Genomic DNA, 57671 nt, shown 5'->3' on the forward strand with positions numbered 1-57671 from the left:
GAGTTGGCTTTGATCAAGGAAGGGGCCACGCTGATTAGCTTTATTTGGCCAGCACAAAACCCAGAATTGATGGAGAAGCTTTCGAGCAAAAACATTAATGTTATGGCGATGGATGCTGTGCCGCGTATCTCACGTGCTCAAGCGTTAGATGCGCTCTCATCAATGGCAAATATTGCCGGGTATCGTGCTGTAGTTGAAGCCGCGCATGAGTTTGGTCGATTCTTTACTGGGCAAATTACCGCCGCGGGTAAGGTGCCACCAGCGAAAGTTTTGGTGGCTGGTGCTGGTGTTGCTGGTCTAGCTGCGATTGGCGCAGCAGGCAGTCTCGGCGCGATCGTTCGTGCGTTTGACGTGCGCCCAGAAGTAAAAGAGCAAGTACAATCGATGGGCGCTGAGTTCCTTGAAGTCGACTTCAAAGAAGATTCTGGCGCTGGCGATGGTTATGCGAAAGAGATGTCGGATGAGTTTAACAAAAAAGCGGCTGAGCTTTACGCTGAGCAAGCGAAGGATGTCGACATCATCATCACTACCGCACTGATCCCGGGTCGTCCAGCTCCTAAGCTTATCACCAAAGAGATGGTCGACAGCATGAAAGCGGGCAGTGTGATTGTTGATTTGGCTGCGGCCAACGGCGGTAACTGCGAATACACTGAAGCAGACAAAGTGATCACCACAGCCAATGGTGTCAAAGTGGTGGGCTACACCGATATGGTCGGCCGCTTGCCAACACAGTCATCGCAGCTCTATTCAACCAACCTCGTCAACTTGCTCAAACTGCTGTGCAAAGAGAAAGATGGCAACATCACCATCGATTTTGATGATGTTGTTATCCGCGGCGTCACTGTAGTTAAAGAGGGTGAAGTGACTTGGCCTGCGCCACCAATCAAAGTCTCAGCTCAACCAGAGCAGAAAAAAGCGCAGCCAGTAAAAGCAGAGCCGAAAGTTGAAGAGCCCACTTCACCAGTGAAGAAACTGGCGGCGTTAGCTGTGGGTGTCGGAGCGTTTGCATGGATAGCCTCTGTCGCGCCAGCGGCCTTCTTGTCACATTTTACTGTGTTTGTTCTTGCATGTGTCGTTGGCTACTACGTGGTTTGGAACGTCACACACGCTCTGCATACACCGTTGATGTCGGTGACCAATGCAATTTCTGGCATTATTGTTGTCGGCGCTTTGTTACAAATTGGCCAAGGCAACGGAGTGGTATCATTTTTGGCGTTCATCGCTGTGTTGATTGCCAGTATTAACATCTTCGGTGGATTCACCGTCACCAAGCGTATGCTTGAAATGTTCCGTAAAGACTAAGGAGTAACAAGGATGTCTGCAGGATTAGTACAAGCAGCTTACATTGTTGCTGCATTATTCTTTATTTTAAGTTTGGCCGGGTTGTCAAAGCAGGAGTCTGCTCGCGCAGGTAACTACTATGGTATCGCTGGTATGTCGATCGCGTTGATCGCCACGATCTTTGGTCCTGAATCGCAAGGCTTTGCGTGGATCATCGTTGCCATGGTGATCGGTGGGGGTATCGGCATCCACTATGCGAAGAAAGTCGAAATGACCGAAATGCCAGAACTAGTAGCAATTTTGCACAGTTTTGTTGGTATGGCGGCAGTATTGGTTGGTTACAACAGCTACCTCGACGCACCAGAGGCAGCAACGCATGCCGAGCACGTTATTCACTTGGTTGAGGTGTTCCTAGGTGTCTTCATTGGTGCGGTTACCTTTACAGGTTCCGTGGTCGCATTTGGTAAGCTGCGCGGTATCGTGTCATCTTCACCATTAAATCTGCCGCATAAGCACAAAATGAACCTTGCGGCGATCGTGGTATCAACGCTTTTGATGGTGCATTTCGTCAACGCTGAAGGTAGTATGTTCGCACTGCTTGTGATGACGTTGATTGCGTTTGCGTTTGGTTACCACTTGGTTGCGTCCATCGGTGGGGCGGACATGCCTGTGGTGGTTTCTATGCTCAACTCTTACTCAGGTTGGGCAGCGGCAGCGGCCGGTTTCATGCTCGCCAACGATCTATTGATTGTCACCGGTGCGCTTGTGGGTTCTTCCGGTGCGATTCTATCCTACATCATGTGTAAAGCGATGAACCGCTCGTTCATTAGTGTGATCGCCGGTGGTTTTGGTCAAGAAGTGGTGATCTCTGAAGATGTTGAGCAAGGTGAACACCGCGAGACCACAGCAGAAGAAGTGGCCGAGATGCTCAAGAACTCTAAGTCTGTGATCATCACACCAGGATACGGCATGGCCGTTGCTCAAGCGCAGTACCCAGTGCATGAAATTACCGAAAAACTTCGTGCACAAGGTGTGGAGGTGCGATTTGGTATTCACCCTGTTGCGGGCCGACTACCTGGTCATATGAACGTATTGCTCGCGGAAGCGAAAGTTCCTTACGACATCGTATTGGAAATGGATGAAATCAATGACGATTTCTCAGAGACCGATACCGTGCTCGTCATTGGTGCTAACGACACGGTGAACCCAGCCGCGCTGGAAGATCCAAACAGCCCGATCGCTGGCATGCCCGTGTTAGAAGTGTGGAATGCGCAAAACGTGATTGTCTTCAAACGCTCGATGAACACCGGTTACGCTGGCGTTCAGAACCCATTGTTCTTTAAGGAGAACACTCAGATGCTGTTTGGTGATGCAAAAGAGAGTGTCGACGCCATCTCCAAAGCGTTGTAATCTCCCCTCACAGTACGATAAAGCCAGCGTAATGCTGGCTTTATGCGTTTTAGTGGTAATGATTCCTGACATCAATATTACATTTGAAATGTCTATTTTTGTCATAATGGTTTATTCTATTTCTAACTTACTGATTTAATGAATTTTTACAGTGATTAAACCCGTAAACATACTGATAACTGCTTTGATAACTCTGGCCACAAAGAGCGCGTTCGCGAACTCTTTGCCTGAGCGTATCGACACATTTATTGATATGTTTGACCGCTCTGAGGCGGTAGTGAGTTACGATATTCGCGTACTACAGGCCGATTACCCCACACGTTTGCTTACGCCTGAATCTATGCTGCCGCAAACGGCGCATTATCCTCTCAAAGATATTCAGCGCTTGTATGATCTCGCAAGAGACTGTACAGGTAAGCTCCCTCTGAGCCCTTTAGTGACGGAGCCGTTGGTGTTTACCCGTTCTGTATGTAAAGGGAATACCGTGAGCACCAAGTGGTTTGCGCGCAGTGCGCTTATCCATCCTGGCGGCGGAACCTACGCCAGTCGTTATGTGGCACTGCATCCGGAAAAACTGGATGAGCTATCGCAATACATGCACATCAAGGAGCGTCCGCTCGATCCAGAAACGACCTTATTAGGACGATTGCAGCGAATGGATGAGTCTGCCATGTTGGCACTGTTGGCAGGATCGAGCATGTTTTTGGATCGAAATGCACTCTGGCTTCGCAATAATGATGAATATTTAGTGTATCCAGACAATGTTTGGAAAACCTATGTCGATCAGAGTGGTCTAAAAGTAGAGCCGAAATCCACGGCGGTACGCTGTTTCGCACAGCGGGGCAATTTGTGTTGGGATATTGAAGATCAATCAGAGATCTTACGAATCAGCATGGCGGTTTTGGTTGTCGCGAACATTTTGCTGGTACTGGGTTGGTTGACGTATCGCTGGAACACCAAGCGCCAAGAAATGAAAAGCCGTATGCTGATTTTGCAGATCTTAACGCACGAACTGCGTACGCCAATCGCCAGTTTATCCTTGACGGTTGAAGGCTTTCGTCGTGAGTTTGAAAAGCTGCCAGAGTCAGTGTACGACGAATTTCGTCGATTATGTGAAGATTCTAGACGATTGCGCCAACTGGCCGAAGCCAGTAAAGATTATTTGCAATCAGATAACAAACCATTGGCCGCAGATTGGGTACCATCTGTCAGCGAATGGCTTGAGTTCAAATTAGAAGAAGAATTTGGCGACAAAGTTGAGTTCTTAATTAACCAAGATGTCGCGGCAAAGCTTAATGTCTACTGGCTAGGGACTTGCATCGACAACTTAATCCGCAATGCCACTAAATATGGCGTTGCTCCTGTTCAACTTGAGGTTGAAACCTCAGTGGACATGATTACGCTAAAGGTCAAAGACCAAGGCCAGTTAACCCATAAAGACTGGCGCAATTTGCGCAAACCCTTTGTGAGTAAAAGCGGCCTGGGCTTAGGATTAACCATAGTTGAATCGATGGTCGGACGTATGGGCGGAACTATGAACCTCATCGGCCCACCGACAACATTTATATTGGAGATACCCTGTGAAACAGACACTGCTTCTCGTTGAAGACGACAAAAATTTAGCTGACGGCCTACTAGTTAGCCTTGAACAAGCAGGTTACGAATGTTTTCACTCTGAAACCATTGCGGACGTGGCACAGTACTGGGATAAAGCAGACTTGGTGGTGCTTGATCGCCAATTGCCTGATGGTGATTCTGTAGCGCACTTAACCGATTGGAAAAAAATCAAAGATGTTCCAGTGATCTTATTGACGGCTCTGGTAACGGTAAAAGACAAAGTCACAGGTTTAGATGCCGGTGCGAATGACTATTTAACCAAACCTTTCGCTGAAGCGGAGCTATTTGCTCGAATTCGTGCGCAGTTGCGCTCTCCGGACGCCGAAGCTCAAGATGATTCAAAAGTGACGACCAGCGACTTGGTGATCGATAAAGCGACCCGTGAAGTTTTCTACAAAGAGGAATCCATCACCTTAACACGTACAGAGTTTGATCTCTTGTTGTTCTTAGCCAGTAACTTAGGCCGCGTGTTTACTCGTGACGAATTGCTTGATCATGTTTGGGGATACAATCATTTTCCTACCACACGTACGGTTGACACACATGTATTGCAGTTACGTCAAAAACTCCCAGGTCTAGAAATCGAGACCTTGCGTGGTGTTGGATACAAAATGAAAGCCTAATATGAAGATACGGGCTCTCTTATGGGGTGCACTCATTGCGAGTGCACCTGCACTCAGCGATACCGCGCCTTGGTTTGAGGACAACACACCGTTGACTCAAGCTCATAAGCATCTACTCAACAATAACTTGTCGGGTATGTTTTCTTCATTGGTGGAAGTTTGGCAACTCGAATCAACCTCAAATTTATCAAGCCACCTCAATTCGTTACTCCTTCAATCGCTTGAAGTGGACTGTGGAAAAGGCCTAGATACCAATCCCACGCCCACGTGGATATCCTCGGTTGTCATCCGCCGTACTAACATTGAAAGCCCTGGGCGCGATGCGTTTCGAGCCATCGTCGAAGTGGATTCAGAAAAGCCCATTCGAGATATCGCATTAACCCAGTGGGTATCTCGTAATATATCCACTGACAACACTTTGACAAAGTTACCGGGTAACGAAAGTGGCCTGAGTAAATACATTAAGCGATACAACTTGAACAGTCGTTTACCTATGGGACTCTATCGATTGGACGTCACTGCTGCTGACCAATCCTCTTGGAGTGCTTGGGTCCTGCTTGGCGAACCCAATGCTGCGATTGACGTTCGCTGGAAATCAAAGGATGAGTGGAGTATCGATCGCACCGCATTACTCAACCCGCACTGCCCATTACCTAAGCTAGAAACGGGGATTTACGACTATGTGGATGGCAAATATAACCAAATTTGGACAGAGGTACATGTTTCCGATTTTCCGACTGCGCTGAAACCGAATGTGGTACCAGCAGGTCGTTACGTGTTGGCCGTTTCCATCAATCAACAACGTTGGCAGGGGCCAATAATTGTTGAACAATCCCAAATTATCAGCAAAACCTATGATGTTTCTGTAGAGGAATAGTTAAAGTTCATAGACAATAAGACGATATAAATGAATGGAACTGAAAAGATTTATATCGCTATGGATAATAAAATTAAACTCTTGAGCCTGTCAATTGCTCTGGCTGCCACGTCAGCCTCTGCCGCCAACTACGCCATTGAAGCACGTGGTGATGCCATGGGTGGCGTAGGGGTGGTATCCGCCAATTTTCTCACTGCACCGTTCTACAATCCCGCGCTTACCGCTATTTACCGTCGCAATGATGATGTCGGTATGATCGTGCCTTCTTTTGGTCTCTCGTATAGTGATCAAGATGATATGGTGAATGATCTTGATACAGTGGCGGACCTATTAGAGACCAATGACCCTAGTAGAATTAACGAGTTAGGACAAGCGCTTGATGATCTGCAAGGCGATCAAGCTAAGTTGGAAATGGGTGGCGTTGTAGCGTTTGCAATTCCGAATAGCTTTATCGCTGCCAATGTATTCGGCAAGTTATACACTGAGTCATATGCGACCCCTAACATTGCAACGGATAGTACAGCAGGCACGGAGGAGCAACGTATTTTAGAAAATGCGCAAAATAGCTCTGTCAGTGCTGTTTCTATCGGAGTTGCGGAAGCGGGTATCTCTCTAGCTAAATATCAGACATTTCTCGGACAACACATCGCGTTTGGTGTCTCACCAAAACTGCAGCGTATTTACACATACGTGTATGAAGCATCTCTAGCTGACTACGATATAACAGACGTACGTGAAAACGGAACTGGCGAAACCATGTTCAATATGGATGCAGGTTTCCTGTGGTTCCATGGCCCGTTACGAGCAGGCATCTCTGCGACCAACTTGATCAGTCGCGACATCGAAACTAACGCGACTCCAATCTCTGGACGTACTTATCAATATCAACTAGGACCGCAATACACCGTCGGTTTTGGTTTAGTTGCTGACTACGCGACAATCAGTGTTGACTATGACCTCAATGAAGACAAACGTTACACCGACTTTGAAGACAATACACAAATGCTCAGAATCGGGGGCGAAATTGACATCATGCGTCAGTTAAAACTGCGAGCTGGATGGAAACGCAATCTTGCGTATGACAATCAAGATGACACGCTGACAGCAGGTATAGGTATATCGCCATTGAACCTGTTTCAACTCGATATTGGTGCAAGCTACACGAATGAAGATTCTATGGGCGCCTTTATTAATTTCTTAGGCAGTTACTAAAGGCGAGGGTAGCGCTAGCCACCTCGAATAATTCGTACTATAGTCGGGCTCCTATAAAAAGGAGCCTTTTTTATGTTTGATGATTTACCACCGCTGACACACGAAGAGCAGCAAAAAGCCGTAGAGCGGATTCAAGAGCTAATGGCAAGCGGGATGAGTACCGCGCAGGCAATAAAAGTCGTTGCCGATGACATACGCAAAGCCGCAGCAGAAAACAAACAATAACCCACCTAGAGAGAGCCAATGGCTCTCTTTTTTTTGCCTAAAACAAAGCGGTTACAAATCCTGAAAGTCATGTCGAAAGCAATAACATTAAGATTAAGTTTATTAATTACAATGACTTATGGTGGGTTATTATTCTGTTGCTAGCTCGTTTTTGTTTCTTGGTGTAATTTAATTACACAACTGAAAGTCGGTCGGTGTAAGCGCTCACTATTGCCAGTTAATCATGCTTCTGGGTGATGCCGTCACTGATGCGGACTTTGACCAACGATGTCGCCTTGTCATTTACAGTCACCCATAAATTAGACGGATGGTTTGGATACGAGAATGCAGTGACGCTGTCACGTCAACTGAATCTAATTAATGTAATTAAGATAACGAGAGTTAAAAGCGGGTGATTTTGTAAGGACTACAAGGTCCGACTAGAAGTGTTTTGGTTAGCGCCGTTTTTAAGTCGCGCACAGTATCGGCAACAGAGAACGTTTGTGCGGACAAAGAAATGGTGTTGGTGCCCTTGGCGGACGATAAAGCCAAGTCGCACGAAGCGGAGGCTTTATGGAATCAGATCGCAAAAAAGTATAACGGGCTAGGAATTACAAGCGTATCAGGTGCTTATGCGGTGTTTAGCCTTAGCTCAGATGGCCTATTTCAACGTGTTAATGAGTGCGTATTATCTATCTTATGTTAAATATGGTTGTTCAAATATAGGGAGCCACGCTCCCTATTCGATCTTTACGGTTAAATACAGCATTGATTAAACATAACTAAATTTACCATAAAATACCTAATAATCAGTTTGTTAATCTGCGATTACCAACCGCTTATTACTTAGCATTAACCGCCAGCGAGCTTTACCGTAAAGCCTTTCTTTTCTAGATGGGCTTTGATTTTATCTCGCGCGTCGCCTTGGATCTCAATGTTGCCATCTTTAACTGAACCGCCGCAGCCACACACTTTCTTAAGTTCTGCTGCGAGGAGTTTCAATGGCGCGTCATCCAAATCAAGGCCAGTGACAATACTCACGCCTTTGCCTTTGCGGCCTTTGGTTTGACGTTGAATACGCACAACACCGTCGCCTTTTGGGCGTTGTACTTTCTCTTCTTCTGGCTTAATTCGGCCAACTTCTGTTGAATACACTAAAGACATATTACTTCTTCTGTTGCTCTGCTTTTTGTTTCGCGACCAAGTATGCCTCTATGTGCTTCTGAATGGCAAGTTTTCCGCCCTTAAGTAACCTGCCATTGAAAAAACAATACCAAGCGTTGGGTTCGCCTGTATCATTCTTTAGGGTGAAACCATTAAAATTTTCTTGTGCGGGCTGGCCTGAACCTTCACGTTTCGAGTTGATGGAACTGAATTCGCGGGGATCGATAATGGTCGCAGTGTCACAAAACCAATCAATGCTCTTCTTCACCGCCGCCATACTGCCTTGCAGTTGGTGGTTTTTGATTTGCACTTGCCAAATCTCTGTAGAGTTCCCGGCAGTTTTAAGGTTAAAACCTCGATAAGTCGCTACTGGCATAGTATTTATAGTCTTAGTTATGAGTTAAATTAATGATAATTGTAATTCCTTGTTTATCAAGTATCTCGATATGAGTTTGTGCGTTTTTATAGTGAATCCATGAGAAAAAATGTTCGAATAGTGACCGATAACAGCATGAGACAAACATTGACTCGTGCACTCAACAAACAGACGACAATTCAAGACCTTAACCTTGTTACCGATGGGCAATACTCGCACAATTCCGTCTTGGCGATGAGTAATGATTGGAATCGTTTCTACAACTTTTGTCTTAGTCACCATGTTGTCGCGCTGCCAGCCGCCTCGACAGCGGTAAGGATATTTCTGCAGTCGGAATCGAGAAACAGAAAGTACGCCACCGTTCGTCGTTACAGCGTCACCATAAGTTTGATGCACCGTATATTGGGCTACGACGATCCCGTCAACACCCACTCTGTTAGGCGCTTGATGTCTGAACTTAGCAACGAAAAGCGTGGGGATGCGACATCAAGCCATGCCTTTACTAAATCCTCGCTCGATACACTGACTGATAAGCTTGAGCGCTCGAATACGCCAATCGATGTTCGAAATCTAGCGATTTACCACGTGATGTTTGAGTGTTTGTTAAAACGTTCAGAGCTCAAATCGCTTAACGTTGGCAATGTGACGATTGAGTCATCGCAGGGGGTTTTGAGCTTGGGTAATGAGTGTTATCGATTGAGTAAAGGTGCGACAGAAAAGCTCAATCGTTGGTTGATTTTACGTGGTGTGGCTCCCGGTCCTCTTTTTGTCGCAATAGACAAACATGGTCGGTTTGCTACCGCACCTTTGGATGACTCCTCAATATACCGAATCATGCGCTCAGCGAGTGACAAGCTTGGCTTGGCACTGGATTTTTCTGGTCAGTCTTTGCGTGTAGGTGGAGCGATTGAGTTAGCTAAACAAGGTATAAACACGCGTGAGATTCAGACTTACGGTCGTTGGAAGAGCGCTGCTATGCCCTATTACTATGTTGGTAATACAGTGCGAGCAGCGCAAGAAAGGCTCAAATATAAAGTGATCCGCCCTATTGATTGATTGACGTTGTCACGCAGTTGGCGAGAAACTGATGAAATGGCACACCGTCGTTGACCACCATCTTAGGGAACATTGAGATTGGGGTCATCCCAGGGAAGGTGTTGACTTCATTGAGGTAAAGCTCACCCTCTTGTGTCAAAAAGAAATCGATCCGAGAGAGGTGACGCAGCTTCATATGGGTAAAGACCTTTTCAGCGTTGAGTCGAATCATCTGTTGTTGCTGCTCAGTGAGATTAGACGCGACGATATCCGTTGTGGAATGGCTCGTTGCGCTGTATTTTTCTTCGTAGCTGTAAAAGGCATCCGCAGGCGCCTTTACTTCACCGGGTAAGGTAATGTGCAGTTGGCCATCCATTTCGTAGGCCGCCACTTCGAGTTCTCGTGGCTTCACGGCTTTTTCGACCAAAACCTGATCGGAAAATGTGAACGCGTCTGCAATCGCTGTACGCAACTGATCGATATTAGTGACCTTGTAACAACCAACGGAAGAGCCCTGTCTCGCCGCTTTGACAAACACACTACCCCAGTTTTCAAAGGCTTGCTTACTCTGCTGATAAGTTTCTTCTGTGTTTTCTGTGAGAAACAAGTAAGGTGTGTTGGGGATGCCTAATGCGTCGTACCAAAGCTTAGAGGTGATCTTATTGAAGCTGTTGGTGCTCGCCTCAGGTCCACAGCCTAGATAAGGAATCCCTGATAGCTCGAGCATAGATTGAATATCACCCGTCTCCCCAGGGTAACCGTGTATGCACGGGACGACAAAATCGAGCGTGATGGCATCGGTTGCGGTATTTAAGGTGCCTGCATTGGTATCGAGATAGACTAACTCATCATCTTCGGTATGCCAGCCATCAGAGCGCATTTCAACGCGTAAGACGTTAAACCCATCCGTCAAGGTAAGTTGTTCTTGCAGGTAATTGGCTGAAACGAGTGAGACTTCGTGCTCAGATGAGCCGCCGCCACAGAGTAATAAGATGTTGGTCGTCATTGATGGTCTTTCCGTAATGCAACAAAGAGGCTTATCCGATCTTAATGAAAACTCGGGAGCGTTTACACGTTTTTCGCCTATTCATATCGAGTTAGTTGGTTAGTTGTTGAATTTCTAAGCGAATAATAAGAAGAGTCATGAAAAAAGGGGCGCTTGGCCCCTTTCATTCTATCAGTTTAGTTTGTTGAGCGTCGGGTACTGAGAGTTCTTAATATCATCGATGCTCTTAACAAATGGCTTGAGTGCTTGCAGTTCGGCTGGCAATTCACTCACTGCCTTTTTGGCATCCGCACGCGTCGCATAATCCCCATAAAGTACGGTGTACCATTTTGTACCGTTCACGACTTTGTAGTTTTCCCAAATCGGTTGATCACCTTGAGGTAGTTGTCGAGCAAACTGGTCCACTTTCGTTTGTGACCCTACGGCCGCGACTTGAATCGTAAAACCAAAACGTGGATTCATCGCTTTCTGTTTAGCTGTCGGCGGTATGATTGCAACAGCAGGCTTGCTTTGTGGCTGTTTTTTCACCACTTGCTTGCTGGACTCTGGTGACATTTTCACAACATTAGGCTTGACGTTACTTTCGGTCACGTCTTTTGCCATACCCTGCTCAGAGACGACAGGTTTGGCGACGGATGCCGTTTGGTAATCTTCACGGTAGCTCTCTGAGCTGACATCGGTGACGTAATCACTGGATACACAAGCGGAGAGAACGACGGACAGGCCTACTATTGCGATTTTTTTCATGGGATATTCGAATGCCTTAAACTAGAAATTACTGTAAATCATGCCGTTAGATAATCGTATAATCAACCCAACAATGAAATTATATACCAAGACTCTTGTGACACATGACACAAAGTCAGTGAGCAACACAGTGATCTGATTAAAACTACGTCAAACTCAAGCAGCGAATGGGCCTAACCTCGGATACCATAAAGAGAGTTAGATTCAAGGAGTGTCACGTTATGTCCAGTATCGCTGCGTTACTCAAGCCCTCGTCAGTCGCCGTCATCGGCGCCTCTTCGCGACCGATGAGAGCGGGCAACATCGTGATGAAAAACCTACTACAAGGTGGATTTGAGGGCGCAATCATGCCTGTCACACCTCGTTATTCCTCTGTGTGTGGCGTGCTCGCCTACCCGACGATTGATTCGCTGCCGATTGTACCGGACGTCGCGATTTTATGTACTAGTGCGAAGTACAATGTCGAGCTGATACGTCAGCTTGCCGACAAACAAGTCAAGGCCGCGATCATTCTTTCGGCGGACATGCACCTCCCTGATCAAGACGGTATCACTCATCAATCACGCTGTTTAGAGATAGCGCGGGCCGCTGGCATGCGCCTGCTCGGTCCTAATAGCTTGGGACTCATCCTCCCTTGGCATCATTTTAATGCTTCGTTTTCCCCTGTGATGGCGCAGAAAGGCAAAATTGCGTTCATTTCCCAGTCTGCAGCCATGTGTACCACCATTTTGGACTGGGCCAACGACAAAGACATCGGATTTTCCGCATTTATTTCGATTGGTAATGCCAGCGATGTCGATTTTGCCGATCTTCTCGATCATCTTAGCACCGACACTAACACTGATGCGATCTTGCTCTATGTCGATACCATCAAAGATGCCAGACGGTTTCTTTCTGCCGCGCGTGCGGCGTCACGTAACCGCCGCATACTGGTGCTCAAAGGTGGGCGAACAAAAGCCGGACGTGCCGCTGCGAAAGCACACACAGGTGGCGATGACACGCTTGATATTATCTATGATTCGGCGATTCGACGTACAGGTATGCTGCGCGTCAATAATTCACATGAACTGTTTGCAGCCGTTGAGACGTTGACTCACTCCGTCCCTTTGCGCGGCGAACGATTGGCCATCATTACCAATGGTGGTGGCCCCGCGATTATGGCAGTAGATACGCTGCTCGAACGTGGCGGCAAACTTGCGCAGTTGTCTGAAGAAACCATGTTGCGTTTAAGCTCAGCGTTGCCGCCCAGCTGGAGCCAAAGTAACCCAATCGACATGGTTGGCGATGCAGACCATTTGGGCTATGTGAATACGCTTAACGCCTTGATGGATACAGATTGTGCGGACGCCATTTTGATTATGCACAGTCCTTCAGCCGTGGCGGAGTCGGAGCAGACCGCACGAGCAATTGTCGAAGCGGTCAAAGCTCATCCTCGTCATCGACGTTTCAACATTTTGACCAATTGGTCTGGCGAGTTAACCGCCAAACCTGCGCGATTGCTGTTTACCCAAGCGGGCATTCCTACCTATCGTACTCCGGAGAGCGCTGTGGTGGCCTTCATGCATTTGGTCGAGTACAGACGAAATCAAAAACAGCTGATGGAAACCCCAACCACCGCAGAACCTATCGAGATCAATGATAGAAATGAAGCAAAAGTATGGATCAATGAGCGCTTAGAGCAACATGATGTTCTTCACCTCGATACCCATCAAATAGGTACATTACTCAAGCACTATGGGTTCAATGTACTGCCGACATGGCTTGCGTCCGATGCGAGTGAAGCGGTGCATATCGCCGAAAGCATTGGTTATCCTGTTGCGGTAAAGCTTCGCTCACCTGACATTGCGCATAAATCCGATGTACAAGGTGTAATGCTTAATCTAAGAAATAGCCAAGAGGTGGCAAATTCGGCACAAGCGATACTGGACCGAACGCAGCTTTCTTACCCTTCCGCCAATGTTCATGGTTTGATTGTGCAGGGCATGGCGAAATTGGCCGGCGGTGAAGAGATTCGTATTAAGATCAAACATGACAATACCTTCGGACCAGTAATTCTTATCGGTCAGGGTGGCTCCGAATGGGACGAAGCGATCGACGCGGCCGCCGCTTTACCGCCGTTGAATATGGCGTTGGCGCGTTATCTTATCGTCATTGCGATTAAAAATGGCAAGATACGTCTACAAAAACTCCCAGAACCGATGAACATACAAGGGCTCTCTGAGTTTTTAGTTCGTCTGTCTCAATTAGTGGTGGATTGCCCTCAAATTCATGAACTGGATATACATCCAGTGCTAGCAAATGGCTCACAATTTACCATCCTCGATGCGGATCTTACATTACGACGCTATCAAGGCGACGCACAACAGCGTTTGGCCATTCGACCGTATCCAGTAGAGTATGAAGAGTCGATTAGATTGAAAAACGGTGACTCCCTGCTCCTTCGTCCAATCTTGCCTGAAGATGAGCCGCTTCATGCGGATTTTATTCACAACGTCAGCAAGGAGGATCTCTACAAACGCTTCTTTACGGATGTGGGCGAATTTAATCATGAAGCGCTAGCGAATCTAACCCAAATTGACTATGACCGAGAGATGGCTTTTGTCGCAGTGCGTGAAGAGCAAGGTCAGCCGCAAATCATTGGCGTGTCACGCGCACTAATCAACCATGACAACACCGACGCTGAGTTCGCGATTTTGATCCGTTCCGATCTTAAGGGGATCGGTTTAGGTAAGGTGTTGATGAAAAAGATCATTGATTACTGCCACCATAAGGGCACCAAGCAAATGTCCGGTATGACCATGCCCACCAACCGCGGTATGCTAATGCTGGCGCAAAAACTTGGCTTCACCCTTGATATTCAGTTTGAAGATGGCGTCGCGGATATGGTGTTACCCTTGAATTAAGTAGCCAAGTGTTGAAATCCGTGAGTTGATATTAGATTTTTGCCAGAGACTTCCAGTTTTTCTTCAGGTATTGGATGCACCAAGACTTGGCTTCGCCCATTTTATTGCGCTTCCAAGCTAAGACGATGTCGATGGTGACAGCTTCGGTATCGGTGATCTGTTTGAGTTCCCCTTTTTCAATCAAGCTTTGCGCCAGTTCGGCAGGCAGCGTTCCTATGCCTAGACCACTGCGCAGAGCATCGACTTTGGCAGCAAAGGTCGTGACGGTTAAACGCGGTTGCCGCTGCATCACATTGATGCTGATTGCCGGTTGCTCTCTTGCCGTATCCGCAATCGCAATAACACGATACTTCTCACGCGCAGATTCATTAAATGCGCCTGAACGTTTGTGTACGTAGTGATCACTGGCCGCGACCCAAATCATTGTCATTTCCCCTAAAGTTTCAGCCTTAACGTCATGGGGAAGCGCATCCAGTTTCGGACACACTAACAGGTCAGCTCGACCCGTACTCAATGCCTCCCAACTGCCGGCTAAAATCTCTTCTTGCAGTTTGACTCGAGTTGAACTGACATTGCCAAGTGCATCGACAAGGGGGAAAAAGTTGTGAACAGGAATGATGCCATCGAACGCGAGTGTAATATCGAGCTCCCACCCATTGGCTATCACACTGGCGTCATTGACGAGTTTCTCTGTCGCCGCCAATATGGCCCTACCTCGTTCGAGAATCAGTTTGCCTGCCTCAGTGAAATTCGCTTTGTGCCCAGAACGATCAAAGATGGTGATATCGAGGTCTTGCTCGAGTTTCTGAATTTGATAGCTCAAAGATGATGGCGCTTTATCCAATTCATTCGCGGCGGCCGCAAAGCTTCCTCTTCGATCAATCGCGTCCAATATGTGTAAGGCTTCTAACGTTATCGGGCTTTGCATCGCTTACATTCCTATAAATGAGAATCATTATTGTGACCCGCGTCTCACTAATGAAGTCTTGTTTTTACTAGTACGCTGACTATTCTACAAGTTTAAGTTTATGTTTTATATATGAAATATTGATAGGATTCATTCTAATTCCAAAAGCTCAACTCAAAAATGATATTGATAACGATAGTAATTATCATTTATATCCAATAAAATTCAGGCCGTTCAACCAAGCCTAATGGATTTAAGGTAATCATAAATGTATAAGAAATCACTATTGTCGGCTTCGATTGTTTTAGCCCTAACAACGAGTGCGTATGCACAAGAGTATGCCCTATTTGACGAGGTTGTGGTATCCGCAACGCGTACTGATCAACAGCTTAGTGATGTTGCTGCATCGGTTGCGGTGATCGATAACGACGAAATCGAAAGTAATATGACCACAGGTCTTGAGGATTTGTTCAAGTACACACCGGGTGTGAGCGTACAGACAAACTCTCGTCAAGGTGTGCAAGGCATCAATATTCGCGGCATGGAAGGCAACAGAATTCAAGTTTTGGTGGATGGCGTTAACCAAACCAACCAGTTCGCGCCAAGCGGTGGTCAGTCGTACAACTTTATCAACTCCTCACGTATTGATGTAGACACTGATCTGCTAAAATCGGTTGAAGTGGTTAAGGGGGCCGCCTCTTCCCTTTATGGCTCAGGCGCTATCGGTGGGATCGTCGCTTTTCAGACCATCGACCCGAGTGATTTACTGAAAGGTCGCAATTTTGGTGGCCATGCTAAGTTCAATTTCTCATCTTCTGACAACACGTTCAGTGAGTCGATTGCACTTGCCAACAAAACAGGCAATTTAGAAAGTCTCGTCGCCTACACGCGCAGGGATGGGAATGAAGTGGATAACTTTGGCGAGCCTGATGAGCAAGACACCACGGCTAACAGTTTATTGGTTAAGCTTCAATACCAAGCGTCAGATGATCACCGTTTCGAGTTTACGGGTAATATCTTGCACGATACGGTAGACACGCAGTTTATTAGCGACAGCTACAGTGATTACAACGGTGATGATACGACCGACAAGCAGCAGATCGGCATTAAACACATTTGGAATGCAGACGCGTCTATTGCAGACACGGTGACCTGGCAGTTGGATTGGTTGAGCAAAGAAGAAAATGGTGTGACCAATCGTACCTCAAATGGTGGAATGTACTTACCAACGGCCGGTAACGTGCAGCGTAAAGATTACCTTTATTCGGACGAACGCTTCCAGTTTGACGCGCAGTTTGATAAAGGATTTAACCTAGGTTCAACGGAGCACTTCCTCGTCTACGGACTGTCGTTTGCCGATAAAGATATCAAAAACATCAATAACGAATACAACTCGATTGATGATGACAAAACGATTTTCTACATTCCTTCTGCCTCTGAACGAAACTACGGCTTATTTATCGAAGATACGATCACCATTGGTCAACTTACGCTGACTCCAGGTGTCCGTTTTGACAGTTTTGAGACAAAACCTGGCGACAGCTCGGAAAACCCAAGTGAAAACCCCGCGTCTGATTACCAAAAGTTCTCCGATTCTGCTCTCACTGGACGTCTAGGTGCGGTGTATGCACTGAATAAGCAGCACAAACTCTTTGCTCAAGTGAGTCAAGGTTTTAGAGCGCCTGATTTCCAAGAGTTGTATTACTCCTTTGGCAACCCTGCCCACGGCTATATAAATAAACCTAACCCTGATCTTGAGGCGGAGAAGAGTATCTCGTATGAGTTAGGTTGGCGCCATAACACAGAGAACTCAGCTACAGAGTTGGCCGTGTTCTACAGTGACTACGACAACTTTATCTCTAGCGATACGGTCAGCGGTTCATTTACTGACCTGAATAATCCCGCAGTTATTCAATACATCAACATTGATCAAGCAACCATCAAAGGTGTAGAGCTCTCAAACAAATTCTATTGGGATGAGCAGTTGCCGCTTAACGGGATCAGTACGCGTGTTGCCGCGGCTTACACCGAGGGTGAAGATGGAGAAGGTAAACCACTTAACGACGTGACACCATGGAACACTGTGGTTGGCCTCAATTACGACGCACCTGCTGGTACTTGGGGTAGCGCGTTGACTGTCACCTATAACGCGGAGAAGAAAGCCAAAGACATCAACTCTGAAGGCTCAACTCGTGGAGATTACATCGGTATTGATGCCGCGACCATTGTCGACCTAACGGCTTACTACGTACCAATGAAAGATCTGACGCTACGCGCCGGACTCTTCAACGTAACGGACGAAGAGTATTACGAGTGGAATGATGTCAAAGGCTTTGTAGAAGAGGACAAAGATTTCACTCAACCGGGTCGTAACTGGGCAATCACGGCTAAGTACGAATTCTAAATATTGACGACGTCAAAAACAAAAAAGCTCCCTTTTTAATAAAGGGAGCTTTTCTTTGGTTTCCAATAAAAGTGAACAAAAAAGGGGTTGGAATCCATTAAGCGTTTGAGCTAGCCATCTCTTTCTTAACCATAAGCGCAGCAGCGACGATGAAAGCGACGATTAAACCTAGTTCCATTATGAACCTCGTTGACTTGTTGAAAATACCGAATTTAAACTTCGGTAATTCTAACAGTTTACGTTGTCGTGCAAAGTCCAAATGTTCACTTTTTTGTCAGTTTTATCGACTCAGTTCAAAAAAGCTGCGCTATGATTTACTTTTGACACATAAATCCGTCTTATCTTTGAGATAACACATGCCTTTATTACAAATAATTAACATTGAGCAGTGAGTGCTTGAGACTATAGCTGTCCGAGTTCTGGTTTCACCCACACTGAACTAAAATCAAACCAACCCAACGCGTTACACTGCGCATTTTGCAATGAACCGCATTGATCTTTACTCACTCCCAACCAACAGTGGAACATCGGAATCAACTGCATTCTTTCCACAAGAGACTGCCCTAGCGCTTTAGCGGGAAAAGGCCTGTTTTGATCACTTTGCCAATCCATCACAAGTTTCTGCCAATATTGAAAGTCATCTGACTGGCTCATCGCTTCAATATCGCTGTAGCTGAGCAACCAAGCAGCCAATGCATCATCACGATTGTTAGTGATGCCCATCGCTTTAACCCAGATATCCACATCGGCGAGATCAGGTGTCTCGTGCTCATAACGAATGAGGCGAACTGATACCTTGTCTTGTTTGAGAACACGCTCTATACACTTAACCAAAGTCGGAAACATCGGGTGTTGCGATTGGTAGGCAACCGTCACCTCTCGCTCAGACGAGGGAGCCTCGACAACGTCGGTTTTTATGTGGTGATACCAACCTGGCTTGAGTCCATGTGCCGGCAGAGCGCCCAACTCGACTAATTTCTCATCAGGAATTTGTTTAAATAAATTGAGCGTGGCTAGGCGGTCATGGAAATAGCTTGCCCATTGTGACTCTTTAGCCAGTCCCGTTTTACGATTGAAGAGCAAAAAGGTACAACCCGGGTCTAGCTCGACATTATCTGTGACACGCTCAATACCAGTCGCAATTGGCTGCGAAAGGCTCGGAAAAATCATTGAAGAGAGCGCTCGCTCAATCACCCATACTTCCACTCGATCGAGTAAAGGTCGGTAGCCAAAATACCCATCGTGCGCTTGAAGTACCAGACGTTTGGCATCATTTTGAACCACTTTGAACGGTCCTGTACCAATGGGAAACGCGTCATAATCGTCTTGTTGGTCTCGCTCTGGCAAGGTGATCTTCGCACTTGACTCTGCTAACAGAACAGGCAAATGGTAATCTGGCCTAGAAAGGTATACATCAATAGTGTTAGCGTAACGACACTCAACGCATTCGATATGAGAAAAGAGCGTGTTTTGGCTCAATCGGCGTAGGACGGACAAAATGTGATCAGTAGTGAGCAACTCTCCGTTGTGAAAGCGTACCCCGCTGCGAATGTAAAAGCGCCAGTGCTGCGGTGTCACCGACTCCCAATTGTGCGCAATATCCGGCTCGATACGCTCTTGATCGCCAATTTTGGTTAAACCGCTGAATATCTGCGTGATAATGTGTAGCTCTGAGCGGCGTACTCGTTTGGCGGGGTTGAGAGTGGATAAGGGGCGATAGTAGGGTAAGCGAATCACCTGCTCACCTTGCTGGTGGACCACGCCTAAGTAGCTTTCAATCACTTGAGCTAACTTAGCGGTATCTTGATCGAGCGCTTTGAGCGCTTGGCTGATTTTGCCCTCATCTAAATATCGGCGGGCTAGGGTTTCGCTGACGTCACTGCGGCTACGTTTGAACACCAACTGGGAGAGCTTGCCGCGCCCCGGTGCTGGGTGCCACTCAAGCCATCCCTCTTCTTCCATTTTATTCAGCACGATTCGCGCATTTCGCCGTGTGCAGAATAAGATCTCTGTGATCTCTTCTAGTTGGACACCACAATCTTTGCCTTGGTAGTGCTCAAATAAAGTTTCGAACTGGACGCGTAATCTTGGGCTACTCATAAAGGGGAAATTCGTTGGTTTTGGATTCCAAACTAGTTTCCTCATTTATGAGCTCACATGCAAGTTTTGATATCCCACCCCAATACCGAGTTCTATGATATTGCGATACCTAATTGCTCGGCAACTTGAGTTAATTGATGGGCGTTATCGAGCGAGATTGACCAGCTAGCTTCAGACGCTCTTACCGCAATCACGTTACCGCCACCATAGAGCATGACGGCGTCCGCTTGGGCTTGTAACGTGACTCTACCCGGCCCTGCTAACTTAATCACCACTTCATTGGGTGTCGCGATGATTTTCCCTAAACTGAACTCAATGAGCATGAGCTTTCGTTCCACGATGTTTCTTAACCGCGATGGTCAAGCGACTGGTGCACACCAGTCGTTGCCTTTCGTCGGTGATATCAATTTGCCACACTTGTGTAGAAACGCCTAAATGCACGGGTCTGGCTGTACCGATGACATGCCCTTCCCGCATCGCGCGAACGTGGTTGGCGTTAATATCAAGTCCAACACAATAGCTTTCGTTATCAACACAGAAGTTTGCGGCCAGTGAACCGAGTGTTTCTGCGAGCACCACTGAAGCGCCGCCATGAAGCATACCGAGTGGTTGGTGGGTAAAATGACACACGGGCATGGTGGCCGTTAGGGAGTCATCACCAAAATCGGTATAGACGATATTGAGATGCTCAATCAGAGTGTTTTTTGAGGTTTGATTGAGTTTTTTCAGATCGATCTCTTTTTTCCATATTTTCATTCTGTGATCCGTCGTAATAAAAAGCGTTGTCGCGCGGTTGGTGCGTAGGAAACAGAGTCGCGTTGTAGCATAATGAAGCGGAATAACTCAAGCGTCATTACTCACAATGCCGACGCTGGCACATTCGTTACCTAGATGGAGAACGTCATGCACATCACTTATAAGCGCGGCTTGTCGCTATCCTTAATCGCTGCAAGCCTCGCGTTGTCCGCCTGTAGCTCATCGCCGACGGGGCGATCACAGCTGATTTTATTTTCCGATCAAGATATGAGCTCGTTGGGTGCCCAGTCATTTGAACAGATGAAAAGCGAACAGCCGATCAGTACCGATGCCAAAACGAATGCGTACGTGCAGTGCGTTGCCAAAACCATTACGGCTCATGTGCCCAAGCAAGCGGGATTTGACGAGTGGGAAGTGGTGGTATTCGACAGTGACCAAGTCAACGCCTTCGCGCTCCCCGGAGGAAAAATTGGCGTGTACACCGGGTTATTAAACGTCGCGGTCAATCAAGATCAGCTAGCAACGGTGATTGGCCATGAAATTGCGCACGTACTCGCCGATCACAGTAACGAGCGCTTGTCTCAATCTCAAATTGCCAATGCAGGCTTACAAATCACCAACATCGCGTTGGGCAGTTCAGAGTATCGCGACATGACGATGGCGGCACTTGGTGTTGGCGTTCAATATGGCGTGCTGTTGCCCTACGGGCGAACACAAGAATCCGAGGCGGATATCGTTGGGTTAGAATTGATGGCCAAAGCCGGTTTTGACCCTAAGCAAAGCGTCGCGCTGTGGCAAAATATGGCGAAAGCCTCCGGGGGCAATACGCCGCCTGAGCTACTCTCGACCCACCCCTCTCACAGTACGCGTATCGACGATCTCAGCGCGAAAATGAAAACGCTGCCAGCGAGCAGCGTAAGCAAACCACAGTGCTGAGTGTGCATACTCTACACAATGACCAACGGGAGCATGCTCCCGTTGTTTCTACCTAGTTCATGCTGTAAGCGTGATAGCGCGGTACGTATCGGGTCAATTAGGTGCCCAATATCAATAGAGGTAGGCGTAGCAACTCATCGCCCGTATTAGCAAAGAAGGCAATAATCGCGACCAACCCCGCTACCAAGCCCACATACCATATGGATGAAACAATTTGTCCATATCGGTCGAGCGGTAATAAATGGCTCGCATGGCGGCCACGCCACTCCAATACGATCTCAAGCATGCCCATGATGAGCAAGAAGCCAAACAAGGTCAGACCGAGCGAATAGCTGAGCAAGACCCCTGCCCCAGCTGCCGCACTGCACAGTACGATGCCAGCGACGCTGTTCATTGAGAAGCTGATGCTTTTTAGAATATGGCCACCGTCGAGAGGCAAAATAGGCAGCAAATTAAACAAATTCAGCAGTGCATTAAACACCGCCAACCCCGCAAAGAAGGCTTCCCCTGTGAGCAAATAGGCTAACGTCAACAGTAATGAAAGGATGAAGCCAAACATTGGCCCCATGATTGAGATCACCACGTCTTGCCAGCGAGTGTTGATCTTTTCGTCGCTGAGAGCGAGTCCGCCGAGAAACGGCACTAAATAGATGCCTTTGGTTTTCATACCAAAGTACTTCATTGCTTTGACGTGCCCATATTCATGAAAGATTAAGCAAGCTAGTAGTGCTAAGGCAAACTGAAACGAGAACAGCCATGAATAGGCCGCTAAACTGGCTGACGCCAGTACAACCTTAATCAGTTTGGCGCTTTTTAGTGCTTTCATACCTAAAGAGACTAAGCCGATCAGGCTAAATCGTCTTTCTGCCTTTGGTGGTCGCGTCGGCTGCTGACGTTCAATGTCTTTTTCCGTGCGTGTGGTGGTTGAATAGAGTTGATCGTTGAGCATCACTCTCACCTCGAGCGAAAACGGCTGCCAATGTAACGTCAAATCCACTTTGCAGGCCAAGCGCTCATCCCCTTTGAGTAACTCAAATTGGTGGCTTGATTCGTGTCCGCGCTCGCCATTGGCATCGAGTTGTGACACTAAGTGGTTGTCCCAATAGATCTGTTGCCAGCCTGCCATAGAGGCTTCGCCCCGCAGCGGCTTGCCTAGAAAGTCGATAGAAAAGAGTTCCAAGAGGGTTCCTTTGGTTAGGTATGCGCACAATTCACCCGCGAATTATGCCGACTTGAATACGTTAGGTAAAGCTTGTGTGTGACGCTGTCACTCAATATATATCAATTGAACGATCGTTCATGCCCTTTATTTTTACCCGATAGTGTGCATAATAAGCCGCCTAGATTAAACACCCATCAAATGTGAGTCCTTTATGTCTTCAGAAGCTACTATGCTAGAACGTTGTGAATCTAAGTGTGAATTGTGCGCCAGTGACGCACCACTGACCGCTTATGCAGTGCCGCCTCACAGCCACGTGACCGTTGATCATGCGATTATGGTTTGCGACAAGTGTCTATCAGAAATTGATGAGCCAAAAGACATTAACCACTGGCGCTGCCTCAATGACAGCATGTGGAGTCAAGTTCCACCTGTGCAAGTGACAGCTTGGCGTCAGTTAACGCGCCTCAACAGCGAGAGCTGGGCACAAGATGCGCTAGACATGATGTACATGGAAGAAGATCAGAAAACGTGGGCGATGCAAGGTATGTCTGCTGATGACAAACCTCTTGATTGCAATGGCGTTGAGCTAAAGAAAGGTGACGACGTAACGGTAATCAAAGACCTTCCCGTAAAAGGCACCAACCAAGTCATTAAGCAAGGTACGGTTATCCGTGGTATTAGCATTGGTGACGATCCTAAGCTTGTTTCTGGTAAAGCAAACGGCGGTCAGTCGATGTACGTGATTGCTGAATTTACTCGTAAGAAGTAATGAGCCGTTAATACGAAAACGCCAGCTCGACGTGAGCTGGCGTTTTCGTATTAACGTTTGGTGTTAACGGTAGAGACCGATATCCTTTTGCATGTGACCTGACAGCTGATCCGCATAATACGCGCGTGGCTGGCTGGTGTCGGTAAATAGAATATCGAGTAAGTGAGCAATCAATCCTTTGAAAGAAACCGCGTAGGTTTTTTTGTCCATAGAGATAGTTGGGTTTAGTGTGCCCATTTGCATTGCTTGTGCCATGATTGCCTCTCTATAAATCTGTACGTCTCGTTGGGCTAATAATAGACAAACTTATGTTGGCCAAAAAATGACAAAATTTCCCTATTCAAATTAGATTTTCTAATAAAACGAGTCGTTAACAAAACAAAAAACGGATTATGCGTCAAACGGTTTAAAAAGTGCGTAGAGTTCTCGTTAATGTGCATAGTTTTTCTACAGACATTTCTTCTCTCTTGCGCCGTTTACAAAACTTTTACACCTGGTCGTGCATAATTTTCGTCATTAACTTGTTGATATCCATCTTGTCGTCGTCTCGTTGCTACTGATGTGGCGTTTTTACTGTTTTGATCGCTGTGTGAGCGCTCGGTAGCGTCATTTACCACCAGATTGATAGAAATTTGCAGGTAAGAACCATAAATTATCGAATTGTTTGGCTTAAAGCCATAACAATTGCTAATGTTTATTTTCCGCAGCGTTGGTATGAGGAATCCTCAAAAATGAAAAGAGCGCACGGTGAATGTACGCTCTTATATGTTTAATGGGATCATCACGTCGGTGAGCATCACTGTTAAATCGTGCCCATTGGTACGAAATACACCAATGCCGACCAAACGCTTATCCAACTGATCACCACGACGACATCAATCCAGTCTTTACGCCACATAATGTCTTACCTTTGAGTACGCTTATCGTAAACCGTTTCGGTCTCTCTGCTGACATTAATGGCTTAGCATACTCTATGCCAATTTGGATTTTGACGTCCCTACGTGCTGGGCATTGAGGGTGTCGGGGCAGTCTTGGAGCATTTCGATAAAGCAATCGGCCATCGACATAGGCGTCACCACACCCTCGCCAGCCATGTTCAAGATGGCGTCGTAGCCTTCTTTCCCTTTCATGGTGTAAGCCGATGATGTGCCGACATAGGTTTGATTTTGTTCAACTTTCACCCATTGGTTGCCTGAGCTTCTCACCTCTAGCCGAGTGATGCGTTCACCGATGGGTGACGATTCATTGTAAGTAAAGCGCAAGTTGTACGTGTATGGGTAAGAGCCATCCCCCGTCCCTTCAACTCCATTGCTGAGCGCGTTGTTGATGGCGCCTTCTATCACGCGATAAAGATGCTGCCCCTCAATTTCATATACGCCAATAGGAACGGCAAAGGGCAAAAGTTTGCCAGCAATGTCTGCCACACTCACTTGGCCAATATTGAGTGAGTTTCTCACTCCTCCGGCATTGTGAATGGCAAAATCCACTGTCATACCGCGCTTGCGCATCGAATGGACAAAAGAGCGCGCGACGAGAGGCGCGAGTTCGCTCGGCCCTTGCGTATCAGGGATCCTCACATGGCGAAGATAGCGACCCGCATCCGCAATGTAGGTATTTTGTAGGCTGCGGACATGACAGCTGTATTGGCGCTCTAAAAGTTGATAGACCGTGGGATCTTTTTTGCAGACCACCGCTTGAGGATACGCATCAATAAAATGTCTCGCGGCTTGATAACGGCTTTCTGTATGCGCCTGACTTCGCGAAGCATCAATAAACAGTTGTCGGCCTAGTAATAGCTCATTTTTTCCGTTAAATGCGAACACCTGGCCCTGGTCATCAAACTCAATGTCACAATGGCCCATGCTCAGTGCGTGATAGCCTGCTTGCACAACATAGGTATTGTTGACCTTCACTCCGTATTCATCGTCTTTAGCGAGTCCGAGCGCCGAGAAGTCGCCTTGCAGGCGATGGCTGTGACCGCCAATCACCAAGCCAATCCCATCGACATGATTGGCGATATCCAAGTCTGCGTCGTAGCCCATATGGCTAAGCAAAATAATATTGCGGATCCCCGCTTGATGGATGGCAGCCACGGTGGCCCGCGCGGTTTCAATGGTGGAGACAAACGGCGTATCAACATCTGGATTAGAGATGTCTTCCATCTTATCCAACGCTAGGGAGAAAATCGCCACTTTGCTCTGCCCGACGGTTCTCTCTATCCAACCAGCCGTACGTGTTGGGGATTGATAGGCGATAACCTTAGGATTATCGGATAAACGCGTGGGTTTGTCTTGGCGCTCTTGGCTCAGATCCCAGTTGCCTGCAAGCAGTGGAAACTCGATTCGCTGGGCAAACTGCGCGACGGGTAAGTTGCCCATATCAAGCTCATGATTGCCCAACGCCATGGCATCTATGCCTAGCGCATTGAGCATGGTGGCGTTTGCTTCCCCTTTAAACAGCGAAAAGTAAAGTGTGCCTTGAAAGCAGTCTCCTGCATGGAGAAACAGGAAGGCATCACCGGCCTGCTGCGCCTCGTCTCTCAGCTGTTTGGTGCGAGTGGCGATGCGAGCAAAGCCACCGGCGCTGACGTAAGGTGTGAGTGTGTCACCATCCACGTTCAATGTGAGCTGTAACGAGGAGGGTTCAAAATAGGAATGGGTATCGTTAATGTGCGCTATACGTAATTTTGTCATGTTATAGTTTTTATCTGTCTTCTTTACTCTCTTTTCCAGTCATCCTAACGCAATCGGTATGACAGATTCATTATAATTCACACTTTTATTAAACATGCCATTTGATATACATCGCTCAGTGTGACTTGTGCATAATTGCCTGGTTGTGAGGTAAATATCTGCTAAACCACACTTTTTCGATTATGCTTAAACTGTCTATAGCCAAAACGGAGTGACTCTATGAGATTAGAGCGAATCGAAATTTCTGGCTTTCGCGGTATCCGCCGCTTATCTATCGCATTTGATGAACTCACCACGCTGATTGGCGAAAACACCTGGGGTAAATCGTCACTGCTCGACGCAATGAGCGTTGCCTTGCCGTCTGAAGGGACACCGTATCAATTTGAAATGACGGACTTTCATGTTGATTACTCCATTGCTCATCCGCAAACCCAACACTTACAAATCGTGCTCAGCCTCATCGCAACGGATAAAAATGAAGTTCGCTCCGGGCGCTATCGCAAAATCAGGCCGATCTGGATCACCGACGAGGAAGGTGTACAAAGGATAATTTACCGTTTAAGTGCTTCACGCGACGGGCATTCCATCTCAACCCGCTATGCTTTTCTCAACGATCAAGGGGATCCTTTGCCGTTACACCACTCAGAGAAGCTCGCTCAGGAGTTGATGTCACTTCACCCCGTGATTCGGTTAAAAGACTCCCGCCGATTTGAACGTCCTTTCACTAACGGTAACGGCGTCAGTGAACGATCAGAGAAACGCATTGATAACACTTGCCGCCGTTTGATGGCCATCCCTGGTCATGTCAACAAAGGCGAAATGCGCAGTAGCCTCAACTCGATGAATGTGTTGGTCGATCACTATTTCTCCTTTAAATCCAGTAATCGTAAGAATCCGCGGAAGCAGCGTGACGGCATCTTCTTTAACGCTCCAAGCAGCAACAAGAGCATTACGCAGGTCGTCGCGGAAACGCACAACAAGCAGACGCGTTTACTGTTTATGACACTCCTCAACGCCTATTTACAGGCTAAAGGGCCAAACAAACTTCGTCGCTGCGCACGTCCTTTGCTGATCATTGAAGATCCCGAAGGTCGCTTACACCCCACCCACTTAGCTCGTGCGTGGGGGCTTTTGCAGTTGCTTCCTATGCAAAAGATTCTCACCACCAACAGTGGAGAGTTGCTTGGTCAAGTGCCAATGCGCAGCCTGAGACGTCTAGTGCGTCAATCCGATAAAACCATCACCTACTACTTACCAGAACAACGTTTTAGCCGCGATGAGCTTCGACGGATTGGTTTCCACATTCGCTTTCACCGCTCTGGAGCGCTGTTTGCGCGTTGTTGGTTGTTGGTGGAGGGAGAAACGGAAGTATGGCTGTTTAATGAGCTGGCCAATCAATGCGGCTATAACCTCGCCGCAGAGGGCGTGCAAATCATCGAGTTTGCGCAATCGGGGCTGAAATCTCTGATCAAAGTCGCTAAAGCCTTTGGTATCGATTGGCATGTGGTGACCGATGGCGATGCAGCTGGCAAAAAGTACGCGGCGGCGGTAAAAGCGCAATTGGGGCATGATCAGCAAAGACATCGTCTCACCGAGCTGCCCGATCGAGACATCGAACACTATCTTTACAACAACGGTTTTGAATCCTTCTTCAAGGAAAAAATCAAGGTGCCTTTGGATCATCCTATTCCCGCGAAAAAGGTGGTCGCGAGGGTACTGAAGAAATACGCCAAACCCGATTTGGCACTCGCACTGGTCCACCATTGTGAAGAGCAAGGCGTCGAGTGCATTCCAATACTGCTTAGATGGACATTAAAGCGTGTGATTACCATGGCGAACGGCAACACGCCCTAAGGTTATAAATCGGGATGACCAACAAACGAAAAAACGGCAAATCATAAAGAGATGCCGTTGTATCAAAAGGCTCACTCATTCAGGTTGAGAGTGCGAAGAAGATACTCAATCGGGGGAAGCAGAAATAACGCACTACTGGCTCACGGTTTGGCCGCTTCTCGTTGACGCGGATTTGCTATTGGATTGAGACTTTTGTTGCAACCATAGGCCAGACGCTTTCATCGCATAGCCAAACACGCCGCCCAACATCAGGGATGGAACAACCAGTTGCCAATTACCACTTGCGGCAAACGTCGCGCACGAACCGATGAATGTACCAGGGATATAAGCCAACCACGACTGTTTCGCTTGAATACACATGAAAAAAGCGACAATCGCAGTAATGACATATCCAAGTATCTCTAGCGAAGCAAACTGACTAGCGTGAATGATCACCATTGCCCAAAACACACCGCTTAAGTTGGTGACTAGGCTTTGTGCTAAGCCTTTTAAGCCTGAAGTCGGAGAAGCAAAGTAACTGGTGCAGCCTAGAAATCCTGCCCAGGTCAGCAAACCGAGTGAGATGGCAATCCAGCCCCACAGGCCGGAAAGTAAGCCAGTGGTCAGCGATATCGCGAGTAATGTCGTCATAATGCCTCACAGAGAAAATCGGTAGCGTTGGAAATTGCCGCCATCATATCGCTATGCTCAGCCTTGTTAAGTTACATTGATCACATTATTACGCAACGAAATTTCACGTGTTACATTAATTAGTGACGCAATCGATATTTAAACAGATTTAGTAAACAGAAAGCAAAAATGGCCAAACGTAACGCTTGGCCATTTTTTGTATCGACAAATGACGTGGGGGGGGCTAGATCAACATAGTCGAGTAAACCACACCAGCAAGTCCCAAGGTGGCTAACACGCCAACCACTTTTTCTGTCATCACGCCCTCACGTTCCGCCGCTTTGCCGAACATACCGAAGACGAGTGGATGGACTAAGAAAGTCATCGCGAAAGTGAAGGTGATCAAGCTGGCCGCTGCACTACCAAACATGCCCTCTTGCACCGCAGCGAATAGACCAAAGTGAGATAAGCCTGAAGACGCTGCCATTGATGCATGTTCCAACGACATTCCCGCCAAACTCAGAAGGGTAAAGCTGCCGAAGACCGCTATAATTTGCCAACCTAGGGAAAATAGCATCAACCCTTTCACCTCTTTTGCCTCGCTACCATCGGCATTGCGTAGATTTTTCAGTGCAAGGAAAACAAAGGCTCCCCCGACTAAAATCAGCGGCAATGTCCATTGTACGAGCAGTGCACCACTCTCAGCACTCGCCGCAAGAATCGTAAACACAAAGATATGACCTGCAAACGGAATGTTGATCATGATAGGCGCTCTTGATGCCGCAGTGCGACCGAAATCCCCTGCTGTACATGCCCCTGTTAGCCCTGAGTGAGACAAGCCACCTGCCATACCCGGTGCCAAGTTTCTGAGATGATTGGCGCGACCAACAAAGATCAACAGCGCTAATCCACCAAACATCCAGAACACTTGTCCTGCAAAACCGTAAACGATCACGCTCGATAGACCCGGAATTGCGAACGCTTCAAGCATGTGCGAACCGCCGACCAAGAAGCTTCCGGCCAATACAAGTGGGATACCAGCGAACAGCAGTGAGTTCATGGTTGGACCTAACTTCCACTTTGGTAGCATAGCACCAAGGCCCGATGATAAAATCATCGCAAAGAAAATCTGAGGTAGACCGATGTAGGCTTGCACGATATTAGACAGCATCAACGAAAACTTCAGTACCAGTACAATCGCCACGGCTTCCACCACCCCCTTGCGAATGTAAGACTGTTTACAGGCGAAAATCGCTTTGCTATCCACTAGGATGAACGCGATCGCTAGGCTGATGTAAGCCAGCAGCAAGTAAGAATCGCCCAATTGGTAATGGCTCGCGCGTCCAGACAGCAGCGCGTCCGCCATATCGATACCGAGCAATAATAGAAACGCACGCACAATAAACATGAACTGAGTGGTGTTCGTTCCCAGCACCATCTCTTTGTTCGATGGCGTGAAATAACTGTCGTCCGACATATCGTGGTTTGACAACAGACGCTTAATCTCTTGTCCTCCAACGAAGAAAGAGGCAATCAAAGCGATGACCGTGGTTTGACTCATCATCACGACCACAGGAAAATCGGTTAATCCCGGCTGAGCCATACCACTTTGAACCAACAAGGATCCAAGGCCTAAACCAAACACGACGATCACCAATAGTGAAGAGTACTTGGTACCCGCAACAATTGTGCGCGCCACCAGTACCATGATCGAAAGCGCGACAAACGCCAACACGTAATGATTAAACGCCGCTAGATGGGAAAACTGTTCCATTATAACTCCAACTATAAACTCGAATTAAGCGACACTGGTGTCTGCTTTAGGGGTGCTGACAGGCGATGTCGCCGTTGGCGCTTCTTTAAACAAGGTACGCAGTGCACGCAGCACTTCTGTGCGTGAAACCACACCCACGTACTTGCCATCATTAAGAACTGGCAGAATTTGTGGGCGATTCACCTTGATGCTTTTGACGCGCTCTTCCAGAGAGAGGGTGCTCAAACGCGTCGCAATACCCATCGCGGTTGTTGGATAAATCTGGTCTTTATCAAGCGCGAGAAACTCCATCACATCAGTGAGGCGCTCTTCAAAGCCAATCGTGACCACATCGGTTTTCATCAATTGACCAATCGTTACTTGAGTGTCGGGGATGTAATCCTGACACCACATTTCAGTCATTACGTCATGTGCAGAAAAGAAGCCAACTAACTTACCCTGCTCATCGCAAACAGCGGCACCGTTGGTGTTGTGTTGTAAAAACTGGTCGATCGCCGCGTAAAGAGGCGTATCTTGACGTAATACTGGTGCGTTCGAATTGACAATGTCGCTTACGGTTAACAATGCACTCATAACATTCTCCTAAAAAATAGCGGTCGGCATCCCATGCCAATCCAACAAAAATTCAATAACTCAGCAGCCCATACCTCACTGCTGGACGCCATGTTACAAAGTGCAATAGTATTAGTAAATTTGATTTTATTTATTTTTAGATTCAATTTTATTGATATGAAATAAAATTTAGGCTTTTCGTTATAGCAAGAGAAGGGTTATCAATCGGATTGATAGGGTGTTTCAGACTGACGAAGCCACAACGATCATCAATGGGAGATTGATCTCGAAGCGCTGGGCTAACACTCTGATAGTATAGTATTCAAGAGCTGAAACACTGACTATGACAGAGCAGGAATAAATTGAAAAATTGATTTATTTTCATTTCTGAATCAGATTTTCTGATATACAATCTTAGCCAATTTTGAGCGACTACGCCTCAATTATGCTTTGCCTGAATAGAAACAAAGAGGAGAAACGGTGCGGTATTCTTTGAAACAACTCGCGGTATTTGATGCCGTGGCCGAACTAGGTAGCGTCAGCCAAGCCGCTGATAAACTGGCCATTACCCAATCCGCTGCGAGTATGTCCTTGAGCCAGTTGGAAAAGCTACTCGGCAGGGAGCTGTTTATTCGTCAGGGTAAATACATGCGCCTTAGCCACTGGGGCAACTGGCTAAGACCGAGAGCAAAAAGGCTCCTGCAGGATGCAGAACAGATCGAAATCGGTTTCTATGACCAACATTTGTTCAGTGGCAATATCAATATTGGTGCTAGCCAAACTCCCGCGGAGCACCTCGTCCCCGAGCTAATTAGTACCATTGATAATGATTTTCCAGAGATCCGCACCGCTTTGGATGTCAAAAGTACCAATCAGGTCATCCAAGGCGTACTCGATTATAAATATGACCTCGGCATTATCGAAGGTCGATGTGACGATAACCGTACACATCAAGAAGAGTGGTTCCGAGATCACCTCGTTGTGATCAGTTCAGCGCATCACCCATACGCCAAAAACGAACGCGTCAGTTTGGCGCAATTAGAGCAAGCCCAATGGGTGCTACGTGAAGGGGGCGCTGGTACTCGCTCTGTGTTTGAAGGGGCGATGTTGCCGTTGATCCCTGACCTTGACGTATGGCGTGAATACGCGCACATTCCGGTCATTCGTCGGCTTGTCGCCAATGGTAAATACCTGTCATGTCTCCCCTACCTCGATGTCGCACCCTATATTGAACGCGGTGAACTTGCCGCGCTGAACGTACCGGAGCTGAAAATGAATCGAGCGATTTCATTTATCTGGCGCGCAGACATGGAAGATCATCCTTTGTTGGATTGTATTAAGCGCGAAGCGCATCGGATGATTAAAAACCACAAATTCTGAGCTCCAATAACCAGCGCAAAGCCCTCTTTTGGAGGGTTTTGTTTTACCCCTTCTCTCTATCAATGTTTCTGATACTCTTTTCTACCTCTCCCTTAATCACTATTTTATTTATCTATATCAATTTAATTGATGGTAATTAAAACATTAATCAATTTTATCTTTACTGAGTCTTTGCCTACCCTACAATGAATCCACAAGGACAATAGGATGCATAGTCTGCATTGAAGGAGTTTGGGGGAGCGATGACACAAACACACAACGAGAAGGTCTCTTTTTCACCCGCCGAAATGATGGCGGAAGCGGAAAAGTTTGCTTTCAGTAAAGCCAACAAAACCAGCACGATGACACTGAGCCTCGCGATCATGGCTGGTGCATTTATCGGTTTAGCGTTCGTCTTCTATATTACGGTCACTACCGATAATGCCGGAGCCGGATGGGGATTGAGTCGCTTAGTCGGCGGCTTGGCATTCAGTATGGGACTTATTTTGATCGTCATTTGTGGCGGCGAACTCTTTACCAGCTCGGTGTTGTCGAGCATTTCTTGGGCGAACGGACAAATCAGTGCCACCAAGATGCTGTCGATTTGGGGTAAGGTCTACCTGGGTAACTTTATTGGTGCCTCACTGCTGCTGATTATTGTGTTTTTTGCAGGCTTATACGGCTTAGATCATGGCCAGTGGGGATTAAATGCGCTGAACATCGCGCAGCATAAACTGCATCACACGCCCGTTCAGGCGTTTGCACTGGGCGTATTGTGTAATCTCCTGGTGTGTTTGGCCATCTGGTTAACCTTTAGCAGCGCGAATACCATGACCAAAGCGGCTATGACGGTAATGCCGGTGGCGATGTTTGTGTCCAGCGGCTTTGAGCACTGTGTGGCTAATATGTTTATGGTGCCACTTGGTATCGCCATCCACAGCTTTGCCCCAGAGCCTTTTTGGTCGCAAATTAGTGTGCCTGCTTCGCAGTTTAACGACTTAACGGTTGGCCATTTCATCACAGCTAACCTAATCCCAGTCACCCTCGGCAACATCGTGGGTGGCGCGGTGTTGGTCGGTTTAGCGAACTGGTCTATTTATCGTCGGCCTCAGCTTAAAGCGGCGGACAGTCAGGCGATCACTCAACCCGAAAAGATCAGCGCCCACACCCTTTATCGCGGCGAAGACACCGTAACCATCGGGACAATTATGGACACGCAACCGATTCAGTTCGTTGCTAACACTCCGATCGGCAAAGCAATTGATACGCTACTTGAGCAGCACATCGACGGCGCACCTGTGGTCAATACTCAGAATGAATTGATCGGATTCTTTTCGATTCACGACGCCATGATTGAGGTGTGGAGCCATCAGCACCCTACTCAAATGGAACAAAGCGTCGTGACGGTGATGAACGATGAGATAAGCGCGGTATCGGTAAGCGATACCTTGCTTGATGTATTAGAATACTTTTGCCTCGACAAAGCGGCGCTGTTTCCGACGTCGAGCATGGGGTATGCAACGCAACTCAACTCTGCGTCACTGACCGCACGTGCAAAGCATTCGCCCCCTAATCGCCCGTCAGTTTTGCCGGTACTGGCCGACGGCCGTCTTGTTGGCGTGGTGACTCGAGCACAAGTTCTACGTGCTTTACAACATACCACTAAGCTTGAATCAAAATCACCCTACGAGGCTGATGCGCATGACGAAAAGCGTCTTGCATAAATCATAGAAGCAATAAAGCCCTCCGATTGGAGGGCTAAGTCATTCCATCTAGCGATGATTACTTCTTAACGCCTTCGACATGCAGTTCCATATCGACGTAGCTTGATGCGCCCATCACGGCGATATCAAAATCAGCAAGCTCTAGTCGTGTTGTACCCACGAAACCTGCGCGCTCACCACCCCATGGGTCTTGGCCTGCGCCGACAAACTCAGCGTCGATAGTAATCGGTTTAGTCACACCATGTAGGTTCAAGTCGCCCTTCACTTCTAGCATGCCGTCCCCTTTATCGACAACACTGGTGCTCGTAAAGGTTGCGGTCGAGAATTTTGAAGCATCAATGAAATCAGCGCTACGAATGTGTTTATCACGTTCCGCGTGATTTGAGTCGAGGCTGCGAGTGTCCACATTAACGGTCACTTTCGACGCCTCAACGTTGCTAGGATCGTAAGAGAACTCGCCATCAAAGGTGTTAAAACGACCCTTAATGAAGCTGTATCCTAGATGGCTAACTTTAAAGTTGACCGATGCGTGTGCACCTTTGGTGTCAATTACGTAATCCGCCGCGCTTGCGCCTAATGGCAGTACCATTGCCATAGCTAGTCCGGTAGCAAGTAACGTCTTTTTCATTTTGAAGCTCCTATCATTTTGCGTAGCGTGTTGTCTTTGTTAATAAAGTGGTGTTTTAGTGCTGCCAGTGCATGCACAGCGGCTAATAAGATTAACGCCCAAGCAGCGTAAAAGTGTATTTGCCCTGCGGTATCGGCTTGACCTTCAAAGAAAGCGCCCATACCAGGCACGGTGAACCAACCGAAGACTTCGATACCTCGCCCATCTTCTGTTGAAATAAGATATCCCGACACAAACAACGTCAGAAGTAGTGCATACATGGCTAGGTGCGCCAACTTTGCGCCGAGGACTTCAATCTTTGCACCTTCGACTTTTGGTGACGCCGTCACATTTTTCCAGACAAATCGGAATAGAGTGACAAGGGCTAATAAAATACCCACTGATTTGTGCCAATGCGGTGCGGTTTTGTACCATTCACTGTAGTAGCTCAGATCAACCATCCATAGCCCCACCGCAAACATACCAATCACAACCAGTGCCGACACCCAATGGATGGCTCGCGCGACGCCGTTGTAGTTCTTTACCCTATGCGGATGATTTTGGCTGCTGTTCATTTGTATACTTCCAACTTTGGTTGACGCCCAAACAAAAAAGTTATGGTTGAGCACGTTTTTATAATCAATTGCGTTATGAATGATTATCGGACAGGTTCGCAAACTTGGAAATGTCGTCACATTGATGAAGTCATTCAAAAAATTTGAAGGAACTTATCCCTAGTTACTTTGGCTCCCACTGTTCTAGCTCGTATATTTCATCCGCAACATCCATCACTTTACGCTCAAAAACCGCTTGGGCATCACTTAACCCCTTGTTATAAAAGGTGGCAGAAAACTGTTTAATCACAAAGTCGGTGAGAAATTCGGCATCGAATTGGCCAATTTCTACCTCCAACTCATCATGTAAATAGTCTTGGAGTGACTGCGCCATCGCGTGTTTTTGTTGTGATGTAAATTCAATCTTAGACATAAACCCCTCATTTCCCCTGAATTTTAGCCAATTAAATGTAACTTAATTTAAAAGTGGCGTGTTACTCTAATTTGGCGAGTTTGAGTAATGGAGAACCCACCTTGCTACTGGATGTGCTAATTCAAAGCGTGAACGAGTTTCAAGCCGACTGTATGGCCCTATGTGAAAAGCACTACCCGACCATTCATAATAAAGGCATGAGTGAGCACCATTTAGGCTTGGCGTTTGCCCGGCGTCTTTCTCGTACCCTGACCGAGTTTGGCCACGCGTGTGATTACACTGCCCAAGAATGCCTGACCCACAAAGAGATGCCTCACCACTATCGAGTGAGCTCTGAGCTGGGCACTGTTTGGATTATGACGTCTCACCTGGTCAGCGCAGGTTCCACCCACCGTAAGAAGTTATTTAAGTCCATCGCTCTATGGCACGCCGAATACAGTTACGCTATTCAGCCCAACGACCTTGTGCTCCTGCTGTCTGACCATTGGATCACTCGCAGTAAACAGAGCCGCGAGTTGTTACACTGGTGGACGGGGCAACTGCCTGACCAGTTAGACGATTACCGTATTCAAGGGGTGAGCTTATATGAGAGCGACTCACAATTAGCGGCGACACTAGAAGAGCAATTTGGCATGAGTCCTTACTACGTTAAGTTCACCCATCCACTGCGTCGCTCAACGGATCAGCAACTGGTGCGAAAGTATTTGCATTTATATTCAGTTATTCAACTTAGTTAGTCCCTTTCCCGCTCCACCACTGTCACAGAAGCGTCACTCAGCGCGCGCATAATAAAGCGATCCCCTCACTGATTTAATGACTCGATGAAGAAACTGAAGCGTTATCAGTATGAACGCTACGCGGTGCTGTGTAATCTTGCTTATCAACGCGTCCTAAAACAGACACGCTATGGCTTTGCCCCAAACGGCCAGCGCGTTATTCACAACCGTTTTGGTAAACCTATGATTCGTGTGCTGTGGAGCCACGATAAAGACGAAGTCATTGTGGTGATCAAAGGCTCCCACAATGTTTGGGATTGGCTACTTAACCTTAAACTTTGGCACAAAAGCTGCGCGCCTTTCCAATTACCCTATGCGATTCACGCCGGCTACTTCGACTTACTCAATCAAGAAAGCACGCCAAGTCATAAGAGCGACACTCTAGGTATGAGTGTGTTCGACAAATTGCTCACGATACTCGTGCCATTGATAGAACAGGGCAAACGAATCACGGTAACGGGGCACTCATCCGGCGGCGCTATCGGCTTAGTGATTGCTGACCGTCTTGAGCGTTGTCATCCTAAGGTTATCAAACGAATCGTAACCTTTGGTCAGCCATCGGTCGGTGGTTATCGATTCTATCGACACTACTTGCTCGCGCACAAAACCTACCGCGTCTGCTGCGATCTCGACATCGTCACCTTCCTGCCTCCTATTCCTTTCTACTATATTCACGTTGGAAAAATGCTGTGGCTCTACAATGGTCGTATTTACGAAAACACACCCAATTGGTTACGCTTTGGTCGCAGTGTTGTGTCCTGGCTTATCCGTCCGTTTTCCTATCATTTGATGTCTAAATACATACGCAATAAAGATTTTTTTGATGAGCGTTGATGAGACCTCTATCTTAAAATGGATATTTATTCATTTCTAAAACAAAGAAAACTTCGCGCAACTTTGATAATGCTTGTATCTTTATTGAGACAAAAGGTTGGCTTCCAACGTGCGACAAAATCGGTACTTTCCAGTATGCTTAGTCGTTTGTTTGTATCGCCATGTGGTATTTTTGAGGTAAGGCGTTTTTATGATTCTGTCCACCCGAGAGCAGTTTACTCAATGTCTCGAACAGCGAGAAGATGGCCAGTACATTGCGCACTACAAGTCGTTGACACTCTCTAGTGTCTACCAGCCTATTTACACCAAACACACCAGCATGGTTGGTTTAGAGGCACTGCTGCGCATCACCCGCAAAGACGGCAGTTCCGTACGACCCGATCTGTTTTTTTCCTCAGACAACATCCCGTTGGATGACAAAGTGAATGTAGAGCGCCTGAGTCGCGTGATTCATATTCGAAACTTCGCCCATTCAAAATTTCGTGACCGCAAATTGTTCCTCAACATCCTTCCTGTTGTAGGTGATGAGCTGGCGGTGATTGATATGACGGAAAGCCTGCTGGCCACACGGATAAAAGAGCTCGGACTCTCATTGGAACAGATCGTGATTGAAGTGGTTGAGCATGAACATGCCAACGAAGCCTTATTGAAGACCGCGATGAAGAAGCTTAGCGATATTGGATTTCATATTGCGGTGGACGATTATGGTGTGGAAGCCTCCAATCGAGCCAGGGTGGAAACACTCAGTCCTGACATCGTAAAAATGGATCGCTCATTGATGCTCGACTACATGCAAGGCAATCAAGCCGCGATGATTTCAGGTATCGAATTGGCAAAAACGTTGGGCTGTCAGGTAGTGATCGAGGGCATCGAGACCCAAGAACAACTCGATGCCATGCGCGCCTTAGATCTCAATATGTATCAAGGCTATTTTCTCTCTATGCCTGACAGCGTGTTGAAGCTAAAGCATTCCTAGTCGCACTTACTTAATGTCACCATAACGTTCCAAATACAAGATGGTGGCGGCGGTACGCGACGGAACGCGCAGCTTTTTCAGCAAACTTTTCATGTGCACCTTGACCGTCGATTCGGAAATAAACAGCGTATCTGCAATCTGTTTGTTGCGAAATCCTTTCGCAACCTCTTTGAGAATCTGACGCTCTCGATCAGTCAGTTCATCAAACACATCGGTAGTGTGTTCTCGCTTGAGCAGGTATTTCGCCACTTCTCGGCTGTAAGCCTTGTTACCGCGAATGGCTTGTTTGAGCAGCGACACCAACTCATCGGGCTCGGTATCTTTGAGCAAATAGCCATCGGCTCCGGCTCGAATGATCGCTTCGATGTCTGCTGGGCTGTCTGAGACTGTCAAAATAACGATAGTGGCGTCACAGTCATCGGCGCGCAGTGCATTCAGGGTGTCGAGCCCCGACATCCCTTTCATATTTAAATCCAGCAAGATCAAATCTGGCTTCAGCTCGTGATTTTTTGCCACCGCTTCCGTTCCATTGCTGGCTTCGGCGATAACATCAAATTCTGGCTCAAAACTCAGTAGCTGCTGAATCCCTCTTCTCATTAGAGGGTGATCATCCACCAGCAAAACTCTACATTGTGACACTGCTTGTTTCCTTATTTCTTGGGTACGTGAGGATGACGCGACACCCCTGCTCTTGTTTGCTTTCAATGACCAAGGTGCCGTTTAACCGCGATGCTCGCTCTTGCATAATACTCATGCCGTAGTGGTTGAGCTTTTCGTTGGCCTGTTCAAACCCGATGCCATCGTCAGAGACCGACACCACAACGTTATCGTCGGTCTCAAGGCAGGCGATATCGATTTGCGTCGCTTTGGCGTGCTTGATCGCATTTAGGGTCGCTTCACGGATCAATTGCAGTAAGTGAACCTGATCACTGGCATCAAGCTCTACAGAGGAGAGCTGATTATCTACCGCTATGCGGATTGACGATTGATCGGCCAATTGCTCCGTCATCTCTTTTAGTGCTTGGCCAAAACTGCCTTCTTTGATCGTCAGTCGAAACGTGGTCAGCAATTCGCGTAATTGTGTATAGGCGGCGGATAGCCCGCCGTCGAGATCCTTCATTACGCTCTGAGTGTGCGGCGATGCTTCGCCGGGAGGCAGAGCCGATAAACCCCGTTTGAGTAACGAGACTTGAATTTTTAAATAGGATAAAGACTGAGCAAGCGAGTCATGCAGTTCACGGGCGATCGTCGCCCGTTCTTCCATCAAAAGCAGTTGCTCCGCTTGCTTCTGCGCTTGGTTGTAATACACCGCGCGCGAGAGGATTTGGACGAAGTTATCGATCAAGGCTTGATCCGGGCAAGGCAGTGATGTTTTCCAATACAATATGCCTAACGCTTCCCCATCTAAGGCCAACGGTTTGCTTTGGCAATCACTGTCACAGCTGAGGCAAACGTCGCCTTTGGTCAACACGAGCGGTCGCTCTCCGTCACTAAAGATTTCCATTTTGACCGCCACAATCCCTTCAAGAGAGACAATGTGTTGCAATATCGCCTCGAAGTTTTCCTGCGTGATCCTTGAAGCGGTCAGCTCTTGCGATGAATTGTACAACACTTGCAGTGAGTCGTTGGCATGCTGGAGCTTAAGCGTCTTTTCATTAACGGCTTGCTCTAATCCTCGATAGAAATTGCCCAAATCGCTGGCCATGCTATTGAATGTACGAGTCAAAACACCAAGTTCATTCTCACTTGAAACATCCAGCTTCACATCAAACGAGCGCGATTGAATCTGTTCGCTGGCCAACATCATAGCGTTCAGCGGTTTCACGATTTGCTTTCTGGAGTAGTGAATAACGAACAGCCCCACACACAAGATACCACCGAGCCCTGCTCCGCCCACCCAAGCCAAGCGAATCATTTTTTGTTCAGAGAAGTGTTGCAGCTTGAAAACAAAGGCATCAATTTGATTCACAAAGCCCGCGACCATCTCTAAATAATGGCTTCGAGCTTCGCTCTGAAGCACGGCTTTCAACTCATGCCAACGCATGATCAACCGGTAGTAATCGTGAGTAATGTCATCAGGAACACCCCAGCCTTGCAACGCCTTCATCGAAGGGGAGTAGATAGAGCGTTCAAACATCTCGATGTGCTGGAGATAGTCTTGAGATTGCGATTGGATGTCGTGCGCTAGTCGATAGCTCTGCATACGCATTGAGCCAGACACGTTCACGGCCTCAGCATCATTGAGGCTAGACGCTAATGTGATGATCGCATAACTGGTCGTCACGACCGACAGGGATAATATTAAGCCCATGGCTTTCGCTATCGTGCGAGTGACGGATTTTTTTACCCTTCTTGGCATACATTCACCACGTTATTACTCACCTATCCCCCATCACACCTAGTCATCATATTCACGCTTTCGGCTAAATATGTGATCAAACCAAACCAAATTTATTGATCTAAAACAACAACATAATCTGATTACCCCCAAAGGGTTATTTATACAAATATGTCAAAAACTACAATTTATGTGTGTGTTAATGACAAGTTATTAATAGGAAATGTGAGCTACGCTTACATAAATGCAGTTCACAACGGATAGCAACGTGGTCGATTTCAGTAAACGCCGTCTTTTTACTCGCCAAGCAGACAATACGATTCGCCTGCCTTGGGTTGCGGATACACAAAGCTTTACCGATTTGTGTACCCGCTGTGGAGAATGTGCCCGCGTCTGTGACACGCAGATCATTGTCAGCGGTGACGGAGGACTTCCTACTGTCGACTTCTCTATCGACGAATGCACATTCTGTTATCGATGTGCCGACGTTTGTCAGGAACCGATTTTTTTACCTGAGGCTGATACGCCTTGGCATGTAAAGGCAAGCATCAATGAAACGTGTTTAGCCAAACAAAATGTGGAGTGCCGGAGTTGTGGTGAGTTGTGTGACCCAATGGCCATTCAATTCAAATTGGAGGTAGGCAAAGTCGCCCAGCCTCACATAAGCCACGATAAGTGCAGCGGTTGTGGTGCCTGTGTTGCCGTTTGCCCTTCGTCATCCATCAGTGTGAGCAATTGATTATAAAAATGGACAACAACATGTCACTGAATGAAGTGCATATATCAAGCTTGGTGGTTCACGCCGCGCCTAGCCATCTTAACGAGGTCAAGGAGTCGATCAGTGCACTGCCCAACGCAGAAATTTATGCAGACAGCCCTGAGGGCAAGCTGGTGGTGGTGCTCGAAACTCAAAACCAAGGGTTTATCACCGATACCATCGACGAAATCAACAATCTACCTAACGTCTTAAGTACTGTGTTGGTCTACCACCAGATAGAAACGGACCTAGGCGACGACGTGACAACTAACACTGGAAAAGAACATTCCCAATTCGAGGGTGAAGTATGAAGATGACAAGACGAGCGTTTGTAAAAGCAAACGCAGCAGCCTCTGCCGCCGCGGTAGCCGGCATCAGTCTACCTGCCACAGCGACCAACCTGATCGCCAGTTCAGAGCAATCGGCGATTACCTGGGACAAAGCGCCTTGTCGCTTCTGCGGGACCGGGTGTTCTGTGTTGGTTGGTACACAAAACGGAAAAGTGGTCGCGACTCAGGGTGACCCTGAAGCGCCGGTCAACAAAGGTTTGAATTGTATCAAAGGCTACTTCCTCTCAAAGATCATGTACGGTCAAGACCGCCTCACTCAGCCTTTATTGCGCATGAAAGACGGCAAGTACGACAAAAACGGCGACTTTACCCCGGTATCTTGGGACGTTGCCTTCGATACCATGGCCGAAAAATGGAAAGAAGCGCTGAAAAAACAAGGCCCATCGGGTGTGGGTATGTTTGGGTCTGGTCAGTGGACCGTAATGGAAGGTTACGCCGCCGCCAAGATGATGAAAGCCGGGCTTCGCTCTAATAACATCGATCCTAATGCGCGTCACTGTATGGCTTCCGCCGTGGTTGGCTTTATGCGCACGTTTGGCATCGACGAGCCAATGGGTTGTTACGACGATTTCGAGCACGCAGATTCATTCGTGCTTTGGGGCTCAAACATGGCTGAGATGCACCCTGTATTGTGGACTCGCATCACTGACCGTCGCCTCAGCCATCCCCATGTTAAGGTAAATGTGCTATCTACTTACTATCACCGCTCGTTCGAGTTGGCCGATACTGGGTACATCTTCCAACCACAGACCGATTTGGCCATTGCCAACTTTATTGCCAATTACATCATCGAAAACGACGCCGTCAATTGGGATTTCGTCAACAAACACACCACATTCAAGCAAGCTACCACAGACATTGGCTATGGTCTGCGTGACGATAACCCGCTTCAACAAGCTGCGGCTAACCCAAACAGCGGCGATATGTCGGGCATCTCTTTTGATGAATATAAGCAATCCGTGGCGCCTTACACTGCGGCCAAAGCGTCAGAAATGTCGGGCGTATCTGAAGAAGACTTGATCACTCTAGCGAAACAATACGCGGATCCGAACACTAAAGTGATGTCACTTTGGACGATGGGGATGAACCAGCATACCCGCGGCGTATGGATGAACAGCTTGATTTACAACATCCACCTTCTCACGGGTAAAATCTCAACTCCAGGCAACAGCCCATTCTCTTTGACAGGGCAACCTTCTGCGTGTGGTACCGCTCGTGAGGTCGGCACTTTTGCCCACCGTCTACCCGCTGATATGGTGGTCGCGAATCCAAAACACCGCGCGATTGCAGAAAAAATCTGGAACATTCCTGATGGTGTCATTCCGCCTAAACCGGGTTTCCACGCCGTCCTGCAAGACCGCATGCTCAAAGACGGTAAGCTCAACGCTTACTGGGTGATGTGTAACAACAATATGCAAGCAGGTCCGAATATTAACGGTGAGCGTTTACCGGGCTATCGTAACCCTGAAAACTTTATCGTCTGTTCTGACCCTTACCCAACGGCCACTGCGCAAGCAGCAGATTTGATTCTACCGACAGCGATGTGGATCGAAAAAGAAGGCGCCTACGGTAACGCAGAGCGTCGTACACAGGCTTGGTATCAACAAGTCGGTACGGTTGGCGAAGCGAAATCTGACCTTTGGCAAATTATGGAATTCTCTAAACGCTTCAAGATGGAAGAAGTGTGGACAGAAGAGATGCTCGCCAAAGCCCCTCAGTATCGCGGCAAAACCATGTATGACATGCTGTTCGCCAATGGCGTGATCAATAAATACCCAATCAAGGAAGCGCGCGAACTCAACGATGATGCGCACCACTTCGGTTACTACGTACAAAAAGGCATTTTTGAAGAGTACGCCTCATTTGGACGCGGCAAAGCACACGATCTTGCGCCGTATGAAGTGTATCACCAAACACGTGGTCTTCGTTGGCCAGTCGTTGACGGTAAAGAGACCCTTTGGCGTTACAAAGAAGGCTCAGATCCATATGCCAAAGCCGGTAGTGGTTGGGACTTCTACGGCAAGCCTGACGGAAAAGCGTTTATTATTTCCGCCCCATACGAAGCGCCACCAGAAGTGCCAGATTCCGAGTTCGATTTATGGCTCTGCACCGGTCGTGTACTCGAGCATTGGCACACCGGCACCATGACACGCCGTGTCCCTGAACTCTATAAAGCTGTGCCGGACGCCGTCTGCTACATCCATCCAGAGGACGCCAAAGCACGAGGCATTCGCCGAGGTGACGAGGTGAACATTGCCAACAAACGTGGTGAAGTGCGTGTGCGTGTTGAAACGCGCGGACGTAACCGTCCACCGCAAGGTTTGGTGTTCGTCCCCTTCTTTGATGCGCGCATCCTGATCAACAAATTGATTCTTGATGCCACGGATCCACTGTCTAAACAGACCGACTTTAAGAAGTGTCCAGTGAAGATCACCAAAGTTGCGTAATGTCGAGATTAGGTTGCCCACGTTTGGGCAACCTAAGCGAAGAATGTAGCCAGAAGGCGGAGAACAAAAACATGAAAAAATTCTTAGTTGCACTTTTCTCGGTAGGTGCAGTGTTGAGCAGCGCTGTGTTTGCCAATTTGGACAACCCAGGCGGTATCGGTGGCTTGGAGTCGCTGCGCGGTAACACCAATCTGGAAGAGACCAGACCTGCGGACGCATTTAAAGATTTTCCGAAAGATCAAATTGTTGAAGATAGCTTTGTCTATCAGCCACCCTTGATTCCTCACAGTATTCGTAATTATGAGGTGTCGTTAAACGCCAATAAATGTTTGGCTTGCCACAGCTGGAAAAACGCCAAGCAATCAGGCGCAACAAAAATCAGTGTCACCCACTATGTGAACCGCCAAGACGCGGTGCTCGCAGACGTATCGCCACGACGTTACTTCTGTCTGCAATGCCACGTCCCGCAAACAGATGCGAAACCATTGGTTGAGAATGAGTTCCAATCTGTTGATTCCCTTAAGTAAGAAACGCGAGTAAACGAGGTTAACTATGAAATTACTGAAAGCGTTTTGGAAGCGGTTCACGTCCCCCAGTAAAGCGGCGGTAGGCGTTGTGCTGTTTATGGGCTTTGCAGGTGGTTTGTTGTTCTGGGGTGCATTTAACACCGGGATGGAAGCGACCAACAGCGAAGAGTTTTGTTCAGGCTGTCATGCGCCGATTGTAGCGGAAATCAAAGAGACGATTCACTACTCGAACCGCTCTGGTGTAAGAGCAATCTGTTCTGACTGTCATGTGCCTCACGAATGGACAGACAAGATTGTCCGTAAAGTTCAGGCATCTAAAGAGCTGTTTGCGCACTATGTCTTGCGTACCATAGATACACAAGAAAAGTTTGAGCAGCGTCGCGGTCATCTTGCTGAGCGTGAATGGGCACGTATGCAGAAAAACGATTCGCTCGAGTGTCGTAACTGTCATGAATTCGAGTTTATGGACTTTTCTGAGCAAGGTTCACGTGGTGCCCAGCAGCACTCAACGGCCCTCGCCTCGGGTGAAAAGACCTGTGTTGACTGTCACAAAGGGATCGCCCACCGCCTGCCTGACATGCATGGCGTTGAAGGTTGGCAATAAGGAGAGAGCATGAGTACGTTAGAATCGATTATTTGGCACATCCTTGGCTACAGTGCGATGCCTGTCATTATCCTATCAGGCTTCTTAGTGGTTGCGGTCATTTGTATTTGGTTACTCTCGTTGGGTAAAGATAAGCAAGCCCAGTAACCCAACAATATCGATACACGACGGTCAGTCGTTTATAAACCAGCGCAAAGAGCGACCACTAGGGTCGCTCTTTTGTTAGATTTAAAATCAGCGGTTGCGCTCAATTAATCTGGAAAACCATTCGGGTTATTTGACTGCCAGCGCCAGGTATCTTGCGTCATCTCATCCAAAGAACGTGTCGCACTCCAACCCAGCTCACGCTGCGCTTTTGAAGGATCGGCCCAACACTCGGCAATATCACCGGCGCGGCGCGGCGCAATTTGGTACGGGACAGGTTTGCCACTGGCCTTTTCAAACGCATGCACCATCTCCAACACACTATAGCCATTACCAGTGCCTAGGTTATAGATGTGCAATCCGGATGTCTGGCCCACTTTCTCTAACGCAGCCACGTGCCCATCTGACAAGTCCATCACGTGGATATAGTCGCGCACGCCCGTGCCATCTTTGGTCGGGTAATCATCACCAAACACAGATAAAAATTCACGGCGACCTACGGCAACTTGGGAGACAAATGGCATTAGGTTGTTTGGAATACCTTGCGGATCTTCGCCAAGCTCACCGGATGGGTGTGAACCAACAGGGTTGAAATAACGCAGTAAGGTGATACTCCAATCGGGATTGGCATTTTGAAAGTCGGTCAAACACTCTTCAACCATCAACTTGCTACGACCATAAGGATTGGTCGCACTGGTTGGGAAATCTTCGGTAATAGGCACACTCGCTGGATCTCCATAGACAGTCGCAGATGAAGAAAAAACTAAAGTCTTCACCCCTGCTTCGCGCATCGCATCGACCAATACAAGCGTACCATTGACGTTGTTGTCATAATATTCAAGTGGCTTTTCCACAGACTCACCGACCGCTTTAAGCCCGGCAAAGTGAATCACCGCATCGATGTTGTGCTCAACAAGCACTTGCTTCATCAAGGCTTTGTCGCGAATATCGCCTTCAATAAAGGTCGGCGTTTGACCTGAAACCTTCTCAATACGTTCAAACACACTGCGCTTGCTGTTATACAAGTTGTCGACGATAACGGGCGTCATTCCCGCGGCGATCATTTGCAAACACGTATGGCTGCCAATGTAGCCCATACCGCCCGTCACTAATACATTCATAACTCTAGCCTAATGTAAGTATTTCGTTGAATGGTAACAGAAAATCGCGCGCGAGATAACGCTAACTTGCCTCACTCATGATGACCTGCCCTTTGCCTTCCATTTTAGCTCGGTACATGGCTTTGTCGGCCGCTTTGAGGAATTGTTCGAGACTGGCACCCTGCGCATGTTGAGTGTAGTGAATACCAATACTCACACCGACCGATAGACGCTCACCGGCATAGTCGATTTCATTGCTGATTTCCGCCAGTAGTCGCTCTGCGAGGGCATGCGTACTAGGTTGATCGCAAGAAGTCATCAAGACCACAAACTCATCACCCGACAGTCGAGCCACCAAATCTTGACTGCGCACATGCAACGATAGTCGGCGCGAGACTTCTTTAAGCACCGCATCGCCTGCATCGTGGCCGTAAGTGTCGTTTACCGCTTTAAATCCATCAAGATCGAGATACAAAAGTGCAATGCCCGTTTTGGATAGGCGTTCATCGGTGAGCGTTTTACCTAGTACGCGATAAAGATGGGTGCGATTGGCAAGCCCGGTCAAACTGTCGTGATTGACCATATACTCAAGCCGCTCCATCTCTTTGACTGAAGATAAGTCGACAATCACATAGACATAATCGAAGCGATGTTCACTGGCGCTGGTACGGTTTTTCGATGCTCGAACATAAAGCGGTACTCGGTGCCCAAGGGGATGAATCTCCCACACCTCACCTTGCCACTCATCTTGCTCTTCAATCGTGCGTTTAATCTGCGTCATGACGGTATCAAAATCCGCCCAACGAAATAGATTGCGATGGTGCTGACCGATTATCTCGCTGCTATCTACTCCCAGTATCCGACGACTGGCCGGGTTGAGCATAGTGACCACGTCGCTATCATCGGTGACCACTAAGCCATCTTTACTGTTTTCAAAAATATTCGCCGCCATGCGTTGGCGGCTCATCGCCACTTCGACTTGGGTGATGTCCTCAATCGCGATTAGGCACTGGCCGGGCTTTGAAAGCGGCGTACCACTTACTTTTAAAAATCGGCGCTCATGAAACAGGTCTTCGAGCACGATATGGCGATCTTCAAACTCTAGACTGTTTTCGAGCGCGCGCGTTAATTCGGATTGCCCTTTACCTTGAATCAAATCTGTCAATTTACTGGCTTGAATAAATGCGCTGGTACATCGGAATATCTCACACGTCATCGCATTAAAATGGAGAACATCGCCATGCTGATTGACAACAATAAGCGCGTGTTTGACCGACTCGACCACCTCGTTGGCGAAAGATTTCTCTTGTTCCAATCTATCAAGCGTATGATTGACTTGTTGATCACGCAGTTTCAAACGTCTCAGCATAGTACGAAAGGCACGGACTAAATCACCCACTTCATCGTTCGCGATGGTATCAATCTCGATACTGTTGGATTTGTGTTCAATATATCCCTGTATCGCAGCGCGCAAACTGATGACGGGGTTGAGAATGTACTTTTGTACGGTGTAAAACAAAATGGCGGTCGCAATGGTCAAAAAGACAATAAAGATCAGCGCATTATGTATGACCTGCTCTGAGCTATCTTGAAACGATTTGGTAGAGATCGTCACTCTGAACTTGGCCACTTCGTTACCGTTTGCATAGAGAGGAAAGAGTGCAAAAAGATAATCGTCGCTCACTGCCTGGCCCGTTTCTTTCAATGCAGCGAGCTGCTGCGCACTCGGCAAAGGCGCTGCGACACCATGTTGTTCATAGATCGAAAACAGTTTGCCATCTAAAGTGTGTAACTTAACGCGCACGATCTCTTTGTCTGCGGAAAACGACTGCAATATTTGCGTCGCTTGTTCAGTATGCCCACCCAAAATGGCCGAGTTTAACGGCGATGATAAACCAAGAGACAATACGTGAGCACGCTTGATAAGGTTGTCGGTTTGCGATTGGAGAGCAACATTGAGCGCATTGCCCTGAGTGAGAAGTAAAATCACCAATGAAAAAAGAATCAGTGGGACGATAAGCTTAGATTTCAACGATAGCGCGTTCAATGAGAGCATACGCGACTCCTCTCAGCCCATCTTCTTTGGCAATTCTGAATACAAACGCCACTTCTATCGCCGCTGATCCTTTTCATATCACATTTGAGCGCTTCGCCCCTCACCCACTACCTAAAACATTAACCGCTCTATTTTCTTTTGATGCGGTTTGTGCGTAAGCTTAGCAACACGATAGGAACACGCTCAGTGACGCCGTTCAAAATTTGAACGCAACTCGGATTATTTGTACGATAAATCTCACTAATGAGCATAAAAGGACGTAAATGCATGGCAAAACGCGCAATCTTGTTGAATTGTGATATGGGCGAAAGCTTTGGTGTTTGGTCGATGGGCAATGACACCTTGGCGATGCCCCACGTAGACATGGCCAATATCGCCTGCGGCTACCACGCTTCTGACGCAACTATTATGTCACAGACTGTCGCGCTCGCGGTTCGCCATAACGTCAAGATTGGCGCCCATCCCAGTTACCCAGACTTACAAGGATTTGGACGCCGAAGCCTTGCCATGAGCCCAGAAGAAGTCACTGCGATGATCATCTATCAAGTTGGCGCGCTTAAAGCGCTTTGTGAAGCGCACAACACTGAACTCAGTTATGTCAAACCACATGGCGCGCTTTATAATGACATGCTTAAGGACTTATCGCTGTTCGATGCGGTCGCTGATGCCGTCTCTTGTTTCAATGTCCCTTTAATGACGCTCGCCGTGCTCGACAACCAGCCTTTACTTGATATTGCCGACCGTTATGAGTTGCCTTTGCTGTTTGAAGCGTTTGCTGACAGACGCTATCTCGCCAATGGAACTCTGGCACCAAGAGCGCTGCCCGATGCGGTCCTTACCAACGCCGAAGATATCATTAGCCAAGTTCGCCAAATCACCCAATATGGCAAAGTGCGCACCATAGAGGGCTACGCGATTGATATTGAGGCGGATACCTTATGCGTACACGGCGATAATCTGGCGGCCATCGATATTATCAAGAAAATCCGCACCAGCATGGAGTAACAGATGACGATCACCTATACCATCGATCCCGTTGCCGAGTGCAGTATTTTAGTCACCTTTGACGCGGCCCCTTCGCCAGAACTGTCGAGCATAATCCAGCACTGTGGCGAAAACGTTCAGTCTCAGTTAGCGCAATGGCTGATGAACGTCACCCCCTCGCACATCACCCTGTTGATTGACTATTTACCTCACCGAATCTCCATTTTCGATTTTATCCCATGCGTCGAACGCACCTTGGACAGCACCATAGCCAGCCCGCCAGTAAGCCATAGCGCAGAGATCGTTGAATTACCCGTCTACTATCATCCGGATGTAGGGCCAGACTTAGCGATCTATTTCGAGCAAGGTATGACATTGGACGAAGTAATCGAACTGCACACCCAAGAGTGTTACAGTGTCACCGCGATCGGCTTTGCGCCTGGGTTTGCGTTTATGAGTCAAGTCACGCCTCAATTACAACTGCCACGTCAAAGTACGCCGCGCGTCAATGTTCCCAAAGGCAGCGTAGCGATTGCCAATCATCATACTGCGGTTTATCCGAGTGATTCACCGGGTGGGTGGAACATCATTGGACGCTGCCCATTAGCGCTGTTCACACCCGATGAAGCGCAGATGCTGCCGTACAGTGTCGGCTCTCAAGTGCGCTTTAAGGCCGTCGATCGAGACCAGTTTCTTCAACTAGGTGGGTCGCTTGATGGGGAGTTTGCCTTATGAAGTCTTACGTTGAAGTCATCAAACCTGGACAACTGAGCCTCATCCAAGATTTTGGTCGATTTGGCTTGGCGCATTTGGGCATTACCCAAGGCGGTCCCTTGGATGATTACGCCTACAGTTGGGCGAATCATTTGCTCGATAACCCGGTCAATTGCCCAACCATTGAAATTACCTTGGGACAAGCGGAATTTCGTTTCAATGGTCACTGCAACCTCGCCATTGCAGGTGGGGATCTCAATGCTAAACTCGACGGTCAGCGCATAGATAACTGGTCAACATTTGTCGCCCGTAAAGGGCAAACGTTGAGCTTTGGTCTTCCGGCCAACGGGCTAAGAAGCTACCTTGCCATTAAAGGGGGCTTTGATGTATCACCAGTATTGGGCAGTGTGTCCACCGTCACCCGTGAAGCGCTCGGTGGCTTAGAGCAAGGCCGCGCACTTAAAGCGGGGGATCAACTGGCGTTTACTTACCACCCGTTATCCCACCAAAGCATACAGATTTCATTTCGCTACCGCCCTGATTACAACCTCCCCATTCGTGTACGTGTGATTGAGGGATATCAAAGTGAGCAGTTTTCTCCAGACGCGATCGGGGCCTTTTACAGCCGACGTTTTGAGGTAAGCCAGCACATCAATCGAATGGGGTATCGCCTTCGCGGGAACACAATTACGCCACCAGATACGGAACTGCTTAGCGAGGGAATTGCGTTAGGTGCAATACAAGTACCCAAAAGTGGCGACCCGATTATTTTGCTCAGTGACAAACAAACGATCGGCGGTTATCCCAAATTAGGCTGTGTGGCCCGTATTGACCTACCACGTATCGCTCAAGCTCGGCCGGGCCAAACCGTGACGTTTGAAAAGGGCGATTTACTCGGTTTACAAGATGTCTGGTGTCAGTGGGCGCGCTTCTTCGGCTATTAATTCATTGCCATCACTTTTGTTGTATTGACTAAGCTTAGTCGCGGCCAAGCGGGCGGCGAAATAACAAAAAGGCGCCGATTAGCGCCTTTTTGTATCATTCGATGACACGGTGTGGTGATAGCTGCTTTACTGGGACTCACCATAGACTTGCGCCAACTCAGCAGGGTAGCCACGCTCAATCGCGATGCGTTTCGCTTCTTGTTCAACGTCGCTCGCCACCAAGCGGGTACACACCGGATGAAGAGCCTCAATGGAGGCTCCTTGGTAGTCATACAAGCCCCACTGCGTCACCACTTTTCTTGCGGCTTCAAGCGCAGATGAACCTTTGACCACTTCGATGCGTGCATAGTGATTGGCTTCAAACGAAACGTCTGCGGCTCTTAACGAGTCATCTCGTCCTGGTATTTGCTGCGCGCCAAACAAAGGCAGCGCATAGTAATCCGCCGAATGGTATTCAGGCACGTACTGACCGATGTGTCGTACGGCACGCAGGCTGCGCTCTTTGGCCACGGACTCGTCCCAGCCTTGATTCAACGTCTTGATTAGGGGAGCCGGTAACTGGGGCTGAGAAGAACGATCATCCGAGGCGACCAACCCCTCATCGAACAAGGTAATCTCTTTCGTCATACCGTGCAGTTGAAACACTTTATTTGCATACGGGGTCAGTTGCGCCATACCTGCTGGCGTCCCCCGTTGACCATGGAAAATGACCTCGGGCCATACCTGATCACACTCTGCCCATCGCGTGACATATGCGGCTTTAAACTCCACCAAACGCTGACGTTTCTTTTGAGCCAGATCGTCAATCGTGCCGGTTTGATAACCACAGGCGTTGATGACGTATTGAGCTTGAAGTTCGTGCAGTCGGTTATTGTCATCGCGATAACGAATCAGCCAGCCGTTCCCACTCTCTTCAAGATCAGTGACTTCACATGAGGTAAGCAATTGACAGTTTGGATGTGCAGCGAGTGTGAGTTTAGCGCTCGCGGCCAAACGAAAGACACTCCAACCGTGCTCTTGCACTGCAACCACAGGGTACTTTAGCGCATCGAGGTCGGCATGCTGAGCAAAAGGAATCACCCAATCTTCAACACTTGTTGGTGCCTCAGGTTGAGTAAGCGTCGCCAGTGCTTGCAATTCCTCTTTTGAAAAACAGCGATAATAATCTTGTGGTGCTCCCAGCACTTGATTGGCCGGGTCTCGGTCCACTAAGGTCTGGTAGCAATCACGGATGGTTTGCAGGCGAGATTCGACCTCATCGACACTGCCGGGATCGGTAATAGGAACAGCAATAAGAGTTGGGCGACGATTGATGGTTTGAGGGTAAAGACGCACCGTTTCAATCGACTGTTCAAGCAATTCAATACATTGCTCCGTCGAGATTTCCCGGTACAAATTACCACCAGCATGGAGATGGCAAATCGGCGGTCCACTGACAAGGCTCGCGCCTCGCTCAATGAGGGAAACTTTTTGCCCAATTTCGGATAAATGGACAGCGGCCGTGGCGCCGGCAACGCCCCCACCAATAATGACGATGGACGTTGAACTTGGCTGTGTGTTGATCTGTGACATCTGCGCGGCTAGTTGTTTCATTTCTCGGTTATTTTACTCTTAAAAAACGGTGATAAAAATCACTTTTTTTGCAAGGGATATGAATGACATTTTCATCATAAAAAGTTGAAAAAAATGCTTGACTGAAAAATTGGAACTCATAGAAAAATCGATTCTGTGAATAACAACTTTGCTGCATGCTTGAACTTTCCTAGCGTTGCGCGATTTAGTGAGTTATCTACAGGTCAAGTTATCCCAAACCTTATCCACCGTTTTTGTGGATAACTGAATAACTTGACCCGAACAGCGTCAGCTAAACTCTTTATTTATAGGGGCTAACAGTTTTTTAATCATACTGAAAACAACTAACGCCAGTGTGCAAAACGTGATGATTGGCATGGTTAACCACAACAAATAATGCAAGCTTGGGGTGAGATCAAAACCGAAGTAAATGATCCCACCGACTACGGCTTCTGCCCCCAGTGCGGCAATCAAACCAGCAATCAATGCCATCAAGCCATATTCTGCCCAAATGGTGCGTGTGACCCGTTTTCGACTCGCACCTAACGTTCGGTAGAGCTGCATCTCTGATTTACGTTGTGACAGACTTAGCCTCAGCAACGTAAAGATCAAAAGTAACCCTGCCAAGACGCCAAGTGCCGCCAATAAGGTAATCGACCAAACGATTTGCTCAAGCAGCGATTGGATTTTCTCACCCATTTGACGAATATCCATCAAGCTCACCGTTGGGTGCGCCTTTGACAGAGTATTGAGCAACCCGTCATGTTGGTCGTCGACGCGAAAGCTGACCAAAAACGTCGCTGGGATTTGCTCTAGCACATCCGGCGTAAAAATGAAGTAAAAATTAGGCTTCATATCACGCCATTCTACGGCACGCACGGAATTCACCATCGCAATTATCGTTTGGCCGTTAATCACAAACTCAAGCTCATCACCAATCGCTAGACCCAGATCGCTAGCGACATCCGACTCAACGGACACGCCGCCCTTTTCAGTCCACTCACCCTCAAGCAACTCGTTGTGTGCAGGAATCCCCTCGGCGTAGGTAAAATTGAGCTCACGACGCAGTGCGTCGTTGCCTTCTCCGCCATCAGAGGCTTCTTTCGCATCTTGCCCATTAATTTTCGTCAAGCGGCCCCGAATGATGGGATAATCGTCGGAACGAGTGACCCCATTTTGGTCCAACACCTCTAAATAGGCCTCTCTTTCGTAAGGTGCAATATTCAGAGCGAAGGCATTCGGCGCATCTGGCGGAATAGTACGTTGCCAATCAGAGAGTAGATCAGTGCGAACGAGCCACATCACGGCCAGCAGCATCAAAGAAAGCCCAAGAGCGCCAAATTGCAAACCGGTTGCCGTCATTGAGCGGTTGATGCGCGAGAGCGCCAATTTGAATGACGTACTCAGTGGCATTTTGGCTAACTGCTTCGTGACAAGCAGGCTCACCGCGCCGAGCAGCACAAACAGAAGCACCATACCCAGCATGACAATCCAAACCAACATGTTGTCGTAGTATGCCGCGAGCATCGGCACGACAGGCACCAGAATCAACCACTTTGACTTATGGCCCGTGTCGCTTGCTTGGGGTTGCATCACATTGACCGCACTGACATTCACTAATCGATGCAGAGGAATTCCAAGGGCAGGTACGGCGATACATACGCTGCTGGCAAGCGCGACCAGCGCTGGCGTTAAGCCATAGCTCGGGAGTGGATTAGGCAGCAAGTCAACCAGAGGAATGCGGAGTAACACTTCTAACCCGACACCGATCAGTAAGCCAAGCACGCACGCTGTCAGTAGCAGTATCGCGACCTGAATAGAAAGCCAGCGGACAATCCACTGCTTTGTTGCGCCAAGGCTTTTCAACATAGCGATGGTCTTGGTGCGAGTAGAGACATAGTGCTGACAGGTCAGTACCAATGTGGTTGCGGCCATAATGACCACAATCGCGACGCTGAGAGACAAATATTGCTGAGTGCGCTGGAAAACATCGTTGGTGCGACTGGCACTGTTTTGATCTCGCCAACGTTCACTTGGGGTCAGTTCAATGCGGCTTTTTAGCGTCTCTATGCTGGTGTCGTCGCCATTCAAAAAGAGGTTGTAGCGCACGCGACTACCGAGCTGAATAGCGCCTGTCTTATCGATGTCATCCATGTGGATAAAGACCGACGGCATTTGCTGAAATGGATTAAAGCTAAGCCCTGGCTCTTCTAATACCCGTCCTGTAACGGTAAAATCGGCATCACCAATAGTGACCGCTTCACCAATGGTGACCTCTAACTGGGCAAACAGACGCTCATCTAACCACAGTTCACCTGGCGCTACTCGTGCCTTTTCCCCTTGGCCATCACTCAAGCGAAAATCACCTTGCAGCGGATAGTTCGACTCTACTGCTTTAACGGTGATCAGTTTCATCTGGTCGTCACTAAACGCCATGGTGGCAAAACGAGTTTGACGCGCGGTGTCCATATTCAATGCGGCGGCGTTTTGTAGCAATGTTTCGGGCAGGGGATTCGAGCTACTGAACTGCACATCCGCCGTTAACGCTTGCTTGCCCTGTTTGACGATGACCTGCTCCATGCGGTTCGCTAAAGCGGTTAAGGCAAAAATACACGCAATGATTAACGTCAGCGCGGCGGCAATCGGCCAGAGCTGGCCTTGACGAATTTCACTGACACTCCAGCGCACTAGACGGGAGTTTAAACGAGAGTGTGCCATCCCTACTCTCCTTTGATCTGACCAGCCGACATGACTATGGTGCGATCGCACATACGTGCTAGCTCGCTGTCATGGGTCACCAGCACTAAGGTCGTCCCGTGCTGTTTATTGAGTTCAAACAACAGCTCGATCACTTTCGCTGCGGTGTGTTCATCCAGATTTCCCGTCGGTTCATCGGCGAAGAGGATTTTCGGTTCAATCATGAAAGCGCGCGCCAAAGCAACACGCTGCTGTTCACCCCCTGACAGCTGAGAGGGAGAGTGATGCATTCGATGCTCAAGTCCTACCGACGTTAACAACATTTTTGCGCGCTCAATGTTTTCGTCTTCTCCTTTCAGTAAGCATGGCAAAGTAACGTTCTCTAACGCGCTCAAACTCGGTATCAGCAAAAAGCTCTGAAAAACAAACCCAACCGATTCACTGCGTATTTTCGCCCTTTGCTCATCATCCAGCTCTGATAAAGTTTTACCTAGCAGCTGGATTGAGCCTTTTGTTGGGGTGTCGAGACCGGCTAACAACGTCATCAAGGTGGACTTACCCGCACCGGATGTGCCGACGATCGCCACACTCTCTCCGGCAAAGATTTCAAGATTTACCTCTTCAAGGATTGTTAATTGCTCCTGTTTAGTGGAGACTATTTTTGATAATGACGTTGCTTGAATGATGGATGTTTGCATGATTCGTTTACTTTCCTTGGTCTTTTTTCTCGTTTTTGTTCAACCCGCATATAGCGCTAAGCTATTGGTTTTAGGAGATAGCCTGAGTGCAGGTTATCAAATGTCGATTGAAGAAGCATGGCCTACCTTGTTACCTAATGTAATGAAAACCAAAGGCCATGATCTTGCGGTCATTAATGGCAGTATCTCTGGAGATACCTCAGGTAACGGCCTCAGCCGCCTGCCTAGCCTGCTAAGTGAGCATCAGCCGGATTACGTATTAATCGAGCTTGGCGCTAACGATGGCTTGCGCGGATTTCCACCTAACGTGGTCGAAAACAACCTCTCGGCCATCATCGAACAAGTCAAACAGCAAGGGGCAATGCCGCTTTTAATGCAAATTCATGTATTACCCAATTACGGTAAGCGTTATACGCAAGCGTTTTCAGCCGTTTATCCCAAAGTGGCAGACGCACACAATGTGCCACTGCTGCCTTTCTTTCTTGAAGGCGTCATCACAGAGCCTCAATGGATGATGAACGACGGACTGCATCCTAAACCTGAAGCCCAACCTTGGATCGCTGATTTTGTCGCCAAAGAGCTGGTAAAATTTCTGTAAATACTGATAGATAATCACTTGTCATTGGTCTGGCTCAATAAACTTTACCTATTTTTACGCTAGGTTAATCAGACAACGTCCGTTTCTAAGGAAAGTTTCATGACAATTGAACCAGTAATACAAGGTGTGGTAGCTCGCAGTGCGCATCCTTACGGCTGTGAACAAGCTCTCCTCCGTCAAATCCAATACGTACAACAAGCAGAGCCGATCAAAAACGGACCAAAACGTGTGCTAATCATTGGTGGCTCTTCAGGGTTTGGTTTGGCATCGCGTATCGCTCTGACGTTTGGCGGGGCTCAAGCTGATACCATCAGCGTCTCCTTTGAGCGTAGCCCAAGTGAAAAAGGCGTAGGCAGCGCAGGTTACTTCAATGACTACTTCTTCAAACAGCATGCTGAAAAGGCAGGACGTATCGCGGTAAATATTCATGGCGATGCGTTCTCTTCAGCGATCAAGAACGAAGTCGTTGAAGCGATAGAAACCTATTTTGAAGGCGAAGTCGATTTAATTATCTACAGTGTCGCCAGCGGCCTGCGACCTGACCCTGACACCGGTGAAGTGTGGCGCTCAGCCATTAAGCCAATGTTTGAACCGATTACCGGTGCAACGATCGATCTCGAGCACGATGCGTGGATCAACACCCGATTAGAGCCCGCAACGGAAGAAGAAGCGCATCATACACAAAAAGTGATGGGCGGCGAGGATTGGGAAGCCTGGGTGGATACCTTAATCAACTCAGAATCGATCGCCCAAGGTTGTCAAACGCTTGCTTTTTCTTACATCGGGCCTGAGATCACCCACCCTATCTATCTTGATGGCACCCTTGGAAGAGCCAAAGTCGATTTGCATCAGACTAGCCATTCATTGAATTTGAAATTAGCCAATTTCGATGGCGGCGCATTCGCTT

54 protein-coding genes (2 of these 54 cut by a window edge) are annotated in these 57671 nt (G+C 47.9%); 30 read left to right on the forward strand and 24 right to left on the reverse strand.

The window, feature by feature from the left end; translation table 11 throughout:
* The 8 genes from pntA to AC6R03_RS11745 form a co-directional block, all read left to right on the forward strand.
* Positions 1–1302: the 3' portion of a Re/Si-specific NAD(P)(+) transhydrogenase subunit alpha gene (gene pntA / locus AC6R03_RS11710; protein WP_500631282.1), read on the forward strand. It extends 246 nt beyond the left edge of the window; only the last 1302 of its 1548 coding nucleotides appear in the window; the start codon falls outside the window, past its left edge; it ends in the stop codon at positions 1300–1302.
* Positions 1303–1314: 12 nt separating this feature from the next.
* The gene (gene pntB, locus AC6R03_RS11715; RefSeq protein ID WP_500631283.1) at positions 1315–2691 is read left to right on the forward strand and encodes a Re/Si-specific NAD(P)(+) transhydrogenase subunit beta; all 1377 of its coding nucleotides are present in this window, start codon (positions 1315–1317) and stop codon (positions 2689–2691) included.
* Between the two features lie 175 nt (positions 2692–2866).
* Complete coding sequence (gene vxrA, locus AC6R03_RS11720; protein ID WP_500631350.1) at positions 2867–4297, forward strand: sensor histidine kinase VxrA; 1431 nt, start codon at positions 2867–2869, stop codon at positions 4295–4297.
* Positions 4272–4931: a response regulator transcription factor VxrB gene (gene vxrB / locus AC6R03_RS11725; protein WP_334551881.1), complete on the forward strand. Its 660-nt coding sequence runs from the start codon at positions 4272–4274 to the stop codon at positions 4929–4931. The genes vxrA and vxrB overlap by 26 nt, the downstream gene beginning before the upstream one ends.
* 1 nt (position 4932) lies before the next feature.
* Entirely contained in the window at positions 4933–5808 is an 876-nt protein-coding gene (locus tag AC6R03_RS11730; protein ID WP_334551880.1) for a DUF2861 family protein, read from the forward strand.
* Positions 5809–5868: 60 nt separating this feature from the next.
* A complete protein-coding gene (locus AC6R03_RS11735) occupies positions 5869–7020 on the forward strand; it encodes a conjugal transfer protein TraF (RefSeq protein ID WP_500631351.1) in 1152 nt (383 codons plus the stop codon).
* A 72-nt stretch (positions 7021–7092) separates the two neighbouring features.
* Positions 7093–7245: a YoaH family protein gene (locus AC6R03_RS11740; RefSeq protein ID WP_500631284.1), complete on the forward strand. Its 153-nt coding sequence runs from the start codon at positions 7093–7095 to the stop codon at positions 7243–7245.
* A 496-nt stretch (positions 7246–7741) separates the two neighbouring features.
* Positions 7742–7930, forward strand: coding sequence for a DUF3693 domain-containing protein (locus AC6R03_RS11745; RefSeq protein WP_500631285.1), 189 nt, complete (start codon positions 7742–7744; stop codon positions 7928–7930).
* A gap of 146 nt (positions 7931–8076) precedes the next feature.
* Here the strand turns inward: AC6R03_RS11745 and yciH are convergent, their stop codons facing one another.
* Together yciH and AC6R03_RS11755 are read right to left on the reverse strand one after the other, a co-directional pair.
* Entirely contained in the window at positions 8077–8388 is a 312-nt protein-coding gene (gene yciH, locus AC6R03_RS11750; RefSeq protein ID WP_500631286.1) for a stress response translation initiation inhibitor YciH, read from the reverse strand.
* A 1-nt stretch (position 8389) separates the two neighbouring features.
* Entirely contained in the window at positions 8390–8764 is a 375-nt protein-coding gene (locus AC6R03_RS11755; protein WP_487901497.1) for a DUF3319 domain-containing protein, read from the reverse strand.
* A 135-nt stretch (positions 8765–8899) separates the two neighbouring features.
* Here AC6R03_RS11755 and AC6R03_RS11760 point away from each other — a divergent pair, with 135 nt between their 5' ends.
* Positions 8900–9820 (forward strand): tyrosine-type recombinase/integrase, encoded by a 921-nt coding sequence (locus AC6R03_RS11760; protein ID WP_500631287.1) that lies wholly within the window; start codon positions 8900–8902, stop codon positions 9818–9820.
* On the opposite strand, the gene AC6R03_RS11765 is transcribed toward AC6R03_RS11760, so the two are convergent.
* Complete coding sequence (locus AC6R03_RS11765; RefSeq protein WP_500631288.1) at positions 9810–10805, reverse strand: D-alanine--D-alanine ligase; 996 nt, start codon at positions 10803–10805, stop codon at positions 9810–9812. The two genes, AC6R03_RS11760 and AC6R03_RS11765, sit on opposite strands and share 11 nt — an antisense overlap.
* A 171-nt stretch (positions 10806–10976) precedes the next feature.
* Entirely contained in the window at positions 10977–11552 is a 576-nt protein-coding gene (locus tag AC6R03_RS11770; RefSeq protein ID WP_334551873.1) for an SPOR domain-containing protein, read from the reverse strand.
* 221 nt (positions 11553–11773) lie between these two features.
* On the opposite strand from AC6R03_RS11770, the gene AC6R03_RS11775 reads away from it, so the two are divergent.
* Positions 11774–14455 carry a bifunctional acetate--CoA ligase family protein/GNAT family N-acetyltransferase gene (locus AC6R03_RS11775; RefSeq protein WP_500631289.1) on the forward strand — a complete coding sequence of 894 codons (2682 nt, stop codon included), beginning with the start codon at positions 11774–11776 and terminating at the stop codon, positions 14453–14455.
* A gap of 31 nt (positions 14456–14486) precedes the next feature.
* Here the strand turns inward: AC6R03_RS11775 and AC6R03_RS11780 are convergent, their stop codons facing one another.
* On the reverse strand, positions 14487–15383 hold the full coding sequence (locus tag AC6R03_RS11780; RefSeq protein WP_500631290.1) for a LysR family transcriptional regulator: 897 nt from the start codon (positions 15381–15383) through the stop codon (positions 14487–14489).
* A gap of 247 nt (positions 15384–15630) precedes the next feature.
* Here AC6R03_RS11780 and AC6R03_RS11785 point away from each other — a divergent pair, with 247 nt between their 5' ends.
* Positions 15631–17766, forward strand: a complete 2136-nt coding sequence (locus AC6R03_RS11785; RefSeq protein WP_500631291.1) for a TonB-dependent hemoglobin/transferrin/lactoferrin family receptor — start codon at positions 15631–15633, stop codon at positions 17764–17766.
* Between the two features lie 402 nt (positions 17767–18168).
* Here AC6R03_RS11785 and AC6R03_RS11790 read toward each other — a convergent pair whose 3' ends face one another.
* The 3 genes from AC6R03_RS11790 to AC6R03_RS11800 form a co-directional block, all read right to left on the reverse strand.
* Positions 18169–19866 carry an SgrR family transcriptional regulator gene (locus tag AC6R03_RS11790; protein WP_500631292.1) on the reverse strand — a complete coding sequence of 566 codons (1698 nt, stop codon included), beginning with the start codon at positions 19864–19866 and terminating at the stop codon, positions 18169–18171.
* 92 nt (positions 19867–19958) lie between these two features.
* Positions 19959–20189, reverse strand: coding sequence for a DUF3389 family protein (locus AC6R03_RS11795; RefSeq protein WP_487901547.1), 231 nt, complete (start codon positions 20187–20189; stop codon positions 19959–19961).
* Positions 20179–20622, reverse strand: a complete 444-nt coding sequence (locus AC6R03_RS11800) for a hotdog fold thioesterase (RefSeq protein WP_500631293.1) — start codon at positions 20620–20622, stop codon at positions 20179–20181. Before AC6R03_RS11800 ends, AC6R03_RS11795 begins: the two co-directional genes overlap by 11 nt.
* A gap of 147 nt (positions 20623–20769) precedes the next feature.
* On the opposite strand from AC6R03_RS11800, the gene AC6R03_RS11805 reads away from it, so the two are divergent.
* Entirely contained in the window at positions 20770–21558 is a 789-nt protein-coding gene (locus tag AC6R03_RS11805; protein ID WP_487901506.1) for a M48 family metallopeptidase, read from the forward strand.
* A 97-nt stretch (positions 21559–21655) separates the two neighbouring features.
* On the opposite strand, the gene AC6R03_RS11810 is transcribed toward AC6R03_RS11805, so the two are convergent.
* Positions 21656–22738 carry a site-2 protease family protein gene (locus tag AC6R03_RS11810; protein WP_500631294.1) on the reverse strand — a complete coding sequence of 361 codons (1083 nt, stop codon included), beginning with the start codon at positions 22736–22738 and terminating at the stop codon, positions 21656–21658.
* A 193-nt stretch (positions 22739–22931) separates the two neighbouring features.
* Here AC6R03_RS11810 and AC6R03_RS11815 point away from each other — a divergent pair, with 193 nt between their 5' ends.
* Positions 22932–23489, forward strand: coding sequence for a PhnA domain-containing protein (locus AC6R03_RS11815; protein ID WP_334551864.1), 558 nt, complete (start codon positions 22932–22934; stop codon positions 23487–23489).
* Between the two features lie 63 nt (positions 23490–23552).
* Here AC6R03_RS11815 and AC6R03_RS11820 read toward each other — a convergent pair whose 3' ends face one another.
* Positions 23553–23744 carry a hypothetical protein gene (locus AC6R03_RS11820; RefSeq protein ID WP_500631295.1) on the reverse strand — a complete coding sequence of 64 codons (192 nt, stop codon included), beginning with the start codon at positions 23742–23744 and terminating at the stop codon, positions 23553–23555.
* A gap of 716 nt (positions 23745–24460) precedes the next feature.
* Positions 24461–26182 (reverse strand): bifunctional metallophosphatase/5'-nucleotidase, encoded by a 1722-nt coding sequence (locus AC6R03_RS11825; RefSeq protein WP_500631296.1) that lies wholly within the window; start codon positions 26180–26182, stop codon positions 24461–24463.
* 219 nt (positions 26183–26401) lie between these two features.
* On the opposite strand from AC6R03_RS11825, the gene AC6R03_RS11830 reads away from it, so the two are divergent.
* Entirely contained in the window at positions 26402–28036 is a 1635-nt protein-coding gene (locus AC6R03_RS11830) for an ATP-dependent endonuclease (RefSeq protein WP_500631297.1), read from the forward strand.
* Between the two features lie 132 nt (positions 28037–28168).
* On the opposite strand, the gene AC6R03_RS11835 is transcribed toward AC6R03_RS11830, so the two are convergent.
* From AC6R03_RS11835 to AC6R03_RS11845, 3 genes are all read right to left on the reverse strand, one after another.
* A complete protein-coding gene (locus AC6R03_RS11835) occupies positions 28169–28666 on the reverse strand; it encodes a DUF1097 domain-containing protein (protein WP_500631298.1) in 498 nt (165 codons plus the stop codon).
* A gap of 223 nt (positions 28667–28889) precedes the next feature.
* Positions 28890–30419, reverse strand: coding sequence for a hypothetical protein (locus AC6R03_RS11840; RefSeq protein WP_500631299.1), 1530 nt, complete (start codon positions 30417–30419; stop codon positions 28890–28892).
* A 24-nt stretch (positions 30420–30443) separates the two neighbouring features.
* Positions 30444–30992 carry a CBS domain-containing protein gene (locus AC6R03_RS11845; RefSeq protein ID WP_500631300.1) on the reverse strand — a complete coding sequence of 183 codons (549 nt, stop codon included), beginning with the start codon at positions 30990–30992 and terminating at the stop codon, positions 30444–30446.
* A gap of 459 nt (positions 30993–31451) precedes the next feature.
* Here AC6R03_RS11845 and AC6R03_RS11850 point away from each other — a divergent pair, with 459 nt between their 5' ends.
* Both AC6R03_RS11850 and focA read left to right on the forward strand, forming a co-directional pair.
* Positions 31452–32351 (forward strand): LysR substrate-binding domain-containing protein, encoded by a 900-nt coding sequence (locus AC6R03_RS11850; RefSeq protein ID WP_487901515.1) that lies wholly within the window; start codon positions 31452–31454, stop codon positions 32349–32351.
* A 242-nt stretch (positions 32352–32593) separates the two neighbouring features.
* Entirely contained in the window at positions 32594–34054 is a 1461-nt protein-coding gene (gene focA / locus AC6R03_RS11855) for a formate transporter FocA (protein WP_500631301.1), read from the forward strand.
* Positions 34055–34112: 58 nt separating this feature from the next.
* On the opposite strand, the gene AC6R03_RS11860 is transcribed toward focA, so the two are convergent.
* The 3 genes from AC6R03_RS11860 to AC6R03_RS11870 form a co-directional block, all read right to left on the reverse strand.
* On the reverse strand, positions 34113–34682 hold the full coding sequence (locus tag AC6R03_RS11860; RefSeq protein WP_334551855.1) for a YceI family protein: 570 nt from the start codon (positions 34680–34682) through the stop codon (positions 34113–34115).
* Complete coding sequence (locus AC6R03_RS11865; protein WP_500631302.1) at positions 34679–35236, reverse strand: cytochrome b; 558 nt, start codon at positions 35234–35236, stop codon at positions 34679–34681. The genes AC6R03_RS11860 and AC6R03_RS11865 overlap by 4 nt, the downstream gene beginning before the upstream one ends.
* A gap of 163 nt (positions 35237–35399) precedes the next feature.
* On the reverse strand, positions 35400–35648 hold the full coding sequence (locus AC6R03_RS11870) for a DUF2164 domain-containing protein (RefSeq protein WP_334551853.1): 249 nt from the start codon (positions 35646–35648) through the stop codon (positions 35400–35402).
* A gap of 101 nt (positions 35649–35749) precedes the next feature.
* Here AC6R03_RS11870 and AC6R03_RS11875 point away from each other — a divergent pair, with 101 nt between their 5' ends.
* From AC6R03_RS11875 to AC6R03_RS11885, 3 genes are all read left to right on the forward strand, one after another.
* On the forward strand, positions 35750–36385 hold the full coding sequence (locus AC6R03_RS11875) for a hypothetical protein (RefSeq protein ID WP_334551852.1): 636 nt from the start codon (positions 35750–35752) through the stop codon (positions 36383–36385).
* Positions 36386–36469: 84 nt separating this feature from the next.
* Positions 36470–37258: a lipase family protein gene (locus tag AC6R03_RS11880; protein WP_500631303.1), complete on the forward strand. Its 789-nt coding sequence runs from the start codon at positions 36470–36472 to the stop codon at positions 37256–37258.
* Between the two features lie 190 nt (positions 37259–37448).
* Positions 37449–38234, forward strand: a complete 786-nt coding sequence (locus AC6R03_RS11885; protein ID WP_500631304.1) for an EAL domain-containing protein — start codon at positions 37449–37451, stop codon at positions 38232–38234.
* A 6-nt stretch (positions 38235–38240) separates the two neighbouring features.
* On the opposite strand, the gene AC6R03_RS11890 is transcribed toward AC6R03_RS11885, so the two are convergent.
* On the reverse strand, positions 38241–38873 hold the full coding sequence (locus AC6R03_RS11890; RefSeq protein ID WP_500631305.1) for a response regulator: 633 nt from the start codon (positions 38871–38873) through the stop codon (positions 38241–38243).
* Positions 38860–40593: a nitrate/nitrite two-component system sensor histidine kinase NarQ gene (gene narQ / locus AC6R03_RS11895; RefSeq protein ID WP_500631306.1), complete on the reverse strand. Its 1734-nt coding sequence runs from the start codon at positions 40591–40593 to the stop codon at positions 38860–38862. The genes AC6R03_RS11890 and narQ overlap by 14 nt, the downstream gene beginning before the upstream one ends.
* A 247-nt stretch (positions 40594–40840) precedes the next feature.
* Here narQ and napF point away from each other — a divergent pair, with 247 nt between their 5' ends.
* The 6 genes from napF to AC6R03_RS11925 all read left to right on the forward strand — a co-directional run bounded on the left by napF (position 40841) and on the right by AC6R03_RS11925 (position 45404).
* Positions 40841–41311: a ferredoxin-type protein NapF gene (napF, locus tag AC6R03_RS11900; protein ID WP_500631352.1), complete on the forward strand. Its 471-nt coding sequence runs from the start codon at positions 40841–40843 to the stop codon at positions 41309–41311.
* A gap of 20 nt (positions 41312–41331) precedes the next feature.
* Positions 41332–41640: a chaperone NapD gene (locus tag AC6R03_RS11905; protein ID WP_500631307.1), complete on the forward strand. Its 309-nt coding sequence runs from the start codon at positions 41332–41334 to the stop codon at positions 41638–41640.
* Positions 41637–44126, forward strand: coding sequence for a periplasmic nitrate reductase subunit alpha (gene napA, locus AC6R03_RS11910; RefSeq protein WP_500631308.1), 2490 nt, complete (start codon positions 41637–41639; stop codon positions 44124–44126). The genes AC6R03_RS11905 and napA overlap by 4 nt, the downstream gene beginning before the upstream one ends.
* A gap of 71 nt (positions 44127–44197) precedes the next feature.
* Positions 44198–44653 (forward strand): nitrate reductase cytochrome c-type subunit, encoded by a 456-nt coding sequence (locus AC6R03_RS11915; protein ID WP_334551844.1) that lies wholly within the window; start codon positions 44198–44200, stop codon positions 44651–44653.
* A 25-nt stretch (positions 44654–44678) separates the two neighbouring features.
* Positions 44679–45257: a NapC/NirT family cytochrome c gene (locus AC6R03_RS11920; protein ID WP_334551843.1), complete on the forward strand. Its 579-nt coding sequence runs from the start codon at positions 44679–44681 to the stop codon at positions 45255–45257.
* Between the two features lie 9 nt (positions 45258–45266).
* Complete coding sequence (locus AC6R03_RS11925) at positions 45267–45404, forward strand: TIGR02808 family protein (RefSeq protein WP_334551842.1); 138 nt, start codon at positions 45267–45269, stop codon at positions 45402–45404.
* A gap of 104 nt (positions 45405–45508) precedes the next feature.
* Here the strand turns inward: AC6R03_RS11925 and galE are convergent, their stop codons facing one another.
* Entirely contained in the window at positions 45509–46522 is a 1014-nt protein-coding gene (galE, locus tag AC6R03_RS11930; protein WP_500631309.1) for a UDP-glucose 4-epimerase GalE, read from the reverse strand.
* 61 nt (positions 46523–46583) lie between these two features.
* Positions 46584–48557, reverse strand: a complete 1974-nt coding sequence (locus AC6R03_RS11935) for a diguanylate cyclase (RefSeq protein WP_500631310.1) — start codon at positions 48555–48557, stop codon at positions 46584–46586.
* Between the two features lie 267 nt (positions 48558–48824).
* Here AC6R03_RS11935 and AC6R03_RS11940 point away from each other — a divergent pair, with 267 nt between their 5' ends.
* The 3 genes from AC6R03_RS11940 to AC6R03_RS11950 are packed head-to-tail and all read left to right on the forward strand — an operon-like array spanning position 48825 to position 51199.
* The gene (locus tag AC6R03_RS11940) at positions 48825–49562 is read left to right on the forward strand and encodes a 5-oxoprolinase subunit PxpA (protein ID WP_500631311.1); all 738 of its coding nucleotides are present in this window, start codon (positions 48825–48827) and stop codon (positions 49560–49562) included.
* A 3-nt stretch (positions 49563–49565) separates the two neighbouring features.
* Positions 49566–50276, forward strand: a complete 711-nt coding sequence (locus AC6R03_RS11945) for a 5-oxoprolinase subunit B family protein (protein ID WP_500631312.1) — start codon at positions 49566–49568, stop codon at positions 50274–50276.
* Positions 50273–51199 (forward strand): 5-oxoprolinase subunit C family protein, encoded by a 927-nt coding sequence (locus AC6R03_RS11950; RefSeq protein ID WP_500631313.1) that lies wholly within the window; start codon positions 50273–50275, stop codon positions 51197–51199. Before AC6R03_RS11945 ends, AC6R03_RS11950 begins: the two co-directional genes overlap by 4 nt.
* 126 nt (positions 51200–51325) lie before the next feature.
* On the opposite strand, the gene AC6R03_RS11955 is transcribed toward AC6R03_RS11950, so the two are convergent.
* The 3 genes from AC6R03_RS11955 to AC6R03_RS11965 form a co-directional block, all read right to left on the reverse strand.
* Positions 51326–52792: an FAD-dependent oxidoreductase gene (locus AC6R03_RS11955; protein ID WP_500631314.1), complete on the reverse strand. Its 1467-nt coding sequence runs from the start codon at positions 52790–52792 to the stop codon at positions 51326–51328.
* Positions 52793–53059: 267 nt separating this feature from the next.
* The gene (locus AC6R03_RS11960) at positions 53060–55489 is read right to left on the reverse strand and encodes an ABC transporter permease (RefSeq protein WP_500631315.1); all 2430 of its coding nucleotides are present in this window, start codon (positions 55487–55489) and stop codon (positions 53060–53062) included.
* A 2-nt stretch (positions 55490–55491) separates the two neighbouring features.
* Entirely contained in the window at positions 55492–56166 is a 675-nt protein-coding gene (locus AC6R03_RS11965) for an ABC transporter ATP-binding protein (RefSeq protein ID WP_500631316.1), read from the reverse strand.
* Here AC6R03_RS11965 and AC6R03_RS11970 point away from each other — a divergent pair.
* Both AC6R03_RS11970 and fabV read left to right on the forward strand, forming a co-directional pair.
* Positions 56165–56764 (forward strand): arylesterase, encoded by a 600-nt coding sequence (locus AC6R03_RS11970; RefSeq protein WP_500631317.1) that lies wholly within the window; start codon positions 56165–56167, stop codon positions 56762–56764. The two genes, AC6R03_RS11965 and AC6R03_RS11970, sit on opposite strands and share 2 nt — an antisense overlap.
* Before the next feature lie 99 nt (positions 56765–56863).
* A protein-coding gene (gene fabV / locus AC6R03_RS11975; protein WP_500631318.1) for an enoyl-ACP reductase FabV crosses the window boundary here: on the forward strand, positions 56864–57671 show its 5' portion. It continues 395 nt past the right edge of the window; only the first 808 of its 1203 coding nucleotides appear in the window; the start codon lies at positions 56864–56866; its stop codon lies beyond the right edge, outside the window.

This window comes from Vibrio sp. R10-SG-ISO4 (assembly GCF_059834135.1).

What these genes read in the sequence shown, in the direction of transcription:
- AC6R03_RS11830 (WP_500631297.1), top strand. Translation starts at nt 26,402, where the DNA reads ATGAGATTAGAGCGAATCGAAATTTCTGGCTTTCGCGGTATCCGCCGC.
- AC6R03_RS11860 (WP_334551855.1), bottom strand. Translation starts at nt 34,682, where the DNA reads ATGAAAAAGACGTTACTTGCTACCGGACTAGCTATGGCAATGGTACTG.
- pntB (WP_500631283.1), top strand. Translation starts at nt 1,315, where the DNA reads ATGTCTGCAGGATTAGTACAAGCAGCTTACATTGTTGCTGCATTATTC.
- AC6R03_RS11735 (WP_500631351.1), top strand. Translation starts at nt 5,869, where the DNA reads ATGGATAATAAAATTAAACTCTTGAGCCTGTCAATTGCTCTGGCTGCC.
- AC6R03_RS11790 (WP_500631292.1), bottom strand. Translation starts at nt 19,866, where the DNA reads ATGAGTAGCCCAAGATTACGCGTCCAGTTCGAAACTTTATTTGAGCAC.
- focA (WP_500631301.1), top strand. Translation starts at nt 32,594, where the DNA reads ATGACACAAACACACAACGAGAAGGTCTCTTTTTCACCCGCCGAAATG.
- AC6R03_RS11800 (WP_500631293.1), bottom strand. Translation starts at nt 20,622, where the DNA reads ATGAAAATATGGAAAAAAGAGATCGATCTGAAAAAACTCAATCAAACC.
- AC6R03_RS11950 (WP_500631313.1), top strand. Translation starts at nt 50,273, where the DNA reads ATGAAGTCTTACGTTGAAGTCATCAAACCTGGACAACTGAGCCTCATC.
- AC6R03_RS11920 (WP_334551843.1), top strand. Translation starts at nt 44,679, where the DNA reads ATGAAATTACTGAAAGCGTTTTGGAAGCGGTTCACGTCCCCCAGTAAA.
- AC6R03_RS11785 (WP_500631291.1), top strand. Translation starts at nt 15,631, where the DNA reads ATGTATAAGAAATCACTATTGTCGGCTTCGATTGTTTTAGCCCTAACA.
- AC6R03_RS11760 (WP_500631287.1), top strand. Translation starts at nt 8,900, where the DNA reads ATGAGACAAACATTGACTCGTGCACTCAACAAACAGACGACAATTCAA.
- AC6R03_RS11915 (WP_334551844.1), top strand. Translation starts at nt 44,198, where the DNA reads ATGAAAAAATTCTTAGTTGCACTTTTCTCGGTAGGTGCAGTGTTGAGC.
- AC6R03_RS11780 (WP_500631290.1), bottom strand. Translation starts at nt 15,383, where the DNA reads ATGCAAAGCCCGATAACGTTAGAAGCCTTACACATATTGGACGCGATT.
- AC6R03_RS11815 (WP_334551864.1), top strand. Translation starts at nt 22,932, where the DNA reads ATGTCTTCAGAAGCTACTATGCTAGAACGTTGTGAATCTAAGTGTGAA.
- galE (WP_500631309.1), bottom strand. Translation starts at nt 46,522, where the DNA reads ATGAATGTATTAGTGACGGGCGGTATGGGCTACATTGGCAGCCATACG.
- AC6R03_RS11825 (WP_500631296.1), bottom strand. Translation starts at nt 26,182, where the DNA reads ATGACAAAATTACGTATAGCGCACATTAACGATACCCATTCCTATTTT.
- AC6R03_RS11845 (WP_500631300.1), bottom strand. Translation starts at nt 30,992, where the DNA reads ATGAGTGCATTGTTAACCGTAAGCGACATTGTCAATTCGAACGCACCA.
- AC6R03_RS11795 (WP_487901547.1), bottom strand. Translation starts at nt 20,189, where the DNA reads ATGCTCATTGAGTTCAGTTTAGGGAAAATCATCGCGACACCCAATGAA.
- AC6R03_RS11775 (WP_500631289.1), top strand. Translation starts at nt 11,774, where the DNA reads ATGTCCAGTATCGCTGCGTTACTCAAGCCCTCGTCAGTCGCCGTCATC.
- AC6R03_RS11960 (WP_500631315.1), bottom strand. Translation starts at nt 55,489, where the DNA reads ATGGCACACTCTCGTTTAAACTCCCGTCTAGTGCGCTGGAGTGTCAGT.
- AC6R03_RS11740 (WP_500631284.1), top strand. Translation starts at nt 7,093, where the DNA reads ATGTTTGATGATTTACCACCGCTGACACACGAAGAGCAGCAAAAAGCC.
- AC6R03_RS11870 (WP_334551853.1), bottom strand. Translation starts at nt 35,648, where the DNA reads ATGTCTAAGATTGAATTTACATCACAACAAAAACACGCGATGGCGCAG.
- AC6R03_RS11805 (WP_487901506.1), top strand. Translation starts at nt 20,770, where the DNA reads ATGCACATCACTTATAAGCGCGGCTTGTCGCTATCCTTAATCGCTGCA.
- AC6R03_RS11820 (WP_500631295.1), bottom strand. Translation starts at nt 23,744, where the DNA reads ATGGCACAAGCAATGCAAATGGGCACACTAAACCCAACTATCTCTATG.
- AC6R03_RS11905 (WP_500631307.1), top strand. Translation starts at nt 41,332, where the DNA reads ATGTCACTGAATGAAGTGCATATATCAAGCTTGGTGGTTCACGCCGCG.
- narQ (WP_500631306.1), bottom strand. Translation starts at nt 40,593, where the DNA reads ATGCCAAGAAGGGTAAAAAAATCCGTCACTCGCACGATAGCGAAAGCC.
- AC6R03_RS11865 (WP_500631302.1), bottom strand. Translation starts at nt 35,236, where the DNA reads ATGAACAGCAGCCAAAATCATCCGCATAGGGTAAAGAACTACAACGGC.
- yciH (WP_500631286.1), bottom strand. Translation starts at nt 8,388, where the DNA reads ATGTCTTTAGTGTATTCAACAGAAGTTGGCCGAATTAAGCCAGAAGAA.
- AC6R03_RS11885 (WP_500631304.1), top strand. Translation starts at nt 37,449, where the DNA reads ATGATTCTGTCCACCCGAGAGCAGTTTACTCAATGTCTCGAACAGCGA.
- AC6R03_RS11955 (WP_500631314.1), bottom strand. Translation starts at nt 52,792, where the DNA reads ATGAAACAACTAGCCGCGCAGATGTCACAGATCAACACACAGCCAAGT.
- AC6R03_RS11755 (WP_487901497.1), bottom strand. Translation starts at nt 8,764, where the DNA reads ATGCCAGTAGCGACTTATCGAGGTTTTAACCTTAAAACTGCCGGGAAC.
- AC6R03_RS11940 (WP_500631311.1), top strand. Translation starts at nt 48,825, where the DNA reads ATGGCAAAACGCGCAATCTTGTTGAATTGTGATATGGGCGAAAGCTTT.
- AC6R03_RS11970 (WP_500631317.1), top strand. Translation starts at nt 56,165, where the DNA reads ATGATTCGTTTACTTTCCTTGGTCTTTTTTCTCGTTTTTGTTCAACCC.
- AC6R03_RS11945 (WP_500631312.1), top strand. Translation starts at nt 49,566, where the DNA reads ATGACGATCACCTATACCATCGATCCCGTTGCCGAGTGCAGTATTTTA.
- AC6R03_RS11770 (WP_334551873.1), bottom strand. Translation starts at nt 11,552, where the DNA reads ATGAAAAAAATCGCAATAGTAGGCCTGTCCGTCGTTCTCTCCGCTTGT.
- AC6R03_RS11765 (WP_500631288.1), bottom strand. Translation starts at nt 10,805, where the DNA reads ATGACGACCAACATCTTATTACTCTGTGGCGGCGGCTCATCTGAGCAC.
- AC6R03_RS11840 (WP_500631299.1), bottom strand. Translation starts at nt 30,419, where the DNA reads ATGGAACAGTTTTCCCATCTAGCGGCGTTTAATCATTACGTGTTGGCG.
- AC6R03_RS11935 (WP_500631310.1), bottom strand. Translation starts at nt 48,557, where the DNA reads ATGCTCTCATTGAACGCGCTATCGTTGAAATCTAAGCTTATCGTCCCA.
- AC6R03_RS11730 (WP_334551880.1), top strand. Translation starts at nt 4,933, where the DNA reads ATGAAGATACGGGCTCTCTTATGGGGTGCACTCATTGCGAGTGCACCT.
- napA (WP_500631308.1), top strand. Translation starts at nt 41,637, where the DNA reads ATGAAGATGACAAGACGAGCGTTTGTAAAAGCAAACGCAGCAGCCTCT.
- AC6R03_RS11835 (WP_500631298.1), bottom strand. Translation starts at nt 28,666, where the DNA reads ATGACGACATTACTCGCGATATCGCTGACCACTGGCTTACTTTCCGGC.
- AC6R03_RS11880 (WP_500631303.1), top strand. Translation starts at nt 36,470, where the DNA reads ATGAAGAAACTGAAGCGTTATCAGTATGAACGCTACGCGGTGCTGTGT.
- AC6R03_RS11745 (WP_500631285.1), top strand. Translation starts at nt 7,742, where the DNA reads ATGGTGTTGGTGCCCTTGGCGGACGATAAAGCCAAGTCGCACGAAGCG.
- AC6R03_RS11965 (WP_500631316.1), bottom strand. Translation starts at nt 56,166, where the DNA reads ATGCAAACATCCATCATTCAAGCAACGTCATTATCAAAAATAGTCTCC.
- AC6R03_RS11925 (WP_334551842.1), top strand. Translation starts at nt 45,267, where the DNA reads ATGAGTACGTTAGAATCGATTATTTGGCACATCCTTGGCTACAGTGCG.